The organism is Microcoleus sp. Pol8_D6 (assembly GCF_036700965.1).
Classification (GTDB): Bacteria; Cyanobacteriota; Cyanobacteriia; order Cyanobacteriales; family Microcoleaceae; genus Microcoleus.
The window spans coordinates 1-40,903 of record NZ_JAUBPW010000064.1 but is presented as its reverse complement, the minus strand read 5'-3'; the positions used below and the strand labels follow the sequence as shown (position 1 = coordinate 40,903).

Genomic DNA, 40,903 nt, shown 5'->3' with positions numbered 1-40,903 from the left:
TCTTGGTAATTTACTTTCATACAATCGTCCTTTTGCTAGAAGTGCTATTGTAGCATATTTTTGGAGAAGTGGTATTAAAAAGGGGGGAACCGGAAACAGTCTTTCGTCTGGCGGGAAGGGCATTGAAATTCGGCTAAAACCCCGACCTAGACGTGGTTTTAGTCTTAACTTGACATTCATTCATTGCCAACCCGCTGCCTACAGGTAAATTATTGATTTTTATCGCTCATCTTTTGATGCTGAGGCGGTGACATAAGCGACAGCTAAAGGGGAAATTTTTTCTGTAACTGCTGCGATAACTTGGCGATCGAAGTCAGTCCAAACTCTGGGAAGATCGAACATACAAGGCTGCAAAACCCCCCACAATAAGCCGTCAGCACAAAGGTGAGCGTGAATCAAAGCTCGATGTCCGAACTCTTTTGCCTCAAAATTTTTGTTGACAACTTCAGGATTGGCTGTCTCAACATCCTCAACAAAAATCGACGGTTCAGTTCGCAAAGCTGCTGCAAATAAAGGGTCTTCTTCCCCTAAAGATTCGGGTTCTTTTTTCCATTCCGCGTCCCCAATCTCTGGAAAGTTCGAGTTGCGACGCCAGCAGTAAGGTACTCTGCCCCTTTGCGTTTCAGGATTGCGGAGGTAGAGAAAGACCCGATCGCAATTTAACACCTCGCCTAAAGCCGGCAGTAAAGCGGAAAAAACATCATCCGGCGTTTTGGTGTCACTCAAAATTTTATCCAGAATTTGCGGCAGAATTTGGTCGGTCATTAATTTTAGCTTTTGAATTTCATCTACTAATTTTAAACTACTCCTTCTTTTCTCTTCTGTTCTTTTACGCATTTGTCATCAGCATCTTCGCGTTTCCTTAAATCGCTATAGGAGAGAAGTTTTAAAACGAGAGGGAATGGAAAAAAATTAAAACTTGCTTAATCCTTCCCTTTGTTTATTCAATTCTGGCTTGGCTGAAGTTAGCACCCGTATAACCGGTTGTCAGCCAAAGAATAGCCCTAGCGCCGTCGCGAATAGCTTTTTCCACCGGTTCGGGGGTTCGCCCAGACGGAACTGCCACAGGCTTAAAGCTAATGCCTCGACTGCCGAGGACGATTTCACCGATAATCTGAGCTCGCCGCATATGATCGTCAGAAGTGATCAGATACACGCTCTCAATCCCTTGAGCTTTCAATTCATCTACCAGGGTGGTAAAATTTGTTACCGTATCCACCGCTCTGTAGTCTAAGTGCAGGCGATCGGACTCAATTCCCGCTTCTGAAAACACCCATTCCGCGAACTCGGGATTGCTGCCAGACGACACCCAAATTGGCAATTCAGGATGATCCCGAGCAAATTTGGCGGCAAACACCTCTCGCTCCGTAGCCCCACCTAGAACTAACAAAGCTTGGGGTCTATGAAATTCGCTCTTAACCTGCTGATAGCCCAACCAACACGCCATCAAAAGCCCTACTAGGAACCAAAAACTGCGTGAAGTGTTCAAACGCTTGTAACGCTGCGTGTTTGAATTGATTTTTAACCACATCTAAACCTATAAAAATTTTATGTAACTCACAAAGGAACCATAACAAAAAATACCGCACGTATAGCCCACTAACAGGAATTAAAAATTAAAAATTAAAAAAGGGTCGGGGGACCATAGGATTTTAGATTTTAGATTTTAGATTTTAGATTGACTCTACGATTGTGGTGGGGCTTAAACAGGTGATTTGAGATTTTATAGCAACCGCCTTGGCGGTTGGTATACTTGTCTGGGAGCCAATTCCTTAGCGGATATGCAAAAAAGAGGGGCGAAACTACGCTTCCCCCTCCTGCTTTTAATTTTTCTTGGTTTTTAACGGGACTGGCCGGGTTCGAACCGGCGGCCTAGCGCTTCAGATTTGTGTGAGTTTCCCCACTCTCTGGACTATACCTTCACCATATGCTTGCAGCTTTTAGGTGGTGACCGTCTAGTCTCTAAACCTTCCTGATTTCAATATAGGCGATCGCATAATCGCTCTGAACTCAGGCTTGGCTTGGTATTGCCTTAGAGTCATAGGAACCCACGAACTCTTTAGGTTTCACCAAATTTGACCACATTCACTCCTAGAGTTTCCTCGCAGGGTGCCCGATTCTTCAGGAGGCGCTTGCTCTATCCATCTGAGCCACAGCCCCAGTTGCTAAACCGTTTTGATTATAGCAGTTAATGTCGATTTTGAATTTTTTATTTTGGATGATCACCGATCGCCAGTTGCCAGTTTCGCAGCGATGCGGGCAAAGTTTTCTGCTGCGGTGAGTTTACCAGCACCGTAACAGGCGCGCTGTCTCCATGCGGTGACGGGGAGATGTCCGGGGGGAGCATTTTCGTTGAAGGAGAGCTCGCTGTAATATTTCCAATTTTCCTTGACTCGCCAGCCGACTCGATCGCAAAATTCAGTATAGTTTGCCTCGGTACTTTCCCAAATCTGCTGCTGCACGCTCAACCCGAACCGCCCGCTGCTGTATTGTTGCCAAAGTTGGTCGATCGTGCGAAGGTCTGTAGGAGGAAAACTGTCAATATCGGCTGCACTCAGCCAGCCTTCGTCTTCCCTGACAGCAATTTGCAGCAAGATTTCCCAAGTGTGTTCATCAGCTTTGCGCCATTTTCCAGTTTCTAATAGCTTTGTCAGTTGTCGATAGTCCATCCCCACTTCGGAGATAGCCGGAGTTTTGTCAGGTATAGCGCCGATTTTGTCTTCCAGCCGCAGTAGAGTGCTGACAATCAATTCGGGGTTTAGTTGTTCGAGGCGGTATAGAACCCATTCTAACTGAGATTGAAGGTACGTGCGGGCGATCGCACCTTGCCGCAATTCCCCCTGCAACTCATCAAATTTAGCTGACAAATTTTGTTGATTGCGGGCCACTTCCCACATTTCTTTTGCCCACTGCAATCTAACTTGTTCTTTTTTTAAATAAGTTTTGGAAGGCTTCGCACGCTGCGGGTAGGGAGTCAAATCCCAGCTGCAAATCGAGCAAAACTCTGCTTTTTCTTCTAAGTATTCAGCACCGCACACTGGACAGTTAGACATATTGCCATAAATTCGGTTGCCAAGTAATTATATGACATCGGGCAAATTAACCATAATTCGATTAGCTATGCACTTTGCAGCCTACAATTACAGTTTATCTGTAGTAATGTGCACTTTTCGCACCCCAAAGTTAGAGTTAATTATACCGCTCTAACAAGGCAAGCGAATAGTAAACAAACTGCCTTTGCCCAACTCGGATTTTACCTCGATCGTGCCGCGGTGAGCTTCGACTATTTGGCGGCATAGGTGTAGTCCCAAACCTGTACTGGACTTCTTATGAGTTCCCGAGCTAAACCTTTCAAATAACTTTGCTTGTTCGGTGGGAGAAATGCCGGCACCGGTGTCTTTGATGTCTATGATTACCCATGCCAGTGGTTGGTTTTTGAAGCTAGTATAAGCAGGGGAATTGGCAGCTTTTAAGCTGACATCTATTGAACCGTTGTCGGTGAATTTAATCGCATTTCCGATTAAATTTGTCAGCAAGCGGTGCAGTTCCAGACGATCGCCCGGATACTTCGCAATCGGTGCACTTTCTGCACTTTCTGTCAAGTCTAAATTTACGGATAAACCTTTAGCATCGGCTAGGGGAGCTAGTTCTTCAGCTACCTCAGTAATAAGCTGGCGCAAGTCCACGGCAGCGAAACTTAGGGATTTGCGGCCTGCTTCGTAGCGGTAGACTTCCAGCAACATATTTACCATCGCGATCAGGTTTTTGTTGCTGCGAACCATCGTTCCGAAAGCGTCGCGCATGGGAAGGGAAATTTCTCCCAAAGCTCCCTGCTGCATTAAAGTTAGCATTCGATCGGCTGCTACGAGGGGCGTCCGCAAGTCGTGAGCGAGTCGGGAGACAAAATCTTCGCGCTGCAGGGCGATCGAATTGCGCTCGTCTACGCTGTGTTTAAGCCGCAGGAGCGATCGAACCCTCGCCAGCAGTTCATCCATTTCGACTGGTTTGCGGATGAAGTCGTCTGCTCCCATGTCCAATCCCTGGACTACGCTGGCACTGTCGTGAGCCGTGATCAGCAAAATCGGAATAAAGGGCAATTCCTTATTTTGTCGGATTCGTTTAGTGACTTCGTAACCATCCATTCCCGGCATCATCACGTCTAGCAGTACCAAATCTGGGGCTGCCTTGTCAATTTGACTCAAGGCAGAAAAGCCGTTTTCCGCCGTGCTAATTTCGTAACCTTCTTCTTCTAGGATTGTCTGAACCAACAAAACATTATCTGGTGCGTCGTCTACCACCAGAATCCGATCGGCTTTTGTGGCATTCGGAACAGATAAATAACTCATTTAATTGCTAGCCTGGAAATAAATTCTAAACTTTAATATGCCATCCGATTTATGATTTCACATTTTTACACTTGTTAACTCTGTCATAAGGAATATCTCACAACTTTATCAAATCTTTTTACTTTGGAACCCTCGGATGTAATATAATCTACTACTTGGTTGTCATCGTATGCACACCGTCCCAATCATCGGGCGGGGGTACTTCCAAATAGCTCAGGGATCGATCGAGGTGAACTTCCACAGGTCGATCGCTGGGTCGCATTGCTAAAGCCGCTTCAAAATAACTAATAGCTTTCTGAAAGTTTCTAGCAATATAAGCATCCCTACCGTTACTGTAAAGTTCCAAAAACCGAAGGGTTTCCCCATCAATTGGTTCAGAACTATTTTGCAGCAACTCGTAAATACCAACTGGCTGATTTTTGCCCTTAACCCGCACCTTGTCTAACTCTCGCACCCAAATTCCTTCGCGACACAAACTGTATGTAAATTCGCTCAAAATTATATCGCATCCGTACTCCTTTGTAAGCTGTTCCAATCGCGAACTCAAATTCACCGCATCCCCGATTACCGTGTAATCCATGCGCTTTTGGGAACCAATATTTCCCGAAACCACTTCTCCAGAACTAATCCCGATTCCGAAGCGAAATGGATCTGCACCGGGGCGAGAATCATTAAACTCTTTCAAACGCCGGCGCATATCTAAAGCCGACTGCACCGCCATCCAACCGTGACTTTCCGGGGGATTCAGCGGCAGGGGCGCGCCGAAAACTGCCATTAAAGCATCGCCGATAAACTTGTCTAAAATGCCTTCGTAGTGGATAACGGCCTCCACCATCGTCTCAAAATATTCGTTCAGCAGAGATACCACATCGGACGCTCCCAAATTTTCGGTCAGCGTGGTATAGCCGCGAATGTCGGAAAATAAAATAGTCACTTCTTTGCGTTCGCCCACCATCAAGGCGCCTTCGCCCAAGGCCATCACTTTATCTACGACTCCAGGAGTCAGGTAGCGGTACATCGTATTTTTCATCCGCTTTTCGCGGCTGATGTCTTCGAGTACCACTAAACCGCCGCGCACTCCGCCCTCTGGATTTAGCAGCGGGTTGACCGTCAAATTCAAACTGCGTTCAATTACTTTAATTCGAGAGGCGGGGATGGGCAGCGGGCAATAAGGGTGATACAGGGCAGAATTTCGCAGGGCAAATAGAGATTGGGCATTAGCTAATTCTGCCAGCGCTACTTCCTCAGTCCACGCGCGGTTTTCGCCCCAAGCGTAATATAAAGTAGGCTCAGCGCGATCGGGCACAGCCAAAATATAACTTTCTTCTTCTTCTTTTTGTTGTTGGGAATTAAGTGTTTTTTCTACCAACAGTCCCACAGTTAAACTTTGTTCGGGAACGTAATGTCGGGCAGCATTTTTGAGACTGTCTTCTAGTCGAAATTGCAAATTGTCGATCGGCACAACTTCCCAAACATAGCGATTCACCAGTTTATCTTCCCAAATCTGGGGATTGTGTTTGCTTTTAGCTTGATTTACCGGACAGCCCAACAATTCTAGGGCTGCTTCATTGATAGTCACAACTCGCCCCTTCAAATCCGTGGAAATCACTGCATCAGAAAGACTTTGCAGCATATCTTTTTGATACTGCTTTTCCACCATCACGTTCTGAAACAGTTGAGAATTTTGCAACGCCATTCCCGCTTGGGAATTAAACGCTCGCAAAAACTCTTCGTCGGAAGGGGTGAAAGTACCTTGGTTCTTATTAATTAGCTGAGTTACCCCGATCAGCTCACCTTTAGCGTTATGCACTGGCATACACAAGACAGTCCGAGTGCGGTATCCCGTTTGCTGGTCTGTAGAGGGGTCAAAGCGGGGATCGTCGTAAGCATCTGTAATATTTAGAGGTTGACCAGTCGAAGCCACGTAGCCAGCAATTCCCCTATTCGCCGGAAGGCGGACTTCCATCATCGTTGTGCCGTCAGCCTTAGCTAATTTTGTCCAAAGTTCGTTGGTTTCCCGATTTAACAAAAATAGCGTGCTGCGATCGGCTTGCATCAAGTCGCGAGCTTGATCCATCACAGAGCGCAAAGTTGTTTCCAAGTCAAGACTTTGACCCAAAGTCGTGGTGGCTCTCAACAGTGCGGCAACCCCTCGTTGGTTGCGGGCCACGACGTAGAAAGACTGACAGCTTTCGAGAATAATCCCGATCGAATCTGCAAAAGCCTGGAACTGTTGTTCGTCTTCCTCGCTAAAGGAGACTTTGCCAGCTTTATTTAACAGTCTGACCACCGCTACGGGTTCCTCTTGGCTCTTACTGCTAAAAATTGGCATACAGAGCATGGTATCGATCTGGTAGCCCGGTGGTTCGTCTACTTCGGTATTAAAATACTCGTGCGATCGAGCTTCGGCAACATTAATCGATTTTCCGGTTGTTGCTACGTAGCCTAAAATGCCTGCATCCATAGGCAAGCGCACTTCTACATCCTCGCCCGTCAGTGGATCGAGTGTTTTGTGCCACAGTTGATTTTTGTTGGAGTCAACCAAAAAAATTGTTGTCCGGTCTGCTTGCAAAATTTGACCAATTTTGACAGTGAAGGCATCTAACAGTTGCTCTAAGAGGCTTTCGAGTGCTTCATTGTTAATCAGGTCCATCGCCCGGATAAATTGCTGAAATTCAGCCGTGATAAAGTCCAGCAGGCACACTAATTCAGGAACTGGCAGGCTCTTAACACGGGAGGTCAATGCCCCCATAAAATTGACTTGAGTCAGTGTAGCCAGAACGCTACCAGTATTGGAGAATGTCATGATTAACTGCTTGCTCAGAGGGGTAGACTGACCGCAGGTCGATCTGCGCGAGATTCGGCGGCGGTGCAAACTCTTGAATTTGTTTGCAAGCGCATCGGCACTCGCTTGTCGCTTTGATGAATCGTGAGTTCAAAAGTGGCGCACGCAACTTCAGTTTGCTTGTTATGTATGCTCGATCGATCTTTTTTACAACCTCGATACTGATGAGGGTTCGTCAATTCAAGCTGAACTTGAGTTCGCAAAACTGCTAGCCTGAAAATTAGGTGACAGGCTTTAGTTCGATCGAGAGTGCAATGTGGATTGGACGCCCTGTGCTCGGCCCCAGCGCGCGGTGTGACTGTTTTAGCGCACTCGGCGACCGTATCCGGTCAGGTAAAGGGCGCTATGAAAGCAGCGCGCCAGGCATTCCTACAGAGCTTACTCATAGTTTAATGGTAAACGCAACAGCAGGATAGCGACGGTAATTTATGCAGCAAAAAAGTTCGATCTGTCTTTGAAAACATCCCTCCTCACTACCAACTGACGATCGAACAGCGAAGTTAAGCTGGAGCTTATGTTTAAAGGTGCTACAGATCCTGACATTTAGGCCGCTCTGGGCATGGACTCGGCAAATATTACTGATTGATAGTAGCGCTGTAGTTGTGCGGCGGCGGCTGCCCAACCCCAGCGTTCGGCTTCTCGGCGAGCGTTATGGCGCAGGGTTTCCCGTTCTTCGGGATTGGCAAACAGACGCTTGGTGGCAGCCATAGCTCCTTCTTCGTCGGCGGGGTCAAATAAATATCCGTTAATGCCGTCGGTGACGATATCGGGAATTCCGCCGCTGCGCGCCGCCACTACAGGCGTCCCTGCAGCCATTGCTTCTAGGAGTACTAAGCCCAGGGTTTCGGTGCGGGAGGGAAAAATGAAGGCGTCGGCCGATGCGTAAGCTCTTGCGAGTTCTTGCCCCTTGAGGTAGCCGACAAAATTGGTGGGTGTGCCGGCAAAATATTGTTCAAGGGTTTGCCGATGCGGGCCATCTCCCACTAAGGCGAGGCGGGCATCGGGAATTGCTGCGAGGACTGGTTTGATGCGTTCGATTTCTTTTTCTGCACCGAGGCGGCCGACGTACAGCAGCAGGGGACTGTCTGGGTTATTTTCAGAAAGGCGCGATCGCATTTCTCGACTCGCCAATTCTGGTACAAACATTTCCGTATCTACGCCCCGCTGCCACAAATCTACTCGCTCAATGCCGTGGTTTCTCAATTCCTCCACCATTGCTGTAGAAGTACACAGATTCAATTCTGCTTGGTTGTGCGCGCCTTTGAGCAGTTCCCACAATAAAGGTTCGAGGACTCCGAAACCGTAGTGGTGCAAGTATTTCGGCAAATGCGTGTGGTAAGAAGCCAAAATCGGAATGTTGAACTTTTTGCCGTAATATATACCGCCCAATCCCAAAATAGCGGGATTGACAACGTGAATAATATCCGGTTTAAACTGCTCTAATTGGCGACCTACAGCCGGAGAAGGAAGTGCCATTTTCAATTCCGGGTACATCGGCAAAGGCAAACCCTCCACACCGTAAACTCTGGCGCCTTTGTATTCTTTTATCCCGTAATCTGGAGAAAATATCAGAACTTGTTCGCCTGCGCGCTGCAAGTGATCTACAGTGTGAATCAGGCGCGTCACAATGCCATCTATTTTCGGCAGAAATGTTTCAGTGAAAAGAGCAATTTTCATAAAAATAAGTTATTTAGGGAGCCGATAATCCTAGCCTGTGGCAAAGGTCATCGGTAACAGGATACACTGTGTCGGGGAGCTAAGTCATGGCGTGCGATCGGCTGCTTTTCTACACTTCTTCTGTCAGTTGCACTACCGCTAATTCCGAGCGAGAGGTTTTTGAGATCAAATGCCAATTCCCTGAATGCCAATTGATACAATTATCCCACCTAAAAGCCATCCCACACTTTCGGTCAAGCAATTAATTCTGTAAATTTCCTGTGCTTTCCCGGCAATTTATCTCGATTTTTAAGTGGCAGATAAGCCTTTGCTAACTCGCCACTAATTTAGATCACTCGGCGTTACAGCAGCCCATTACCCTATTAAATAATAAGCAAAAACTGCCCTTGCTGAAAATTCAGGCAGAACCACCAAAAGCAACAGAATGAGAATTCGACTTTTCACGGGGTTTTTTCCCAAACCAGCCAGCGGTAAAAACATGAGGCTCTTTTTTAATTAACCGCAGAGGACACAGAGGACACAGAGAAAGAGATAAAAAAGATAGATTATCGTAATATAGAGCAAACTCCATTCAGAACTTGCGAACCCTTCTCCTCTCTTCCCTTCTTTTCTCTTACTTTGCGCCCTTCGCGCCTTCGCGGTTCGTTAAAAAGCTCTTTCCCCGCAGATAGAAGCCAGAACTTACTTCCAAGAAACCTTCGGCAAAATCTGATTTTTATCGACACGGTGCTGATATTTTGTAGCAAAATTCAGCAGAGAATCGAGCAGGGAATCTGAGAGATAGTGCGGTTGCAAACCGAGGTCTAGCAAATTGGTGTTTTTGGCATTGAAATAATGTTCTTCTTTCTCGACTCTGGGATTTTCGATGTTGTTGATTTCTACTTTTAATCCCATTGCCATGCCTGCTTTTTGCACCAAGGAGGCTAAGTCGCCGACGCTGAATTGTTCGGTGAATTGGTTGAAGACGCGGAATTGTCCGGCTTCGGCGGGGTTGGCAATCGCCAATTCCACGCACCGCACGGTGTCCCGAATGTCTAAGAAGCTGCGGGTTTGTCCGCCTGTTCCGTAAACTGTCAGAGGATGACCGATCGCAGCTTGGATGCAAAATCTGTTCAATGCTGTCCCGAATACTCCGTCGTAGTCCAAACGGTTGATCAACAGTTCGTCCATGCCGGTTTCATCTGTGAGCACGCCGTAGACTACGCCCTGATTTAAGTCGGTGGCTCTTAAACCCCAGATTTTGCAAGCAAAATGGATGTTGTGGGAGTCGTGGACTTTTGACAGGTGGTAGAAACTGCCTGGTTGTTTGGGATAGGGTAGTGTATCCTTGCGGCCGTTGTGTTCGATCGTAATGTAGCCTTCTTCAATGTCAATATTCGGCGTGCCGTATTCGCCCATTGTCCCCAATTTCACTAGGTGACAATCGGGGAAGTCTTCGCGGATGGCGTACAGCAGGTTGAGTGTCCCGACGACGTTATTGACTTGAGTGAGGACTGCGTGTTCGCGATCGATCATCGAGAAAGGTGCCGAACGCTGTTCGCCGAAATGGACGATCGCCTCTGGTGCAAATTTTCTCATGCTTTTGCTGAGAAAATCGTAGTTGGTGATGTCACCGACGAACAAGTCGATCGACTTGCCCGTTAAATCTTGCCATCGCTGGAGTCGTTGCTGAATCGGTGCGATGGGAGTGAGGGTGTCGCTGCACAGTTCCAGATCCCAGTGCCGCCGCACGAAGCTGTCGAGGATGCCAACTTCGTAACCTTTGTTAGAAAGGTAGAGTGCGGTTGCCCAACCGCAATAGCCATCGCCACCAATAACCAGGACTTTCATAAATCAACGGTGAATCTTGCTTGCCAATACTGGGTTAATGTACCAGGTATTGGTGCATTCTGAACCTTTAATCAAGCGTGTTTGCCCAGGAGGGAGTCTGTTTTTTTAGATTAAACCGGAATTTCGTCGGCGAAACTGGCCCGGCGGGTGAATTCAAAAGGGCCGGCCTGGGCTCCCCAGACGTGGGCGTCGGTTTCTGGGTCACGTCCGCGATCGTGGCTAATAAATTTGTCTTGGTCAATCTCGAATTCGCTGTCTAGATAGGTTTTTTTGCCCTTTCTGACCACCATGCAGCCTTTTCCGGGTTCGACAGACCCTTTGAAGCTGTGGCCCGTCCACTGCGTAATAAAGGTGCAGCCGGGAAGTAGAGTCAGTTGTGCTTTTTTGATTTCTTGCAGCCGTTGCGGGTCGCGGGAAGCGCCGTAGAATTGTTCTTCGTTTTCTATGGCATAATTTTCGATGTCGATTCGATCGTCCACCGGGACTAATTTCAAAACTCGGACTCGGTACGGTACATTCAGTTCAATATCGTAGGCTTGTTCTAGGTACAAGCTGAGGCCATCCAGAACTTCGACTGGCAGAGGTCTCATGCAGACGCGGATGTGGGCGAAGAATGGCGGGTTTTCAAAGGCTTGGGCTTGGTTGCTGAAGTCGGCGGCCATCCAGCGGGCTAGGGTGACGATATCGGTGGAATGAGTCATTTCGATTTTAGATTTTAGATTTTAGATTTTGGATTGGGGATCTAGTAAAAATTATTTTAGGGGAAATTCAGGTGCGATCGGGCTTTAAAGTCGTGACTTCTTTAAAAAGTCCGGGATTTGGGTATGCTGTTTTTTTCAGGTGCGCTCACTTATCGGGAAATCATGAAACTACAACCAGTCGAATCTAGCATGATAAAAGCTGTGGGTTATGACGAAACAACTTCTACTCTGGAGGTTGTTTTCAATAGTGGCAAAACCTATCTATATTCTGAAGTGCCGAATAATGTCTATCTAGAACTGATGGACTCTGATTCCAAAGGGAGTTACATGAGAGATTGTGTGATTGACTGCTATCCGTACCAACAGGTGAAGAAACGGCGGCGGTAAGTACGGCATTAATCTAGGCGTTTTGAATATCTAATCTTGATTTTTGCGATCATCATCGACGAACTCTAACCCCGATTTTTTGATTGTGGAGGTGATAGGAACAATTTGAGTCCTTCTCTAGCTCAAGTTATACCAGATAGTTTATCGGAATCTCAATTACAAAAATTGTCCCGCTGCTCACGGTCGAATCACAGGTTAATTTACCCCCATGTTTTTTGATAATAGCATAGCTTACAGATAAACCTAAACCTGTACCGCTACCCACAGGTTTAGTTGTAAAAAATGGCTCGAATATGCGTTCTTGAATATGGGCGGGAATCCCACTACCATTATCAGCGATCGCAATTCTTACCCACTCTTTTTCTATGACTTCAGTCTGAATCTTAATAAAAGGATGTTTATTAGTTTTACTAACTTGTTTGAGAGCATCAAGAGCATTACTAATAATACTGATAAATACCTGATTCATCTCACTCGCATAACAGGTGACATGAGGAAGGTTGCCATACTCTTGAATCACTTGTACCTTTGGTTGATTGTCACTTTCTTGGAAGCGGTTTTGTAAAATTAGTAAAGTGCTTTCAAGCCCGGCGTGTAAATCTACAGATTTCATTTCTGCTTCGTCTAAACGAGAAAAATTACGCAAACTCAGGATAATTTGTTTGATTCGTTCGCTTCCGACTTTCATGGATTGCAGGATCTTAGTTAAATCTTCCGTGATAAATGCTAACTCAATTTCCTCAATCTTTGCTTTAATTGCTGAGCTTTTATTTGGATATTCTTGCTGATAAAGTTCCAGCAAATTCACCAAAGCTTTGATATAATTTTCTGTCGGCTGAAGATTACTATGAATAAAAGTAACTGGGTTATTAATTTCGTGTGCTATCCCCGCTACCAGTTGACCGACGGCTGACATTTTTTCACTCTGAATTAATTGTGCTTGGGTTTGTTGTAAATTTTTCAAGGTTTGCTCTAAATCAAAAGCTTTTTGGCTTAACTCTTCTGTTTTTCGCTCTACTTCCGCTGCCAAGGTTTGAGAGTAGTTTTCTACTTGTTGATACAAACGGGCGTTTTCAATGGATATAGCGGCTTGAGCACTAAGAATTGAGAGGGTTTCGATGCGCTCGCTTGTAAATGCTCCCACGGTAAGATTATTTTCTAAATACAAAATCGCGATTAATTTTCCCTGCTTGCTAATCGGAATACATAAAGCTGATTTAGGCTGCTGGGTGATGATATAGCCATCGCCTGCAAATTGAGTGGAAGCACTCAAGTTATCAAAAACCGCCGTTATTTGACTTCTGGCTACAGAATAAATAAACCTTTGGGGTAATTCTTGACATTCAGCTAAAAGAATATGCCTCTTTTCTGTATGGTTTTGATCCGCTTTCGCCACTACTAACCATTTTGCCTCTTGATCGATCACTAAAATTCCGGTTTGCGCTCCGGCATGGGCGATCGCAATTTGCATCAAAGTCGCTAATAGTTTCTCTAATTCAATTTCCTGTGAAATAGCTTGTGCTGCTTTCATCACCGCCGGAAAATCTAACCATAAATTCTGGGTGTTGCTGTTACTGGTGCTAGTTACGCTTCTCATCAGCGTGGGAGAGATTGTTCCCCCAGATATGATAGCTCGTTTAGTCGGTTGGAGAATTGCCCCTAGTAGTTGGGGATAGTGTTGTTCTAAATAAGCAACTTTCGCCTTCGCACCCCATCGGGTGTAACAGTAATATGCTTCCTGCATATATCCAGAAGCAAATTTTTCTTTGCCCCAGCCCAGATAAAATTTAGCTGCTAGTTCATTAGCTAACGCTTCTTCTTGGATATATTCGTTTTCTTTGGCTCCGGCAATTGCGCGATCGTACAAATCTCCTGCTTCATAATTCTTGCCTAAAACTCGGCATTTTTCTGCCTCTACTAAGTTAACTTTATGTTGGTGATTCATCGGTGCATGGTGCGCCCATTCAGCCAGTGTAGTTTGATGGGTTTTTACCTCCTCAAGAGTGTTAGCTTGCTCAATTTCTGACTGGGTAGAGTAAAATGTCAAGTAGGTTAACCCGGCATAGAAATGGAAAACAGGAGTATGAACTTGTCCTCCTGTGGCGATCGAAGAGCGGTTAGCTTGGACAATGTAATCTAGGGCGTTAGTGTAGTCACCAAAAAGATAGGCAAGCATTAATTTGTAGGCATAAACAAAACCTAGCGCATTAAAATCATTATCCTGATGGTACTTAGGAATCATCAAACCTTCATCGTATGCAGTGCCTTTTAATAAATCCGGTTGATTAATAATTAACCTCAAGTTATGCACTGTTTGTTGTTGCATCTTTAGATAAGCCAGAGCAGAATATTGCTTCAAAGTCGCTAAGACAGAACAGTAATTTTCGATTTCTGGTTCCCAATCATCCAGTTCTAATCCAGCGAAAAACTTATCATAAAAATAATTAAATATGCTGTAGCCAGCATAGAGGAAATCACCGATTTCCATACCAGCTATAAAAGCCTCTTTTGCCATTGGAATTGTAGCCCTTACTGATTCTCGACGATGCTGAATAAAACCACAAAACAACACTAAGGTTACACATTTAAACTCACGTACATTAAACCGATCGAGTAAGCTCAGAGCTACTCGCCCAAAACTATAACCCCTTTCTACCTCTCCCAAAAAAGCAGACAGTACCATACCATAAGTTACATATCCGATGGTTGATGCGGGCGCATTTCCAAATTGAAGTGATAAGCTCACCATTGTGCAGCCAAGCACAGGCAGCAAGGCCGGACTTGCTTGCAGAATGGGCGCAAACAACATTGTTAATAGTTGAATTGATGCAATTGTCCGAGGCTCGCTCATTATAGGCAGGTGAATCAGTTCCTCCATCTGTTTGCCTTCGAGCTGCTTGGTAAGGGTTTGTAGCGCGGTGTTAGTAAAAGCTTCATCAGGTTCAGAGGGCAGTTCAATCCCCAATTGTGCTAGAGCGACTCTACCTACAGTGATCGCTTCTAATATCTGAGTCTTTGCTGTCAGCGCGTTAATTTGAATCTCAAATATTTTGACTTTATCTAGTATTGTTTTGGCCGATCGCAAAACTATATCTGCCATTTCTTCCATGCCATCAAAATCGGCATTCAAGTAGGCAGTTTCAGCGGCAGCTACATAAAGATTTAGGGTTAATTCATGCTGAGTTTGCCAACTGTCTGAGGTTAGCAACTCAATCCCTATTTGCACAAAACTTCTGGCGGCTGAATAGGCTGTAGAATTTCTGGCTTTCTTTCCTGCTGCTAAGTTAAGTCTGGCTAAGGCTTCTCGTTCTTCAGCTTGAGTAATTAACCGAATTCCTAAATTCAAATGCCCGACAATATCAAATAGCTTGTCCTCCTTTTCTATTTCTGATAACTTTTGTTGCAGCAGTTGACCGATTTTGAGATGAGTAGCCTGTTTTTGGTCTGAGGGAATCAGAGAATAGGCAGCTTGTTGAACGCGATCATGCAAAAATCTGTATCTAGCATTTTGTTTATTAGCATTTTCATCTTCAGGGCTTAAGTTATTATTGCCTTCAACCTGATAAAACTTATAAACATTACTAATCGGTAAAATTACTCCACACTGCAATGCTCTCCATAAAACTGTCGCTGTCTCTGTTTCCGATTGTTGTGAAACTATTGCCAAATTATGCAAATCGAACTGCGCCCCTATACAAGCAGCCAACTTTAAGACATCCTGAGTTGGAATTGGTAATTTCTGCAATTGCAACGCCATGAATTCAACAACATCATCAGTAATTGCCAAGGTTTTGATTTGGGCAATATCGCACTGCCAATGCTGGATATCCCAATTAAAGGTAATTAAGTTGTCATCGTGTAAAGCTTTGAGGAACTGAGTTGCAAAGAAAGGATTTCCCTTGGTTTTTTGATAGACTAATTTTGTCAAAGGCTGGGCAAGAGATAGTTCGCAATTTAGCGTATCTGCTACCAATCGATTAATATCCGATTCTCTTAACGGCGGTAATGTAATCGTATTTACCGTTGCCCCAGTTTTGAGCAGTTCATCTACGGTTAAGATAAATGGATGCACAGGGGAAACTTCATTATCTCGATAAGCACCTAATATCAATAGATGTCCTGTATCTTGTTGCGTCAATAATGAGAGCAAATTCAGTGATGCAGAATCAGCCCATTGCCAGTCATCTAAAAACATCACTAAGGGATGTTCTTTACTGGTAAAGACTTTGACAAATTTTTGAAATAATAAATTAAATCGATTTTGGGCGGCTGTTCCTGATAACTCTAGGGATGGTGGCTGCTTATCGATGATGTTTTGTAACTCAGGAATTACATCAATTAATACTTGCCCATTCTCTCCCACTGCTGCGATAATATTAGTTTTCCATGTTTGCAATTGTTCTTCTGATTCTGATAATAGTTGCCCCATCAAATCGCGAAAAGCTTCCACGAAAGCCGAAAAGGGGATATTCCGTTGAAATTGGTCATATTTCCCTTTAATAAAATAGCCGCGTTGCCGGACAATGGGTTTATGCACTTCATTTACCACTGCGGTTTTCCCAATGCCAGAAAAACCCGCTACTAGCATAATTTCTGTTGTGCCATTGGCGACGCGATCGAAGGAATTTAATAGTTGATTGACTTCGGCTTCTCTTCCGTAGAGTTTTTCGGGAATTAGGAAGCGATCGCTAATATCTCGCTTTCCTATTTCAAAAGGTTCTATTGTGCCTGTAGTTTGTAGTTGAGCTAGACAGATTTCTAAATCGTGCTTAATTCCCAAGGCACTCTGATAACGATTTTCGGCATTTTTTGCGATCAGCTTACTGACAATTTCTGACAAAGCTAAGGGAATTTCTGAATGAACTTGATGAATGGGTATCGGCTGTTTTGCCAGGTGACAATGTACCAATTCCATTGCATCTTCCGAACTAAATGGTAATGTTCCAGTCAATAATTCATAAAATGTGATTCCCAGAGAATAAAAGTCAGTGCGGTAGTCTATGCCTCGATTCATTCGACCAGTTTGTTCAGGAGAAAGATATGCTAATGTGCCTTCTAAATTATTAGTATTCTGAATCTCTTGGGTTTCTCTTGGTAGGAGAGAAGCAATACTAAAATCAATTAATTTAATTTCTTTTGTTGCGGGATCTATCAGAATATTCGCGGGTTTTATGTCTTTATGTATGACTCTATTTTGGTATAAATAGTGCAAACTTTCTGTTATCTTAAGAGATATCCTGAGAAATTCACCTAAAGGTAAATATTGATATTGGGGCTTTTCATCCGTGGCTGTTTGGAGATAATCAGATAGGGAAATTCCACCAAAGTCTTCCATAACTAAGGCATAGCCATTGCCATATACTTCTAGGGTTAAGGGTTTGATAATACTAGGAAAGTCGAGATTTTTGGCAATGGTATATTGGTTGCGGAATTGAACGATTTCGTTAAAGTTTGGGTATTCATTTCGTAGTAATTTGATGGCGACGGGTTGTTGGTCGCTGGTACGGATGCCTCGATAGACAAGGGTGCGCGTACCTGTGTATAATTGCTCTGTGATTTGATAATCTGGTAAGTTGGCGATCGCATTCATAATTTTTTAAGCTAATCTTAAGTTATTTTGTATTGCTGCCCAAGTAGCAGGATTTACTTGTCTGGGATAAATTTCTAAAGAAGCTCGAGCGTAGCTAATTACTCGGCAAATATTATCAGAGCGTTTGTTCAAACGCCCGCTTTGCAATAATTGTGACCTTATGTAAGTAGGTGCAGATATTTAAACAGAACTTACGCGACGGCGGCTGAGGATGGATAAACTGGCGACTACTCCCCGTACCTGCTCTGGTTTGACTTCTTGGTAGCGTCGCTTTGTTGTTATTTAATTTGAGCGATTGCTTTATGGCAAACATAGTTGGATATTCCAATTAATTCAGATGCCAGGGTGAGAGTTTTCACCTATAACTTGTTGCAACGAATAGGTTTAGGTAAATTTAGTAACATATTTGAGTATCGGAGTCTTGCTCTTTTGATTCGCAACAACTTCCAGCCTTACTGTCGTTTCATTTTAGAAGATTTTTTCCGGTCTGTTGCTTTGTGCCGAGAAGTATCTTCGGGGTTAGATTAATTAGTGTTCGTCTAGGAATTGTCAGTCAGCCAAGAGTCTCATTAAGCTAATTTAACTCTCAGGTTGTATCGACCGAAGCATTTGCGCGCAAAATCTCCTAGTTTAATCAGAGATTTTTGGGGCGCAAAGACTTCGGACGATCAATACTTTTACCAGAGGTTTCAATCTCTGAGTTCCAAGTCACAAAGCAGGCGAATTAGATGAGTTTCACAGCCCGCAAACCAAACATCAGCACTGTCGCCAAGCCGATCATGCCGCCGAAAATCCCAAAATAAGTTATTGCTCCGCTAAGAGTCATTGCAATTTCTCCATAACAATCAATAAAAAGACCTATAAGAACTATAATCTAAAATCTAATATCTAAATTAGATAAATATGCAATCCATAATTAAAGTTGACTTGGGGCCACAATCTTACAATGTTTGCGTGCGATCGGGCGGTTTAGACGAACTCGGCAGTCTGATGGGCGATCTAAGTTTGGGCAAAAAAGTGCTGCTGGTGTCGAATCAGTCGATTTTTCGGCAGTACGGCGAAAGAGCAACCGCAGCCCTCGAATCAGCAGGCTTGGAAGTCAGTAGCTGCATTTTACCACCGGGAGAGCAGTACAAAACTTTAAATTCGGTACAGAAAATTTACGGTGCGGCTTTGGAAAACCGCTTAGAACGTTCCTCGACAATGGTGGCTTTGGGCGGCGGGGTGGTTGGCGATATGACGGGTTTTGCTGCGGCGACGTGGCTGCGGGGAATTAATGTCGTACAAGTTCCGACTTCGCTGTTGGCCATGGTTGATGCTTCTATTGGTGGCAAAACGGGGGTAAATCATCCTTTAGGGAAGAATTTAATCGGGGCTTTTCACCAGCCGCGTTTGGTGTTAATTGACCCGGATGTACTCAAAACTCTGCCGGCGAGGGAGTTTCGTTCGGCGATGGCGGAAGTGATTAAGTACGGGGTGATTTGGGATGTTGAATTGTTTGAAAATTTGGAAAAGTGCAAGCGTTTGGATCAAATGCGCTATGTGAAGGCGGATTTGTTGGCAGAAATTTTGAGTAGGTCTTGCCAAGCTAAGGCTGAGGTGGTCAGCAAAGACGAGAAGGAATCGGGTTTACGGGCGATTTTGAATTACGGGCACACCATCGGTCATGCTGTGGAAAGTTTGACCAATTACAAGGCGATCAATCACGGGGAAGGAGTGGCAATCGGCATGGCTGCGTCAAGCCGATTGGCTGTGGAGTTGGGAATGTGGGACGCTGAGTGCGATCGCCGTCAGTCTGCTTTGATAGAAAAAGCGGGTTTACCTGCCAAATTGCCTGCGGGTGTGGATGTTGAGGAAATTTTGCATACTTTGCAACTCGATAAAAAAGTGCAGGATGGCAAGGTGCGGTTTGTGTTGCCGGTGCGCTTGGGTGAGGCTGCTGTGAGCGATCGGGTGGATGGAGATTTGATTTTACAAGTTTTGAAGGAAATGCTTTAGATTCTCGTTTTTGGGTGTGTTTAACCACCGCTGAATGCTGATTCACGCCGATCGCCCAAGATGTTTTTTCTTCCAATCGGCGATCGGCGGTTGAGTTTAGGATTCGCTGGATCGCGAATTAATTTCCTCCAAAATTTTATCTACTCTGTTAGCAGCTTGAGTTCTACCTTGCTTGATAAATAACTCCTTAGCTTTTTTGAGGCTGGCTACTGCCTCCGCTTGGTTTTCCTTGTCTCCTTGCTGGTACAAACCGACTCCTAAATTGTTTAAAGCATCGGGATATCGATCGTTAATTTTAACGGCTTGTCTCCACTGAACAATTGCCTCTGGCAACTGGCCTTGACTTGCCATTGCCACGCCTAAATCGTTGTGAGCTTTGGCGTGCTGTGGGTTGACTTCAATTGCTTTTTGGAATAGAACGATCGCATCGCTCATTTTATCTTGCCCCGACAGCATAGTCCCCAACTTGTAATAAGCATCCGCTTCTTTGGGATAGCGAGCGATTAGTTGCCGGTACAAAGCTTCGGCATTGACAGCATTTCCTTGACCGTAAAGGTCGTTGGCAGTTCTCAAAGCCATCGTGTAGCCTTTACCTACAACTTGGCACTTTTTCTCGGAGTTGCCTTCCTGCTTGCAAATCCTTAGTTCGTCTCCCTTCATCTCGTAGGACAGAACTTCCCGAACAGCAGGGGTGCGGCGCGGGGGCTGCAAGTTCTGCGATTGCAAGTTTTGGGAGAGTTGCAGGGCGATTATCTCAGCTTGTGCCGGTTGGGCCGCTGCGACATTGCAGATTCCTGCACCCAACAAAATGCTTGGGGCAATCCACCTCAAAGGTTTGAGCCAGGGAAACTCTTGATCGTTTTTCATGTCTTTTGTGGAAACGTGTTGTTGATATGTTGGGTTTCACTAGCGCCGTAAGAGTCGGAGCCGATGGGGCCCACCCGGTGAAATAGTTAGTTATTAACAGTCGAGATATTTTAGCACTGCGGGGCCGAGTTTGAGTTAAATTAGAGTAGAATTTCGATCGATTCTCAGTCAACCTTAGCAGGAAAATAGAAATGGGGCAGTCTATTCTTACCATGCTCTTTGCGCTCATCCTCGGCTACGCTGTTAACTCCAGCGTCAAAATAGTCAGCGGTGGCGACGAAGCTTTAGTGGAACGTTTGGGTCAATACAAGCGCACCCTCAAGCCAGGATTCCACTTTATCAGTCCCCTGGTCGAAAAAGTCGTCTGCGTGGACACAAGCCGTGAAAGAGTTTTAGACATTAAACCTCAGTCAGCAATCACGGGAGATAATGTGGCTCTCGAAGTCGATGCCGTTGTGTATTGGCGGGTTGTGAATTTACAGAAAGCTTATTATGGAATAGATCAAATTGAAAATGCGATCGCCAACCTAGTTTTAACCACGTTTCGCGCTGAAATTGGTCGATTGCCCATGCAAGACATCTTGGGTTCCCGAGATGACATGAATAAAAAGTTACTCAAAAAGTTGGACGAAGCTACTGAAACTTGGGGTGTCAAAGTAATTCGGGTGGAAATTCAAAGCATTACACCTCCGAAAAGGGTGCAAGAAGCTATGGAATTGGAGCGCGCTACCAAGAGCGAGTGGCAAGCAATGGTCAATAAGGCGATCGGCACTAAGGAGTACATGAGGCTCTTAGTTGAAGCTTTAGACTCCCATCCCAATAGCAAGCAAGTTTTGAATTACTTAGTAACTGAAAAATACTTAGAGGCTCAACAAAAATTGGGCGAAAGCGACAATGCCAAAATTCTGTTTATGGATCCGAGGAGCATGACCGAAGCCCTGGGCGAGCTGATGGGTTCTATGCCCGATGTGATTCATTCTGAGGGCGGAGAAATGAAAGTTATCGATACTCCAACTTCTCAAGACTGATTCCTGAAGATAGCGTCGGCAACCAGACAAACATCGTGCATTTCTCTGACATCGTGAACTCGCAAGATATCTGCCAAATTTGCGATCGCACCTGTACAAGCCGCCGCTGTCCCCCAAACTCTTTGTTTCGCTTCTGGCTGATTCAAAATGTGACCGATGAAGCTTTTTCGCGATACTCCGACTAAAATCGGACAGTTTAAAACACGGAATTTTCGCAACTCTCGCAGAATTTCTAAGTTTTGACTGTAATTCTTAGCAAAACCAATACCAGGGTCGAGAATTATTTGAGATTTGTCAATCCCCGCAGCAACTGCTGCCGTAATTCGACTCTCGAAAAATTCCCCAATTTCCCCCATTAAATCCCGATAATCTGTGAGTTGTTGCATCGTCTGGGGAGTTCCCCGAATGTGCATTAAAATTATTGGAACTTTTAACTTAGCAACGGTTGACAGCATTTCCGCATCAAAAGTAGCTCCAGAAATATCGTTAATTATATCCGCTCCCGCCTCAACCGCAGCTTTCGCAACCTGCGCTCTGGTAGTATCGACCGAAATAGGAACTGAGCCAAAAATATCGGCTTTTTGTCGCAATATTTGTACTACAGGTATAACGCGATCCCTCTCCTCTTCTAAAGATATTTCCGGTGCACCTGGCCGAGTAGATTGACCGCCAATATCAATAATATCAACTCCAGATTTTACCATATTTTCCGCTTGCGCTAAAGCAGATTCTATGGTATAGAAATCTCCTCCGTCGCTAAAACTGTCGGGGGTTACGTTCAAAACGCCCATTAAATAAGTGCGTTTTCCCCACTCGAAAGATTTATTTCTAATGGTAATTTTTTCTGGGTTAGTTGTCATAAATTATATTTTTGGGGAGGGGGACAACCGTCTCACAAGAATTTCATCTTGAGAGTGTTGGGTTTCGTTCCTCAACCCAACCTACACTATCAACTAATAATAATTTTTTCTGGGTTAGTTGTCATGGCGATCGTGGGATTTGATATCGGACTGGACGCACGGGTAGCCAGAAACCGGATTTTTTCACGACAATATTTCGTTGCAATCTACAGATTCTGTAAAAAACCCAGTTTCTTTGAGTCTTAATGCGTCCAGCACTGTTCAACCAAAACTTAACCAGCTAAAAACAGTGTCCACTGTCAATTCTAATTCAATTTTATCAATTACTGGCAACAGAGCTGCACCTTTGTACAGTTCTACTTTTTGTCCTGGAAATACTGCCAAAATACTCTCTTCTTCTGGATCTAGCAACCACCCCAACTCAGTGCCGTTTCGCGAACAGTGGAGTAAGTTACTCAGCACTTTTGTTTGGCTTTGGTTTGGAGAGAGAATTTCTATCGACCAGTCGGGATTAATGTCAAAGCGGTTAGCAATTCTACCAGAGGGCAAAAAAGGAATTCTTTCCCATCGGAATACTGCTACATCTGGCACGATTGATGCGCCGCCAAAAGTGCAGCGCAACTCGGGAAAAGCATTGGCAATTTTCCGAGTTTTCGCTACTTGATTGATAGTCTTGCAGAGTTCACCTTGAAGTACGCTGTGTTCACCTTGAGGCATGGGCTTCTGAATGATTTGTCCCTCAAGAAATTCTGAGGCCGGTTCAGTTTCAGGAAGTTTGAGGAACTCGTCTAAGGCTGGCTTGGGTTTAACGATCGCAGTCATAGGTTAATTCTCCCGATCCGAGAAACACTGAACGGCACATCACAATTGTAGGCGATCGCTGTTTAATTCCCGCTGCCCTTGTTCCAATTACCAGTTAACACTTACCAATTAGCAATTACCTAATTACTGATAATTGACAATTCGAGCAAAACTCGCAGCTTCCAAACTAGCACCGCCTACCAGAACCCCGTCAATCTCAGGCATCGCCATAACTTCATCAATATTCTCCGGTTTAACAGAGCCGCCGTACTGAATTGGCACGCCCGGATTAGTCAATTTACTGCGAATCAAACCAATAACTCGGTTAGCTTCCTTCGTTTCGCAAGTATCGCCAGTGCCGATCGCCCAAATCGGCTCGTAAGCAATTACCAACTTATTTTGGTCAACACCAACTAGATCTTTTTCCAACTGAGAAAAAATGTGAGATTCAGTTTCCCCTGCATCTCGCTGCTGCTTGGTTTCCCCAACGCACAGAATCGGAATTAAATCGTATTTCTGAGCAGCTTTCAGCCGCAAATTCACCGTTTCGTCAGTTTCCCCAAAATATTGGCGTCGCTCGCTGTGGCCGATGATGACATAACGGACACCAAGTTCACTCAGCATTGGCCCGGAAATTTCCCCAGTAAAAGCTCCAGACTCTTGCCAGTGGACGTTCTGAGCACCGAGTCTGATCCGGCTGCCGTGCAAATTTTTCGAGAGGACAGCCAAGGAAGTGAAGGGAACGCAAAGCACGACTTCCCGTTCCTCTGGGGTTTCCGTCAGGCAGGACATGAATCCTTGAAGAAACTCTAGGGATTCAGTCCTAGTTTTGTACATTTTCCAGTTGCCAGCAATAACTATTTTCCGCACGGGTGACTCAGTAGCTCTGTGAACATCAAAATCAGGCAAATTATAGTGTAAAGCTTTAGGGTACCTTTCGAGCTCTTATTGCCCAAACTCAATGCGAGCTTGCTCAACTAAGTCAACGGTGACGACTTCGGTTTCGGCTTCGCGGGCCAACTGCTCGATGCGGACGCGGGCTTGTCCCCGGACAAAGTAGGGAATATTTTTCAGCTTCGCCTTGGCTTCTGGCGTCCATTTTAAATCATCGGAAAATTCGGAATCGGGCATGGCGTTTTGAGCGATCGACTACAAGCCTTCATGGATCTGGCTTTGATGGAAAGCCTTTATCTCTTAAATTTACCACGAGTTGCGATCGCCCCACACCTTCTCACTCTGCCTTAATTTTGTTGCCTAAAATAGCCGACGCTTCTTGTAAAAGCTGATTCTGCTCTTGTCGAATTGCCTCCAACCTTGTCAAAATATTAGCAAGTCGTTCTTGAGACTCTAAACTGTTTGATTCAACTCCCCTCAATTGTAAAGCTGAATTATTTTTGTATTCGGGATTCTTTGAAACCAATGAGTTTACAGCCACTCCACCGACATTACTTACAGATTTAGATCCGACACTCAAAACCCCTTGCATAAATTTTCCAGGGCTTTGCAGAATAAATAACCATCCTTCTGCAAAAAAGCTACCTAAAGCCTGTAATAAACCCCAGATCATGAATATAAATAGTAGCAACATTGCTAAAGATATCAGCGGATGACTCACCAACCAGAAGACTACAGGGTGAGAATTAATCCAATCTTTGACAGTACCATTGATAGCGCTTTGAAGGGCATTGGCAGCGGCATCGGTCATATTTGTCGCCTTGTTAATGCTATCTTCTAATGAAGCCTTAGCCTTTTCTGTAGCTTGATTTACAGTCTCTACAGCTTGGCTAGTGCTTTGATTCAGAGTATTGACAGCCGAGTTAGTAGTTTGATTAATAGTTTCTTTAGCAGTTGCCGCAGAGTGAGAAACAGCATCAACTGCTTTGTTGGTACTTTCACTGACGCGACTAACTGCTTGATTGGCGACTTCAGATATAGAAACTCTCGCTTTTTCTGTTTTATCTGCTACAGTACCTAAAGCATTATGCGTAGCTTCATTAACAGTATTAACGGCAGAATTCGTAGTTTGAGTGAGAGCTTCTTTTGCCTGATACGCAGTTTCGGATAGAGAAGATTTAGCTTGTGCTGTTGCTTCTGAAACAGAATTAACGGCTTTTCCGACTTGTTCCGTCCAAACTTCTTTCGTTTTTTGAACGCTTTGAGAAAAATTAGCTAGTGCTACTGTCATAGTAAGTTATCTCCATCAAGTTAATTTACTCTTTCCAAGTGCTCATAGTATAGCTTCTATAGCAATCCTAAATGATTTTCTATATCTAGATCAATCCTAAATGATTTTCTCTGTGTAAGTATATTGACGTATTTTGGGGAAATCAAATTTATGTTCGTTAGTAAAAAACTCAAACAAAAACTTGACAATTTTAAAAGATCTACATAAATACCAATACTTTCTTAAAAAGTTTTTAGCTTGTAGCCAAATATCTTCAACGGGATTCTGTTGGGGAGCATTGGGAGCAAATAAAATACAAGTAATTGACCAATTCTCAGGTTCTTTGTCACCATTTAGTTCAAATAAAAAGTCTCTAAATTCTCCATATTTATGATAAATAGCTCCATCCCAAATCAAGATAATCTTGCGATTTTTATATTTATTTTGTAAGTATTTTATGAATTTAATTGTGGATTCTCCATCACCAGATGGATGGCTCTGAATATGGAATTCTTTGCTTTGATAATTGAGCGCGCCAAAATAAGTTTGTCTATCTTTTTCATTGGTAATTGGGACTTCAATTCTGATTTTTGATTGACCCCAAACATAACCAGTTAGATCACCATGAAGTAGATGACATTCATCTAAAAACAATACTATTATTTCCCCAGACTCTATACCAGCCTTGTTTTTAAATAAAATATCGTTAATCTCTTCCGTCTTTTTTTTTACCAGTTCTTTATCAAATTTAGGATTAGCTTTTTGAGTTTTTTTCCAACTTATTTTCGCCCGGTCGAAAAGTTCATAGTAACTCTGTTTTGATTTATACATCACACCAAACTCTTGAGCTAAATAAGTAACCAACTCATCTAAATTCCAATATTCTTTATTCTTTAACCACTCGATTACTTCAGTATTTTCTCGATCTGTTAAATACCCTTTTGACCCTTTATGTCCTAGTTTGATTCCGGCGATGCCTTTGGTTTTAAATTGTTTTTTCCAATAACCAATAAAAAAATTCCTTACACCTAATATTTTGCTGATTTCATTGTAGATATTACCTGAAAGCGCCATCCTTACAGCTATTGCTCGTTTTAGTTCTCTGGCATCGATATCGCTTTTAATGAAATCTTCTAATTGGGCTATTTCTTTTTCCATATCTTTTTCTTGCAGTTGTAAGTTATTCATTTTTTTATGGTCACAATCAAGTATTGCATATAATTGTATCATAGTCTTGATAATGATTTAGGATTGCTATATTTTTAATAGTGGGACTTTAGCTAAAATTTGAGCGAGAAATAGAGTTAAGATATATAGAGTAAACTTTTTAGGTTAGTCTGTTTCCTAATGGAATCTGATGAGAGCAACAGTTTCCATAGCCATGCCCCATGCTTTGAAAGATGGTGCTAATGCTGTGACGATGTGTTCGCCACTCTAGCACAAAGACATGAGTTGAGACACTATCTGGGGGGATTATGGGGAGAAAAAAGAGCAAAAACCTATCCCAGCTAGCCCTGAAAGCTGTTGATGTTTCTTAACAAAGCTTACGCCTTTTTGCAGTCAGAGCTTGCTGGTGGGGACAAAGGCTCAACCAAGGGCGAAGCTATACGCGATCGTGTGACAATCAGATGTATTACCCAAAAATAGAGCGGACGATTGCTCGTGGGACAACGGAGGAATGTGATGCACCTGAAAAAGCAGGAATAAAGTTGAGAAATATAGCATATTATCCCACGGGCGATCGCCAGATAACAGGCGATCGTTCGTCAAAGCTCGCTCGACGTTGTAAAAACTGTTTAATGCCCTAAAAATAATTACATATTTACAAAAATTAGCGCAAGTTACCAGACTTTATATACCCGAAAAAAAGCGATACTTTTTAAGTAGACTGTGGCCGTTGGTTTAACAAACCGGACGCTGCCTAGGATGTTGTTGCGGCAGCTTATCTAGTGTATAATTTATGACATATTTGCCAATTTTTAACTTTCCATCCCAAGCTCAAAATATGCTAGGCTAGAATGTTTCCAAAGCTTGAGATACACCATGACGTATGTATCAATCATTAGAAGAGTCAGCCATTTCGACTAACCCATCTACGGAACCGTCCTCTCTAATTCTGATTGTGGATGACGATGCTTTGATTCGTTTGCAACTTCGACTGTATTTACAGAAGGAAAAATACCGAGTGGCCGAAGCTAGTGATGGGTTGACAGGGCTAGCAGCTTATGAGGAAGTACATCCAGACCTGATCCTACTAGATGCAGTGATGCCTACTATGGATGGTTTTGCTTGTTGTCAAAAATTATCTGAAGTGCCAGAGAGCGATCGCCCACCTATTTTGATGATTACTAGCTTGGAAGACAAAGAATCTGTCGATCGAGCGTTTGCAGCAGGAGCGGCTGACTATATAACCAAACCAATTCACTGGGCTGTTCTGCGACAGAGAGTGCGGCGGTTGATTCAGCAATTCCACTTGCAACAGCAACAAACCCTACTTTACAAGCAACTAGAGGCCGCCAATCGACAATTAAAATACCTAGCGTCAATTGACGGTTTGACTCAGATTGCCAATCGCCGTCAGTTTGACGAACAGCTAGAGCACGAGTGGCGACGCATGACGAGGCAGCAAACTCCTTTGTCACTAATTTTGTGTGATATCGATTTCTTCAAGCCTTACAACGATACTTATGGACACCAAGCAGGGGATGTATGTTTACAGCAAGTTGCCGCAGCTCTCAATGGCAGTATTAATCGAGCTGGAGATTTAGTCGCACGTTATGGAGGTGAAGAATTTGTAGTGATTTTGCCCGAAACAGAGCTTGAGGGAGCCGTCCAAATCGTTAAAAAAATTCAGGCTCGCGTCCAAGCTTTAGCAATAGTCCATAAGAGTTCTCCGAATCATTGCATTACCCTCAGCTTCGGTATTACCACTGTGATTCCCACCCAAGAGAGCCTGCCAGAAACTTTAATTACTGCTGCAGATGCAGCACTTTATCAAGCCAAAGACCAAGGTCGTAATACTTTTTGTACCAAAACTCATACAGTTAATGAGTTCACTCATTAAATCATAAGAGTAAAAACTATACCTCTCGTAATTGGGAATAATTTTTTCTTAAAAATTGAGCGAAATATCAACTCCTGCATGAGTAAGCCTTGATTGCTGCTTGAAAACTTAAATAATCGGTGGTGCGATCTTCAGAGAAACTGTCAGGTAAATAACAGATCGGCTCTATGGCACTTTTTTTATCGGAATCAGATCATATTCAGCAACTAGCGATTCTAGAAGTTTATGGGAGGGTCTAGCTCAGTGCGTGATAAAAGATGGTTAGGTGCGATCGCCCTTCTCACTGTTGCGGGTTTTCTGGGCAACTATTTCAGTGTGTCTCTGTTATTTGGAGTGGATTTCCTCTTTGGCAGTATTGCAATACTGATTATTGCTTACTATTTCGGCTGGGGCTGGGGAGGCTTGGCTGGTCTAATAGCAGGCAGCTATACTTATTTCCTTTGGAATCATCCATACGCCACGATTATTTTGGTAATTGAAGCTCTGTTTGTAGGGTTTCTTTGCAAGAAGCGCAAACATCCGAACCTCCTTTTATTCGATGGGATTTACTGGTTCTTAATTGGAATGCCCCTCGTTTGGCTTTTCTACGGTCAAATGATGCACATGGACGCGAATCAGGCCATCCTCGTTATGTGCAAACAAGCAGCAAACGGCATTTTTAATGCCTTAGTGGCCAGCTTAATCATTTCGTATGCGCCGATTTATCGGTGGGTTACTCATTCAAAAAATCTCGCCCTCTCTTTACAACAAACTATTTTTCATCTGTTGGTGGCTTTTGTCTTTTTTCCCGGACTGCTCCTATTAGTTTTTGATGGTAGATACTTTATTGGTCAAATCCAAACGACGGTGCAAACGGAGTTACAAACAAACGCAAAAACTCTCACTAGCGCCATATCTAGATGGCATCAGCGACATCTCTTAGCTGTAAATACATTAGCTGAAAAATCGCTCATCCCTGAAGCATCAACTGCTGCTAATACAGCGATCAAATCATCCGATAAATTACAAGAAAATCTTAGTCTAATCGAGCATTTGTTGCCAGATTTTAACCAAATTTATGTAGCCGATTCATCGGGAAGAATTTTAGCTAATTCTTCTCCTTTTAATCAAACCCGTCGGCGCTTGATCGAAGAAAGCACGGAACATAAATCTCTCATTACCCTGGCTCAAGAGCGATCGAGACCTTGGATGACTTCTATCCACAAAGATTTATTAATGGACGAACCTCATGTAGGATTGAATGTACCCCTCCAAGTTCAAGGTCGTTTTATTGGGGTGCTCCACGGTTTATTAGGATTGAGCAAGCTCAAATCTCTCTACATTTTCCAGAGGAACGATCGGCAATTACGCATTACATTGCTCGATGAAAACAACCGAGTCATTGCGAGTAATCAATCCGACGAAAAGCTTTTGACCAGGGTTCAGGAGTCAAAGAGCGGCAGCACTCGCACCTTAGAGGGAACCTTGCAGCAGTGGCTTCCTAGCAATGGCAATCCGATGACCCGTTGGAAAAACTCTCTGTATATACAGGAATTTACAATTAACTCCGACCTGGACTGGAGATTACGTTTAGAAATTCCAGCCTCTCCCTATGTAGAAAATTTACAAAATCGCTACAAGGCTGACTTGAGTATTCTACTCGTCATCACAATGTTGGCATTTTTGTTTGCAACGCTGGTTAGCGAACGACTGGTCAAGCCATTATCCTATTTAGCTGGTGCGACTGCTGACTTACCCAACAAGCTTTCAGAAGAAACATTTGAATGGAAACATAGTTCTGTTACTGAAATCAATGAGCTTGCTCGCAATTTTCAATTGATGGCGATCGCACTCAATCAAAAGTTTAGGGAGATTAAACAGGCCAACGCCACATTAGAACAGCGGGTTCAAGAACGAACGCAAAAATTATCCAGAATCAATCGATCTCTCAAAGGGGAAATTCAGAGACGTAAACAAGCCGAAGCTGAACTAAGAACAAGAGAGGCAGCGATACGAGCTTTATATGAAGTTACTTCTACCCAAAATCTCAATTTTGAGCAGCGCATCCAAGCGTTGATTGACATGGGATGTCAGAATTTTGGGCTTGAAAGTGGCATCTTGGCTCGCGTGCAAGATAATCGTTATGAGGTGATGGTTGCGCGATCGCCCGATGGAATCCTGAAACCAGGTGATGCCCTTGATATTAAGCAAACTTTTTGCTGTGAAGCTTTAGACACAAATGAACCCCTAACCATCCAACATACAGGCACCTCAAAATGGTGCTACCATCCTGCCTATCTTGCCTTTGGCATAGAAGCTTATATTGGAACACGAGTGTTAGTTGCAGGCAAAGTTTACAGTACCCTCAGCTTTTCTAGTAAATCTCGCCGTGCAGACAATTTTAAATCTGCCCATCTGGAATTACTGAAGCTGATGGCTCAATGGATTGGTAGTGAAATTGAACGGCATGAGGCAGAAGTCGCTCTGCAAGCGAGTGAAGAGCGGTGGGAACTCGCCCTACGTGGTAGTAATGATGGGGTATGGGATTGGAACGTCAACACCAATGAAGTATTCTTCTCGGCTCGCTGGAAAGAGATGTTGGGCTACGAAGACCATGAAATCCCTAATCACCTGGATGAATGGAGCAAGCGGGTGCATCCCCATGATCTCAATTGGGTGATGCAAGTAATTCAAGATCACTTTGAGGGCAAAACTCCCTTTTATATTACAGAACATCGATTGCTTTGCAAGGATGGGAGCTACAAATGGATTTTAGCTCGAGGGCAAGCGCTTTTGGATGAAGCGGGCAAAGTTGTTCGTATGATTGGTTCTCACAGCGATACTACCGATCGCAAAAAGTTGGAGCAGGAAATTCAAGCCAGAGAGCAATTATTGAATGCTTTCTTTAACGGAGCTTCCCTAGCAGGGGTGGGGCTATGTATCCACGATCGGCAGTTTAAATTTTTACAAATCAATGAGGCACTAGCTGAAATTAATGGCTACCCTGTAGAGGATCACTTAGTTAAGACAACCGATGATATTTTGGGAGAATTTGCTCCTGATGTAAATGCACTGTTACAACAGGTTTTAGCAACCGGAAAACCTTCCATCAACTTGGAAATGAGCACAGCACTATCGAGTCAAACGGGTGTCAAGCGCTACTGGCTAGTTTCTCACTTTCCCATTTTCAAGGATGCAGAGCAGCCTATAGCAGTGGGTTGCATTCTAATTGAAATTAGTGATCGCAAACGCGCCGAAGCGGAACTGCAACAAATGAGTGCAGCGCTAGAAAATGCCGTGGCAGGCATTTCTCGGCTGGATACTCAAGGACGCTATGTCTCTATTAACGAAACTTATGCCACCATCTGCGGATATCAGCCAGAGGAAATGCTAGGGATGGAATGGCAAAAAACTGTTCATCCTGAAGATGTTGGAAGGATGGTGGCTGCTTATCAGCAAATGTTGAGAGACGGCAGAGTCGAACTAGAAGCTAGGGGGATGCGAAAAAATGGCTCTATGTTCTATAAACAAGTGGTGATGGTCTCTGCTTATGATGAGCAAAATGTCTGTGTGGGGCATCACTGCTTCATGAAGGATATTAGCGATCGCAAGCAGGCAGAAGAAGCACTACAACGACAATTGGAAAAAGCCCTACTGCTGAAGCAAATTACCCAAGAAATTCGTCAAAGCCTCAATGCTCAGCAGATATTTGAAACGGCGGCTATTCAGATCGGGCAAGCATTTGGGGTCAGTCGCTGCTTAATTCGCACATACCTGGACAATCCACAGCCTCAGTTTCCTGTCGTTGCAGAGTATCTAGCACCCGGATCTGCCCCCAGCGGCGAGCATGACCTTCTGGCTGCGAGTCCTGCTTATACAAAACAGTTGATGGCTCAAGATGAAGCGCTCGCCTCCGGGGATGTCTATTGCGATTCATTGCTCACCTGTACTCATTCAATTTGTACCAGTCTCAAATTAAAATCGATGTTAGCAGTGCGAACTTCTTACCAAGGAGAACCGAATGGTGCCATTTGTTTGCACCAGTGCGATCGCTACCGTAGTTGGACTCCCGATCAAGTGGAGTTGCTAGAATCCGTCGCGACTCAAGTAGGAATTGCTCTGGCTCAAGCCAAATTACTAGAGCAAGAAACTCGACAACGAGAAGAATTAACTCTGAAAAACTGTGTCCTGGAGCAAACTAGACGAGAAGCAGAAGCTGCGAACCGAGCCAAAAGTGAATTTCTGGCGATGATGAGCCATGAAATTCGCACTCCCATGAATGCGGTTATTGGCATGACGGGACTGCTGCTAGATACAGAACTCAAGGCTCAACAGCGAGACTTTATAGAGACGATTCGCAATAGTGGGGATGCGCTTCTGAGCATCATCAACGACATCCTTGACTTCTCCAAAATTGAGTCGGGCAAGCTGGAGCTAGAAAAGCATCCCTTGAGCTTGAGAGATTGCATAGAAGGTGCGATCGATCAACTTGCAGTTAAAGCAGATGAGAAGGATATTGAGTTGGGCTACCTCATCCAGCCTCAGACTCCTAAGTTGATTTTGGGTGATGTCACCCGTCTGCGTCAGATTCTAGTTAACTTGCTCAACAATGCGATTAAGTTTACTGAAACTGGGGAAGTTACCATTTCCGTGGAAGCCTCTTTAGTTGATTCTGAGAAAACGATTTCTGAGTCAGGTAACTTGTCAGAAAGCTTGTATGAAATCCAGTTTGCCATTCAAGACACAGGCATTGGTATTCCAGCCAACCGGCTCGATCGACTGTTCAAGTCATTTAGTCAAGTAGATGCTTCGACGACTCGGCAGTATGGAGGGACTGGTTTAGGTCTGGCGATTAGTAAGCGACTTAGTGAAATGATGAACGGCATGATGTGGGTTGAGACCAGAGGTCACGTCGGAGGAACCCCTTCACCAAAATGGCAAGCCGCTAAGCTTAATCGAGTCACAATGGGTTCTACCTTCTACTTCACCATTGTGGCATCCGCTGTTGCTACTGAGTTAGCGGAACCGATGGAAATGGTACCAGAACTATCTGGCAAGCGTTTATTAATCGTGGATGACCAGCCCACTAACCGACAAATTCTGACTTTGCAAGCAGAGACTTGGGGGATGCAGAGTCTGGCTGCCCCATCGGCTGTAGAAGCGCTCAACTGGCTTGAGAGTGGAGAAACCTTTGATGTGGCTATTTTAGATATGCAAATGCCACAAATGGACGGCCTCACACTCGCCTCAGCTATCCACCAGCATCCTAAGTGCCACCGTTTACCCCTAGTGTTGCTGACTTCAATGGGCTACCCAGAAGCGAGTTCTTCAGCGCTCTCCACCCACTTTGCGGCTTTTTTAAGCAAACCCATCAAACAATCCCAGCTCTATCAAATACTGATCCATGTGCTACAAGCTCAACCGAAAAAAGTTCAGCAACAGCACCCTAGATCTGTTCAGGATGATATGAAACTGGCCCAGAGACTTCCACTGCGAATTCTGTTAGCAGAGGATCATCTGGTGAATCAGAAGGTGGCACTGCTGCTGTTGGAGCGTTTGGGATACCGGGCCGATGTTGCTGCCAATGGATTAGAAGTCTTGGAAGCCCTGAATCGCCAGCCTTACGATCTAGTGTTGATGGATGTACAAATGCCAGAGATGGATGGACTAGAAGCCAGCCGTCGTATTTGCCAGGAGTGGCCGGCTCATGCTCGTCCCCGAATTATTGCCATGACGGCAAATGCCATGCAGGGCGATCGTCAAGTTTGTCTTGATGCTGGAATGAATGACTATATCAGTAAACCAATTCGAGTAGATGCTCTCATCCAAGCGCTGAGTCAGTGTCCACCCAACCCCGAACCGCAGCAGCCCCAAAAAGATGAATCAGATAGCAAGAAGCCAGAAATTGATGTACCAGCGGTCAACCTCACAGAACTGCAAGCCTTCTGTAGCAGCATCGATGAAGATTCAACCCAGATTTTGAGCTTGCTGGCGAACTGCTACTTCGAGGAATCTTTAAAGTTGCTACAAGCTATGAAATTAGCGATTGCCCAAGCGGATACTCAAACCCTAAAGCGAGTGGCTCATACCCTCAAAGGCAGTAGTGCGAATCTAAGCGCGGCTCCTCTCGCCCAGCTTTGTAGCAGGTTAGAAGTCATCAGTACCTCTGGTGAACTAGATCAAGCCTCAACCCTATTGGCTCAAATCGAGGGTGAGTACGATCGTGTCAAGAATACTCTTCAACAAGAACTACAAAAGAGCGAAACTAATCTATGAAAGCCAATTAATATCATTTCCGGTTACACTCCTTATGATGTTGACGGTTGACACCGTGAACAGTCAACAGTCAACCGTCAACTCTAATTTACTATTCCGATGCTAACGGATTTGATATTAATCCTGGTTCCAAATCTGTTAACCTAATACGCATTTAAATTGCATGGTAAAATAAATTTTCCTTCTTGTGGCGTGGGCATATTGCCCGCCCTCAACATACAATTTAAATCCACAACAGCTTAATCAGAATTATTCATATATCTCTTCTTTTCATCTGCGTGAATCTGAGTTTATCCCTTGTCATCTGCGGTTCATAAATTCTCTTTTTTTTAACCGCAGATGAGGGCAGATTAACACAGATTAACGCAGATTAATTATATCAATTATGATTGCTGTGTCCGTGATTGTTGAGTGTTGACTGTTAGCTGGATTTTACAATAATTACTAATGAGTAATGACTGCTGGTTGCTGTCGAAGCGGAATCTCGATCACAAACTCAGTACCCTTCCCCAATTCCGAATTGCATTTTAAAACGCCACCGTGTTTCTCTACCACAATTTGGTAACTAATTGACAGTCCCAATCCTGTACCTTTCCCGACCGACTTAGTGGTGAAAAAAGGGTCAAATATGCGTTTTCTCATAGATTCCGAAATTCCCGTGCCGTTGTCAGAAATCCGAATCACCGCGCTAGGAACAGTATCATTAAGTTGACCGATAGCAGTAGAGATTTTAATTTGAGGAGTTACAGATTGACCCCCGAGCAACTTGTGCGATTCCAAAGCATCGATCGCATTCCCAATTACATTCATAAATACCTGATTCAACTGTCCAGCATAACACTCGACTAGAGGCAAAATGCCGTATTCTTTAACTAGCACAATGTTTGCACTTTCCGCATTAGATTTCAGCCTGTGCTGTAAAATTAACAGCGTGCTGTCAATGCCCTCGTGAATATCAACCGCCTTCATTTGACTTTCGTCAAGACGAGAGAAATTCCTTAATGACAGAACTATTTGCCGGATGCGATCGGCTCCCACCTTCATTGAAGATAGCAATTTTGGCAAATCTTCTAGCAGAAATTCCAAGTCAATATCTTCACTCAATTTGTCTATTTCAGGACTAGAAGCGGGATATTTCTGCTGGTAAAGTTCCAGCAAACTCAGTAAGCTAGCAGTATATTCACTAGCGTGATTGAGATTGCCGTAAATAAAGTTAACCGGATTGTTAATTTCGTGAGCAATCCCGGCTACCAGTTGCCCTAAACCAGACATTTTTTCAGTTTGAATCAATTGAGCTTGAGTGTGCTGCAAATCCTTTAAACTTTGAGCGATTTGTTCTGCTTGGCGCCTGGTTTGAGCCAGCAAATCCGCTTGTTGGATAGCTACGCCTAACTGATTAGCAATCTGAGCTAAAAAGTTAACTTCTGAACTTTGCCAACTGCGGGTTCCAGAATGTTGATACGCTGTCAGCAAACCCCAAAGTTCTTGTCCTACAAAAATCGGCGCGATCGCATAAGCCTTCACTTGGAATTGTTCTAAAATACCCACAACACACTCCGAGTGGCAAACTTGATAGATATCGTCAACGGCTAGAGTTTCATTATTGACATATCTGCCGCCTCGGTTTTCCTGCAAATAAGTATCTTGCCAAACCGTACTGATACCTTCCCCTACCAATTTTATCCAGCCATCTTTCACAAACTCTGCCACATAATGGCCGCTCCAATCAGGATTAAATTGATAGACAGCAATTCTATCAACTTGCATACACTGACAAACTTCTTGGGTTGCAGTCTTAAAAATTGCTTTGATATCGAGAGATTCTCGAATCTTGGCCACTACTTCAAACAGTATCCGCTGTTGCTCGGCTGCCCACTGCAAATCGATAGTTTGCTGCCGCGTTTTAGCAAGCAAATCGGCTTGTTCTAATGCTACGCTCAACTGAGTTCCTACTTGCGTAGCAAACTGAATTTCCGAACTGTTCCAATTGCGGGAACTGCCGCACTGGTGCACGCACAGCAAACCCCAAAGTTCGCTGCCATTCATCAGTGGTATAATCACCTGAGCTCTTATTTGAAATTGAGCTAAAATAGCAGCGTGGCAGTCGGAGAAGCCCGCAGTTTCGAGATCGGGCAGCACTTGAATGCGTCCCTGGCTGTATTTAGTTGCATAGTTCTCTCCCAAACACTGATCGCGAACTTTCACATCCATTGCTGAAGGAAAATCTGGCAAAACATCTTCGGTAATAAATTCGCCTTCATTAAACTTTGAACTCGGATCGAAGCGATAAATGCCAACTCTATCTGCATTTAAAATCCGCCGCAATTCTGTAGTTGTCGTGCAAAAAATTGTATCTAAATCGAGAGATTGTCGAATCTTAGCAACTACCTCAAATAGTATCCGCTCCTGCTCTGCTGCCCGCTGCAAGTCAACTGCTTGCTGCTGAGTTTGAGCGAGCAAATCTGCTTGTTCTAAAGCGATGCTGAGCTGAGCGGAAATTTGGGTAGCAAACTTAATTTCGGAAGATTCCCAGTTGCGGGGAGCCGAACACTGGTGCACGCACAGCAACCCCCAAAGATCCTTGCCTTTCATAATCGGTGCAACTAAAGTAGCTTTGACTTGAAATTGCTCCAATAGTTGCTCATAGCAATCTTGCAGTCCGGCCTGTCTGATATCGGACATGGTGTGAACTCGCCCCTGAGAGTAAAGATTGGCGTAGTTTTCTCCAAAGCAGTGATCGTGCAGTTTGACTGCCATTGCTGACACAAAATCTGGCAAAACATCTTCAGCAACGAATTCGCCGTCATTAAATTGCGATGCGGCATCGAAGCGGTAAACCCCAACTCTATCTGCATTTAAAGCCCGCCGCACTTCCTGGGACATCGTGCTAAAAATCTTGTTCAAGTCGAGGGATTTCCGCATTTTTGCCACGACTTCAAACAGCACTCGCTGCTGTTGGGTCAACTGCTGTAGTTGAGCGGTGCGCTTTTGAACTTGATTTTCTAAATTTGTGTTAAGTTCCTCTATTTGTTGATCGAGTTGGTAGTGGTTAATAGCATTAGAAAAGTGAGTGCCAAAAATTTGCATCAATTCAATTTCTTCAGCCTTCCAGTCGCGAATTTGGGCAGTTTTTGACTCTTTCCAGGCTTCAAAAGATATCCGAGATTGGGCAAGCCGCCCGTCGCTATCAAACTGTCTAGCCCAGAGAGTTTCGGTGTCAAATTCTTCTCGAAAAATGGTCAAGTAACCGAATATGTGCTGGCGGGTTCTGAGTGGTACGATTAAAATGCTGCGAATTTTGGTCGATCGAAATGCAGGTTGTAGGCTTCTCAAACTGCTAATTTGGTACAAGTCGGGAATTGCCCAAACCTGTTGCTCGCCGGATTTAAAATATTCGTGCCAAACGCTGTATTGCTCAACCTGCGGGTATTTTGCGGAAATTCCCATCTTCGGCCCTAAGCCACAAGTGTAGACTGTGAGTTCGCCAGTGGAGTTATCCGAATAGGGAACTCGATTCGTAACCTTGCTGCTGTCGGAAATGAATGGCGTGGCGAAAATGCACAGCCTGCCGCCCGCGGCGTCTAGTGCTGCTACCGATTCTACCAAAGCCGTTTGGAGTTCAATCGCCGGCTGGGAGTTAAGGGCAGCAGCCACGCGGTTGACGGCAGCTTCCCGTTGAGCTTTCGCCCTCGCTTCGGCGAGGAGGGTTGATTGGGCTATGGCGACGCCGAGCTGATCTGCCACCATCTGAACGCCTTGGAGTTCGTTTTCTCCCACACTCCGGGACTCGGAGTGGTGAGATACCAACAATCCCCACAATTCTTCGCCGTGAAAAATTGGTACTACCAAGCAAGCCTTGACGCCCAGTGCAGTCAAGTATTCAGCGTGGCAGGGGTCAACCGCACGAAAGCGCATTTGGTCGTCGGGCAGCAGTTGGCCGGAAACCGCCTCGCGGCGCGGACTTTGGCCTAGCTGGCCGGAATCTATATCGACGATTGATCGCACCTGTACTTGGGCGAACAGTTCGCGGGCGTGAGGCGGAATATCGTCTGCTGGAAAATGCAGACCCAATAGGGATGGCAAGCGGTTGCCGTTAATTGATTCGGCAATCACTTCACCGCTACGGTCGCTATGAAATTTGTAGATTTTTACTCTGTCTGTTCCCAAGAAGGATTGAACTTCTGCTGCTGTTGCGCTCAGAATTTCCGGTAGTTCTAGAGAGCGACGAATGCGGTTGGCGATGCGTTCGAGCAAATTTGCTCGATCAAACCTCACCTTGAGATTTTCGATCTTCAATGAGTCCATTATTAATCTTTTGCTTTCCTAGCAATAATAGTAAGCGGCCCAAAAGTTTTGTGCCTGTTAAAAAAATCGGCAAGCACAGCCATTTAATAAAATATAAATATCCTGAGGGCGATCGTCGATTAGTTTTGCACCTGTAGTGATCTGCCTTAAAATTGCAACTTTCCATTGCAACTTTCCATTTGTGTGGGATTAAAACTTTGCTACTTTAAATATAAACTTTGTAGAGCCTGCCTTGCAAGCTCGATACCCCAAAAGATTAAAATTGTCAAGTTTCAAGACTTGTAGAGTCATTCACCGCCAGCGATGAAGGTCGCACCGAAATATCTCAGTCCTGGATGCAAAAGCTGGCTGAGGAACGAGCTGACGGAAAGAAACAGCATAATTCAACAGGTTAACTCAGAAACCGGGTTTCTAGGTCTAGGATTGTATCTGCTGCTAGGGGATCGGAGAACAGTAGATAGACAATCCGCAGCTTTTTCAGATATTTTTAGATCAAAAAAAAGCTCCTGCCGTTAAGCAGGAGCCTTTTTCAACTAGACAATCAAATCAGAAATAAATTCGATCGATTAGTCTAAGTCTGGCATAGCCAGCACTGGTTCATTTTCGCGATCGATACCCTTCTCAAAGCCAGCGACAGCCGCGCGAGCACGACCAGCGTGCCACAAGTGGCCGACCAAGAAGAAGAAACCCATCACAAAGTGGAAACAGGACAGCCAAGAACGAGGAGAAGTGAAGTTAAACGAGTTAACTTCAGTCGCCACACCGCCCACAGAGTTCAAAGAACCCAAAGGAGCGTGAGTCATGTACTCAGCAGCGCGGCGAGCTTGCCAAGGCTGAATGTCATTCTTGATTTTGTTCAAGTCCAAACCGTTAGTACCGCGCAAGGGTTCCAACCAAGGGCCTTGGAAATCCCAGAAACGCATCGTTTCACCGCCGAAAATGATTTCGCCAGTAGGAGAGCGCATCAGGTATTTACCCAGACCGGTGGGGCCTTGTGCAGAACCGACGTTAGCACCCAAGCGTTGGTCGCGGATCAGGAAGGTCAAAGCTTGCGCTTGAGAAGCTTCCGGGCCCGTCGGGCCGTAGAATTCGCTGGGGTAAGCAGTGTTGTTGAACCAGACAAAGCAGCAAGCGATGAAGCCCATCAGGGACAAAGCACCCAAGCTGTAAGACAGGTAAGCTTCGCCAGACCAGATTAAGGCGCGGCGAGCCCAGCCGAAAGGCTTGGTCAAAATGTGCCAAACACCGCCAGCGATACAAATCAGGCCCAGCCAGATGTGACCGCCGATGATGTCTTCCATGTTGTTGACGCTGACAATCCAGCCTTCGCCACCAAAAGGAGAGCGCACCAAGTAGCCAAAAATCACAGCCGGATTCAGAGTGGGGTTCGTGATAATACGCACGTCGCCGCCGCCCGGAGCCCAAGTGTCATAGACACCGCCGAAGAACATGGCCTTAGCTACCAGCAGCAAGCAACCGCCACCCAACAAAATTAGGTGATAGCCGATGATGTTGGTCATCTGGTTCTTATCTTTCCAGTCGTACCCGAAGAAAGAAGAGTATTCTTCGAGAACTTCCGGGCCGCGAACGGCGTGATAAATGCCGCCCAAACCGAGAACTGCAGATGAAATCAAGTGAAGAACGCCGACTACGAAGAACGGGAAGATATCAGTGACTTCACCGCCGGGGCCGACGCCCCAACCCAAAGTAGCGATGTGGGGCATCAAGATTAAGCCCTGTTCGTACATGGGCTTTTCTGGAATAAAGTGAGCGACTTCAAACAAAGTCATTGCACCGGCCCAGAACACGATCAAGCCAGCGTGAGCGACGTGGGCGCCCAGCAGTTTGCCGGAGAGATTGATCAAACGAGCGTTGCCAGACCACCAAGCGAACCCGGAGGATTCTTGGTCGCGACCGCTTGCGTAGGAATTAGAGAGCGTTACCACCCGGTAGAACCTCCAACGATTTTAGATTTTGGATTTTGGGTTTTTTGTTCCCTAGTAGGGCACGGGAGTACCGCGCCTGCGCCGGGGAATAGGGATTTGGATTTCAGATTAAGTTAAAAAAATAAAATTAATCTGAAATCCAAATCCTGATTTTTTTAAAGTGCGTTACCGCGAGGCAGAACTTCTTCAGGGAAGATGAAGTTTTCGTGGGGTTGGTCTGTCGGAGCCATCCAAGCACG

General features: G+C 44.7%; 24 protein-coding genes. 5 read left to right on the top strand and 19 right to left on the bottom strand.

All coding sequences use genetic code 11. The features are described from left to right. Positions 1 to 219 precede the first annotated feature (219 nt). The 8 genes from QUA10_RS22330 to QUA10_RS22295 all read right to left on the bottom strand — a co-directional run bounded on the left by QUA10_RS22330 (position 220) and on the right by QUA10_RS22295 (position 11,399). A complete protein-coding gene (locus QUA10_RS22330; protein ID WP_333080044.1) occupies positions 220 to 837 on the bottom strand; it encodes a GAF domain-containing protein in 618 nt (205 codons plus the stop codon). 103 nt (positions 838 to 940) lie between these two features. Beyond that, entirely contained in the window at positions 941 to 1,531 is a 591-nt protein-coding gene (locus QUA10_RS22325) for a YdcF family protein (protein WP_333080045.1), read from the bottom strand. 691 nt (positions 1,532 to 2,222) lie between these two features. Continuing rightward, positions 2,223 to 3,053 carry a GUN4 domain-containing protein gene (locus QUA10_RS22320; RefSeq protein ID WP_333080046.1) on the bottom strand — a complete coding sequence of 277 codons (831 nt, stop codon included), beginning with the start codon at positions 3,051 to 3,053 and terminating at the stop codon, positions 2,223 to 2,225. A gap of 150 nt (positions 3,054 to 3,203) precedes the next feature. Next, positions 3,204 to 4,346, bottom strand: coding sequence for a hybrid sensor histidine kinase/response regulator (locus tag QUA10_RS22315; RefSeq protein ID WP_333080048.1), 1,143 nt, complete (start codon positions 4,344 to 4,346; stop codon positions 3,204 to 3,206). Positions 4,347 to 4,497: 151 nt separating this feature from the next. Continuing rightward, positions 4,498 to 7,152: a GAF domain-containing protein gene (locus tag QUA10_RS22310; RefSeq protein WP_333080049.1), complete on the bottom strand. Its 2,655-nt coding sequence runs from the start codon at positions 7,150 to 7,152 to the stop codon at positions 4,498 to 4,500. A 582-nt stretch (positions 7,153 to 7,734) separates the two neighbouring features. After that, the gene (locus QUA10_RS22305; RefSeq protein ID WP_333080050.1) at positions 7,735 to 8,868 is read right to left on the bottom strand and encodes a glycosyltransferase family 1 protein; all 1,134 of its coding nucleotides are present in this window, start codon (positions 8,866 to 8,868) and stop codon (positions 7,735 to 7,737) included. 681 nt (positions 8,869 to 9,549) lie between these two features. Then, positions 9,550 to 10,698: an NAD-dependent epimerase/dehydratase family protein gene (locus QUA10_RS22300; RefSeq protein WP_015175194.1), complete on the bottom strand. Its 1,149-nt coding sequence runs from the start codon at positions 10,696 to 10,698 to the stop codon at positions 9,550 to 9,552. A gap of 110 nt (positions 10,699 to 10,808) precedes the next feature. Then, a complete protein-coding gene (locus tag QUA10_RS22295) occupies positions 10,809 to 11,399 on the bottom strand; it encodes a chromophore lyase CpcT/CpeT (protein ID WP_190735754.1) in 591 nt (196 codons plus the stop codon). 162 nt (positions 11,400 to 11,561) lie between these two features. Between QUA10_RS22295 and QUA10_RS22290 the strand changes: the two genes are divergently transcribed. Beyond that, entirely contained in the window at positions 11,562 to 11,786 is a 225-nt protein-coding gene (locus tag QUA10_RS22290) for a KTSC domain-containing protein (protein WP_041622401.1), read from the top strand. A 127-nt stretch (positions 11,787 to 11,913) separates the two neighbouring features. Here the strand turns inward: QUA10_RS22290 and QUA10_RS22285 are convergent, their stop codons facing one another. Both QUA10_RS22285 and petL read right to left on the bottom strand, forming a co-directional pair. Next, positions 11,914 to 17,376, bottom strand: coding sequence for an AAA family ATPase (locus QUA10_RS22285; protein ID WP_333080052.1), 5,463 nt, complete (start codon positions 17,374 to 17,376; stop codon positions 11,914 to 11,916). Between the two features lie 724 nt (positions 17,377 to 18,100). Beyond that, entirely contained in the window at positions 18,101 to 18,202 is a 102-nt protein-coding gene (gene petL / locus QUA10_RS22280) for a cytochrome b6-f complex subunit PetL (RefSeq protein WP_006633742.1), read from the bottom strand. Positions 18,203 to 18,279: 77 nt separating this feature from the next. Between petL and aroB the strand changes: the two genes are divergently transcribed. Next, positions 18,280 to 19,374 carry a 3-dehydroquinate synthase gene (gene aroB, locus QUA10_RS22275; RefSeq protein WP_333080053.1) on the top strand — a complete coding sequence of 365 codons (1,095 nt, stop codon included), beginning with the start codon at positions 18,280 to 18,282 and terminating at the stop codon, positions 19,372 to 19,374. 96 nt (positions 19,375 to 19,470) lie between these two features. Here aroB and QUA10_RS22270 read toward each other — a convergent pair whose 3' ends face one another. Further along, positions 19,471 to 20,241, bottom strand: coding sequence for a tetratricopeptide repeat protein (locus QUA10_RS22270; protein ID WP_333080055.1), 771 nt, complete (start codon positions 20,239 to 20,241; stop codon positions 19,471 to 19,473). A gap of 191 nt (positions 20,242 to 20,432) precedes the next feature. On the opposite strand from QUA10_RS22270, the gene QUA10_RS22265 reads away from it, so the two are divergent. Further along, the gene (locus QUA10_RS22265; protein WP_333080056.1) at positions 20,433 to 21,269 is read left to right on the top strand and encodes a stomatin-like protein; all 837 of its coding nucleotides are present in this window, start codon (positions 20,433 to 20,435) and stop codon (positions 21,267 to 21,269) included. Here QUA10_RS22265 and folP read toward each other — a convergent pair. The 6 genes from folP to QUA10_RS22235 form a co-directional block, all read right to left on the bottom strand. Further along, positions 21,260 to 22,129, bottom strand: a complete 870-nt coding sequence (folP, locus tag QUA10_RS22260; protein WP_333080058.1) for a dihydropteroate synthase — start codon at positions 22,127 to 22,129, stop codon at positions 21,260 to 21,262. The genes QUA10_RS22265 and folP overlap by 10 nt on opposite strands. Before the next feature lie 261 nt (positions 22,130 to 22,390). After that, entirely contained in the window at positions 22,391 to 22,951 is a 561-nt protein-coding gene (locus QUA10_RS22255) for a Uma2 family endonuclease (protein WP_333080060.1), read from the bottom strand. Positions 22,952 to 23,074: 123 nt separating this feature from the next. After that, positions 23,075 to 23,800: a triose-phosphate isomerase gene (gene tpiA / locus QUA10_RS22250; RefSeq protein WP_333080511.1), complete on the bottom strand. Its 726-nt coding sequence runs from the start codon at positions 23,798 to 23,800 to the stop codon at positions 23,075 to 23,077. 75 nt (positions 23,801 to 23,875) lie between these two features. Further along, on the bottom strand, positions 23,876 to 24,061 hold the full coding sequence (locus tag QUA10_RS22245) for a PCP reductase family protein (RefSeq protein WP_006633749.1): 186 nt from the start codon (positions 24,059 to 24,061) through the stop codon (positions 23,876 to 23,878). 100 nt (positions 24,062 to 24,161) lie between these two features. After that, positions 24,162 to 25,115: a hypothetical protein gene (locus QUA10_RS22240; RefSeq protein ID WP_333080061.1), complete on the bottom strand. Its 954-nt coding sequence runs from the start codon at positions 25,113 to 25,115 to the stop codon at positions 24,162 to 24,164. Positions 25,116 to 25,211: 96 nt separating this feature from the next. After that, complete coding sequence (locus QUA10_RS22235; protein ID WP_333080062.1) at positions 25,212 to 26,282, bottom strand: IS630 family transposase; 1,071 nt, start codon at positions 26,280 to 26,282, stop codon at positions 25,212 to 25,214. An 862-nt stretch (positions 26,283 to 27,144) separates the two neighbouring features. On the opposite strand from QUA10_RS22235, the gene QUA10_RS22230 reads away from it, so the two are divergent. Together QUA10_RS22230 and QUA10_RS22225 are read left to right on the top strand one after the other, a co-directional pair. Then, positions 27,145 to 28,158 carry a PleD family two-component system response regulator gene (locus QUA10_RS22230; protein ID WP_333080064.1) on the top strand — a complete coding sequence of 338 codons (1,014 nt, stop codon included), beginning with the start codon at positions 27,145 to 27,147 and terminating at the stop codon, positions 28,156 to 28,158. Between the two features lie 243 nt (positions 28,159 to 28,401). Further along, positions 28,402 to 34,413 (top strand): response regulator, encoded by a 6,012-nt coding sequence (locus QUA10_RS22225; protein ID WP_333080065.1) that lies wholly within the window; start codon positions 28,402 to 28,404, stop codon positions 34,411 to 34,413. A gap of 444 nt (positions 34,414 to 34,857) precedes the next feature. Here the strand turns inward: QUA10_RS22225 and QUA10_RS22220 are convergent, their stop codons facing one another. Both QUA10_RS22220 and psbC read right to left on the bottom strand, forming a co-directional pair. Further along, on the bottom strand, positions 34,858 to 38,718 hold the full coding sequence (locus tag QUA10_RS22220; protein WP_333080067.1) for a GAF domain-containing protein: 3,861 nt from the start codon (positions 38,716 to 38,718) through the stop codon (positions 34,858 to 34,860). A gap of 566 nt (positions 38,719 to 39,284) precedes the next feature. Then, the gene (psbC, locus tag QUA10_RS22215; protein ID WP_333080068.1) at positions 39,285 to 40,664 is read right to left on the bottom strand and encodes a photosystem II reaction center protein CP43; all 1,380 of its coding nucleotides are present in this window, start codon (positions 40,662 to 40,664) and stop codon (positions 39,285 to 39,287) included. Positions 40,665 to 40,903 lie beyond the last annotated feature (239 nt).

Bases quoted from the DNA above. Each gene is read 5' to 3' on its own strand.
- QUA10_RS22330 (WP_333080044.1), bottom strand. From the start codon at position 837: ATGCGTAAAAGAACAGAAGAGAAAAGAAGGAGTAGTTTAAAATTAGTA.
- QUA10_RS22325 (WP_333080045.1), bottom strand. From the start codon at position 1,531: ATGTGGTTAAAAATCAATTCAAACACGCAGCGTTACAAGCGTTTGAAC.
- QUA10_RS22320 (WP_333080046.1), bottom strand. From the start codon at position 3,053: ATGTCTAACTGTCCAGTGTGCGGTGCTGAATACTTAGAAGAAAAAGCA.
- QUA10_RS22315 (WP_333080048.1), bottom strand. From the start codon at position 4,346: ATGAGTTATTTATCTGTTCCGAATGCCACAAAAGCCGATCGGATTCTG.
- QUA10_RS22310 (WP_333080049.1), bottom strand. From the start codon at position 7,152: ATGACATTCTCCAATACTGGTAGCGTTCTGGCTACACTGACTCAAGTC.
- QUA10_RS22305 (WP_333080050.1), bottom strand. From the start codon at position 8,868: ATGAAAATTGCTCTTTTCACTGAAACATTTCTGCCGAAAATAGATGGC.
- QUA10_RS22300 (WP_015175194.1), bottom strand. From the start codon at position 10,698: ATGAAAGTCCTGGTTATTGGTGGCGATGGCTATTGCGGTTGGGCAACC.
- QUA10_RS22295 (WP_190735754.1), bottom strand. From the start codon at position 11,399: ATGACTCATTCCACCGATATCGTCACCCTAGCCCGCTGGATGGCCGCC.
- QUA10_RS22290 (WP_041622401.1), top strand. From the start codon at position 11,562: ATGAAACTACAACCAGTCGAATCTAGCATGATAAAAGCTGTGGGTTAT.
- QUA10_RS22285 (WP_333080052.1), bottom strand. From the start codon at position 17,376: ATGAATGCGATCGCCAACTTACCAGATTATCAAATCACAGAGCAATTA.
- petL (WP_006633742.1), bottom strand. From the start codon at position 18,202: ATGACTCTTAGCGGAGCAATAACTTATTTTGGGATTTTCGGCGGCATG.
- aroB (WP_333080053.1), top strand. From the start codon at position 18,280: ATGCAATCCATAATTAAAGTTGACTTGGGGCCACAATCTTACAATGTT.
- QUA10_RS22270 (WP_333080055.1), bottom strand. From the start codon at position 20,241: ATGAAAAACGATCAAGAGTTTCCCTGGCTCAAACCTTTGAGGTGGATT.
- QUA10_RS22265 (WP_333080056.1), top strand. From the start codon at position 20,433: ATGGGGCAGTCTATTCTTACCATGCTCTTTGCGCTCATCCTCGGCTAC.
- folP (WP_333080058.1), bottom strand. From the start codon at position 22,129: ATGACAACTAACCCAGAAAAAATTACCATTAGAAATAAATCTTTCGAG.
- QUA10_RS22255 (WP_333080060.1), bottom strand. From the start codon at position 22,951: ATGACTGCGATCGTTAAACCCAAGCCAGCCTTAGACGAGTTCCTCAAA.
- QUA10_RS22245 (WP_006633749.1), bottom strand. From the start codon at position 24,061: ATGCCCGATTCCGAATTTTCCGATGATTTAAAATGGACGCCAGAAGCC.
- QUA10_RS22240 (WP_333080061.1), bottom strand. From the start codon at position 25,115: ATGACAGTAGCACTAGCTAATTTTTCTCAAAGCGTTCAAAAAACGAAA.
- QUA10_RS22235 (WP_333080062.1), bottom strand. From the start codon at position 26,282: ATGAATAACTTACAACTGCAAGAAAAAGATATGGAAAAAGAAATAGCC.
- QUA10_RS22230 (WP_333080064.1), top strand. From the start codon at position 27,145: ATGTATCAATCATTAGAAGAGTCAGCCATTTCGACTAACCCATCTACG.
- QUA10_RS22220 (WP_333080067.1), bottom strand. From the start codon at position 38,718: ATGGACTCATTGAAGATCGAAAATCTCAAGGTGAGGTTTGATCGAGCA.